45 protein-coding genes (2 of these 45 cut by a window edge) are annotated in these 57,671 nt (G+C 65.6%); 19 read left to right on the plus strand and 26 right to left on the minus strand.

Annotated elements, in window-relative coordinates:
• A protein-coding gene (locus NYR97_RS02835) for a glycosyl hydrolase 2 galactose-binding domain-containing protein (protein ID WP_316696624.1) crosses the window boundary here: on the minus strand, positions 1 to 716 show its beginning. 2,755 nt of this gene lie to the left of the window's left edge; 716 of the gene's 3,471 nt are visible here — the first part of the coding sequence; its start codon is at positions 714 to 716; its stop codon lies off the left edge, out of view.
• Between the two features lie 219 nt (positions 717 to 935).
• On the opposite strand from NYR97_RS02835, the gene NYR97_RS02840 reads away from it, so the two are divergent.
• Both NYR97_RS02840 and NYR97_RS02845 read left to right on the plus strand, forming a co-directional pair.
• The gene (locus NYR97_RS02840) at positions 936 to 2,900 is read left to right on the plus strand and encodes a glycoside hydrolase family 97 protein (RefSeq protein WP_316696625.1); all 1,965 of its coding nucleotides are present in this window, start codon (positions 936 to 938) and stop codon (positions 2,898 to 2,900) included.
• A 305-nt stretch (positions 2,901 to 3,205) separates the two neighbouring features.
• A complete protein-coding gene (locus tag NYR97_RS02845) occupies positions 3,206 to 4,684 on the plus strand; it encodes a neprosin family prolyl endopeptidase (protein ID WP_316696626.1) in 1,479 nt (492 codons plus the stop codon).
• Positions 4,685 to 4,730: 46 nt separating this feature from the next.
• On the opposite strand, the gene NYR97_RS02850 is transcribed toward NYR97_RS02845, so the two are convergent.
• From NYR97_RS02850 to cysD, 9 genes are all read right to left on the minus strand, one after another.
• Positions 4,731 to 6,242 (minus strand): carboxylesterase/lipase family protein, encoded by a 1,512-nt coding sequence (locus NYR97_RS02850; protein WP_425613031.1) that lies wholly within the window; start codon positions 6,240 to 6,242, stop codon positions 4,731 to 4,733.
• Positions 6,242 to 7,165, minus strand: coding sequence for a TrmH family RNA methyltransferase (locus NYR97_RS02855; protein WP_316696629.1), 924 nt, complete (start codon positions 7,163 to 7,165; stop codon positions 6,242 to 6,244). The genes NYR97_RS02850 and NYR97_RS02855 overlap by 1 nt, the downstream gene beginning before the upstream one ends.
• A 323-nt stretch (positions 7,166 to 7,488) precedes the next feature.
• Positions 7,489 to 8,031, minus strand: a complete 543-nt coding sequence (locus NYR97_RS02860; protein ID WP_316696630.1) for a GNAT family N-acetyltransferase — start codon at positions 8,029 to 8,031, stop codon at positions 7,489 to 7,491.
• A 67-nt stretch (positions 8,032 to 8,098) separates the two neighbouring features.
• Positions 8,099 to 10,786, minus strand: coding sequence for a M1 family metallopeptidase (locus NYR97_RS02865; RefSeq protein ID WP_316696631.1), 2,688 nt, complete (start codon positions 10,784 to 10,786; stop codon positions 8,099 to 8,101).
• Between the two features lie 148 nt (positions 10,787 to 10,934).
• A complete protein-coding gene (locus NYR97_RS02870) occupies positions 10,935 to 11,237 on the minus strand; it encodes a hypothetical protein (protein ID WP_316696632.1) in 303 nt (100 codons plus the stop codon).
• A gap of 285 nt (positions 11,238 to 11,522) precedes the next feature.
• On the minus strand, positions 11,523 to 14,648 hold the full coding sequence (locus NYR97_RS02875; protein WP_316696633.1) for an efflux RND transporter permease subunit: 3,126 nt from the start codon (positions 14,646 to 14,648) through the stop codon (positions 11,523 to 11,525).
• Positions 14,645 to 15,715 (minus strand): efflux RND transporter periplasmic adaptor subunit, encoded by a 1,071-nt coding sequence (locus tag NYR97_RS02880; protein ID WP_316696634.1) that lies wholly within the window; start codon positions 15,713 to 15,715, stop codon positions 14,645 to 14,647. The genes NYR97_RS02875 and NYR97_RS02880 overlap by 4 nt, the downstream gene beginning before the upstream one ends.
• Positions 15,716 to 15,833: 118 nt before the next feature.
• The gene (gene cysN, locus NYR97_RS02885; protein WP_316696635.1) at positions 15,834 to 17,750 is read right to left on the minus strand and encodes a sulfate adenylyltransferase subunit CysN; all 1,917 of its coding nucleotides are present in this window, start codon (positions 17,748 to 17,750) and stop codon (positions 15,834 to 15,836) included.
• Positions 17,751 to 17,809: 59 nt separating this feature from the next.
• A complete protein-coding gene (gene cysD, locus NYR97_RS02890) occupies positions 17,810 to 18,718 on the minus strand; it encodes a sulfate adenylyltransferase subunit CysD (RefSeq protein WP_210763009.1) in 909 nt (302 codons plus the stop codon).
• 178 nt (positions 18,719 to 18,896) lie between these two features.
• Here cysD and NYR97_RS02895 point away from each other — a divergent pair, with 178 nt between their 5' ends.
• The 3 genes from NYR97_RS02895 (at position 18,897) to NYR97_RS02905 (ending at position 23,281) form a co-directional block, all read left to right on the plus strand.
• Complete coding sequence (locus tag NYR97_RS02895) at positions 18,897 to 20,744, plus strand: assimilatory sulfite reductase (NADPH) flavoprotein subunit (RefSeq protein WP_316696636.1); 1,848 nt, start codon at positions 18,897 to 18,899, stop codon at positions 20,742 to 20,744.
• Between the two features lie 108 nt (positions 20,745 to 20,852).
• A complete protein-coding gene (gene cysI, locus NYR97_RS02900; RefSeq protein ID WP_316696637.1) occupies positions 20,853 to 22,559 on the plus strand; it encodes an assimilatory sulfite reductase (NADPH) hemoprotein subunit in 1,707 nt (568 codons plus the stop codon).
• Entirely contained in the window at positions 22,556 to 23,281 is a 726-nt protein-coding gene (locus NYR97_RS02905; RefSeq protein WP_023904953.1) for a phosphoadenylyl-sulfate reductase, read from the plus strand. The genes cysI and NYR97_RS02905 overlap by 4 nt, the downstream gene beginning before the upstream one ends.
• Before the next feature lie 137 nt (positions 23,282 to 23,418).
• Here the strand turns inward: NYR97_RS02905 and NYR97_RS02910 are convergent, their stop codons facing one another.
• From NYR97_RS02910 to NYR97_RS02920, 3 genes are all read right to left on the minus strand, one after another.
• Positions 23,419 to 25,122, minus strand: coding sequence for a PepSY-associated TM helix domain-containing protein (locus tag NYR97_RS02910; RefSeq protein ID WP_316696638.1), 1,704 nt, complete (start codon positions 25,120 to 25,122; stop codon positions 23,419 to 23,421).
• The gene (locus tag NYR97_RS02915; RefSeq protein WP_316697979.1) at positions 25,122 to 27,122 is read right to left on the minus strand and encodes a TonB-dependent receptor; all 2,001 of its coding nucleotides are present in this window, start codon (positions 27,120 to 27,122) and stop codon (positions 25,122 to 25,124) included. The genes NYR97_RS02910 and NYR97_RS02915 overlap by 1 nt, the downstream gene beginning before the upstream one ends.
• Positions 27,123 to 27,317: 195 nt before the next feature.
• Positions 27,318 to 27,755, minus strand: coding sequence for a DUF2946 family protein (locus NYR97_RS02920; RefSeq protein ID WP_316696639.1), 438 nt, complete (start codon positions 27,753 to 27,755; stop codon positions 27,318 to 27,320).
• 291 nt (positions 27,756 to 28,046) lie between these two features.
• Here NYR97_RS02920 and NYR97_RS02925 point away from each other — a divergent pair, with 291 nt between their 5' ends.
• Positions 28,047 to 29,240, plus strand: a complete 1,194-nt coding sequence (locus NYR97_RS02925; RefSeq protein ID WP_205393887.1) for a sensor histidine kinase — start codon at positions 28,047 to 28,049, stop codon at positions 29,238 to 29,240.
• A 463-nt stretch (positions 29,241 to 29,703) separates the two neighbouring features.
• Here the strand turns inward: NYR97_RS02925 and NYR97_RS02930 are convergent, their stop codons facing one another.
• Together NYR97_RS02930 and NYR97_RS02935 are read right to left on the minus strand one after the other, a co-directional pair.
• The gene (locus NYR97_RS02930) at positions 29,704 to 29,985 is read right to left on the minus strand and encodes a hypothetical protein (protein WP_316697982.1); all 282 of its coding nucleotides are present in this window, start codon (positions 29,983 to 29,985) and stop codon (positions 29,704 to 29,706) included.
• A gap of 488 nt (positions 29,986 to 30,473) precedes the next feature.
• Positions 30,474 to 31,457 carry a LysR family transcriptional regulator gene (locus NYR97_RS02935; protein ID WP_205393886.1) on the minus strand — a complete coding sequence of 328 codons (984 nt, stop codon included), beginning with the start codon at positions 31,455 to 31,457 and terminating at the stop codon, positions 30,474 to 30,476.
• A 162-nt stretch (positions 31,458 to 31,619) separates the two neighbouring features.
• Between NYR97_RS02935 and cobA the strand changes: the two genes are divergently transcribed.
• The 4 genes from cobA to NYR97_RS02955 all read left to right on the plus strand — a co-directional run bounded on the left by cobA (position 31,620) and on the right by NYR97_RS02955 (position 35,309).
• A complete protein-coding gene (cobA, locus tag NYR97_RS02940) occupies positions 31,620 to 32,825 on the plus strand; it encodes a uroporphyrinogen-III C-methyltransferase (protein WP_316696641.1) in 1,206 nt (401 codons plus the stop codon).
• A 16-nt stretch (positions 32,826 to 32,841) separates the two neighbouring features.
• Positions 32,842 to 33,801, plus strand: coding sequence for a cysteine synthase A (cysK, locus tag NYR97_RS02945; RefSeq protein ID WP_205393884.1), 960 nt, complete (start codon positions 32,842 to 32,844; stop codon positions 33,799 to 33,801).
• Positions 33,802 to 34,054: 253 nt separating this feature from the next.
• Entirely contained in the window at positions 34,055 to 34,561 is a 507-nt protein-coding gene (locus NYR97_RS02950) for a methyltransferase family protein (RefSeq protein ID WP_205393883.1), read from the plus strand.
• Between the two features lie 208 nt (positions 34,562 to 34,769).
• A complete protein-coding gene (locus tag NYR97_RS02955; RefSeq protein ID WP_205393882.1) occupies positions 34,770 to 35,309 on the plus strand; it encodes an O-acetyl-ADP-ribose deacetylase in 540 nt (179 codons plus the stop codon).
• 249 nt (positions 35,310 to 35,558) lie between these two features.
• Here NYR97_RS02955 and NYR97_RS02960 read toward each other — a convergent pair whose 3' ends face one another.
• The 8 genes from NYR97_RS02960 to gap form a co-directional block, all read right to left on the minus strand.
• Positions 35,559 to 36,563, minus strand: coding sequence for a class I fructose-bisphosphate aldolase (locus NYR97_RS02960; RefSeq protein WP_316696642.1), 1,005 nt, complete (start codon positions 36,561 to 36,563; stop codon positions 35,559 to 35,561).
• Positions 36,564 to 36,913: 350 nt separating this feature from the next.
• A complete protein-coding gene (pyk, locus tag NYR97_RS02965) occupies positions 36,914 to 38,380 on the minus strand; it encodes a pyruvate kinase (protein WP_205393880.1) in 1,467 nt (488 codons plus the stop codon).
• Positions 38,381 to 38,588: 208 nt separating this feature from the next.
• Positions 38,589 to 39,242 (minus strand): HAD family hydrolase, encoded by a 654-nt coding sequence (locus tag NYR97_RS02970; RefSeq protein WP_316696643.1) that lies wholly within the window; start codon positions 39,240 to 39,242, stop codon positions 38,589 to 38,591.
• The gene (locus tag NYR97_RS02975) at positions 39,239 to 40,414 is read right to left on the minus strand and encodes a phosphoglycerate kinase (protein ID WP_316696644.1); all 1,176 of its coding nucleotides are present in this window, start codon (positions 40,412 to 40,414) and stop codon (positions 39,239 to 39,241) included. Before NYR97_RS02975 ends, NYR97_RS02970 begins: the two co-directional genes overlap by 4 nt.
• Before the next feature lie 313 nt (positions 40,415 to 40,727).
• Positions 40,728 to 42,089, minus strand: coding sequence for a DUF3999 domain-containing protein (locus tag NYR97_RS02980; RefSeq protein ID WP_316696645.1), 1,362 nt, complete (start codon positions 42,087 to 42,089; stop codon positions 40,728 to 40,730).
• Positions 42,086 to 44,866: a DUF2339 domain-containing protein gene (locus NYR97_RS02985; RefSeq protein WP_425613032.1), complete on the minus strand. Its 2,781-nt coding sequence runs from the start codon at positions 44,864 to 44,866 to the stop codon at positions 42,086 to 42,088. Before NYR97_RS02985 ends, NYR97_RS02980 begins: the two co-directional genes overlap by 4 nt.
• A gap of 192 nt (positions 44,867 to 45,058) precedes the next feature.
• Positions 45,059 to 45,529: a hypothetical protein gene (locus NYR97_RS02990; protein ID WP_316696647.1), complete on the minus strand. Its 471-nt coding sequence runs from the start codon at positions 45,527 to 45,529 to the stop codon at positions 45,059 to 45,061.
• A gap of 217 nt (positions 45,530 to 45,746) precedes the next feature.
• Positions 45,747 to 46,748 (minus strand): type I glyceraldehyde-3-phosphate dehydrogenase, encoded by a 1,002-nt coding sequence (gap, locus tag NYR97_RS02995; RefSeq protein WP_006451409.1) that lies wholly within the window; start codon positions 46,746 to 46,748, stop codon positions 45,747 to 45,749.
• Positions 46,749 to 47,325: 577 nt separating this feature from the next.
• Between gap and NYR97_RS03000 the strand changes: the two genes are divergently transcribed.
• From NYR97_RS03000 to modC, 8 genes are all read left to right on the plus strand, one after another.
• The gene (locus NYR97_RS03000) at positions 47,326 to 47,838 is read left to right on the plus strand and encodes an SgcJ/EcaC family oxidoreductase (RefSeq protein WP_205393874.1); all 513 of its coding nucleotides are present in this window, start codon (positions 47,326 to 47,328) and stop codon (positions 47,836 to 47,838) included.
• Between the two features lie 287 nt (positions 47,839 to 48,125).
• On the plus strand, positions 48,126 to 48,749 hold the full coding sequence (locus NYR97_RS03005; protein ID WP_205393873.1) for an OmpW/AlkL family protein: 624 nt from the start codon (positions 48,126 to 48,128) through the stop codon (positions 48,747 to 48,749).
• Positions 48,750 to 48,865: 116 nt separating this feature from the next.
• Positions 48,866 to 49,480, plus strand: a complete 615-nt coding sequence (locus NYR97_RS03010) for an OmpW/AlkL family protein (protein WP_316696649.1) — start codon at positions 48,866 to 48,868, stop codon at positions 49,478 to 49,480.
• Positions 49,452 to 50,384 carry a S1/P1 nuclease gene (locus NYR97_RS03015; protein ID WP_316696650.1) on the plus strand — a complete coding sequence of 311 codons (933 nt, stop codon included), beginning with the start codon at positions 49,452 to 49,454 and terminating at the stop codon, positions 50,382 to 50,384. The genes NYR97_RS03010 and NYR97_RS03015 overlap by 29 nt, the downstream gene beginning before the upstream one ends.
• Before the next feature lie 13 nt (positions 50,385 to 50,397).
• Positions 50,398 to 51,222: an MBL fold metallo-hydrolase gene (locus NYR97_RS03020; RefSeq protein ID WP_316696651.1), complete on the plus strand. Its 825-nt coding sequence runs from the start codon at positions 50,398 to 50,400 to the stop codon at positions 51,220 to 51,222.
• Between the two features lie 76 nt (positions 51,223 to 51,298).
• Positions 51,299 to 52,075, plus strand: coding sequence for a molybdate ABC transporter substrate-binding protein (modA, locus tag NYR97_RS03025; protein ID WP_205393869.1), 777 nt, complete (start codon positions 51,299 to 51,301; stop codon positions 52,073 to 52,075).
• A gap of 15 nt (positions 52,076 to 52,090) precedes the next feature.
• Positions 52,091 to 52,777: a molybdate ABC transporter permease subunit gene (gene modB / locus NYR97_RS03030; protein ID WP_205394776.1), complete on the plus strand. Its 687-nt coding sequence runs from the start codon at positions 52,091 to 52,093 to the stop codon at positions 52,775 to 52,777.
• Positions 52,777 to 53,391 carry a molybdenum ABC transporter ATP-binding protein gene (gene modC, locus NYR97_RS03035; protein WP_205393868.1) on the plus strand — a complete coding sequence of 205 codons (615 nt, stop codon included), beginning with the start codon at positions 52,777 to 52,779 and terminating at the stop codon, positions 53,389 to 53,391. The genes modB and modC overlap by 1 nt, the downstream gene beginning before the upstream one ends.
• Before the next feature lie 53 nt (positions 53,392 to 53,444).
• Here modC and NYR97_RS03040 read toward each other — a convergent pair whose 3' ends face one another.
• From NYR97_RS03040 to NYR97_RS03050, 3 genes are read right to left on the minus strand one after another with little or no spacing between them, the layout of a single operon-like run.
• The gene (locus NYR97_RS03040) at positions 53,445 to 54,029 is read right to left on the minus strand and encodes a hypothetical protein (RefSeq protein ID WP_316696652.1); all 585 of its coding nucleotides are present in this window, start codon (positions 54,027 to 54,029) and stop codon (positions 53,445 to 53,447) included.
• Entirely contained in the window at positions 54,026 to 55,369 is a 1,344-nt protein-coding gene (locus NYR97_RS03045) for a TonB family protein (RefSeq protein WP_316696654.1), read from the minus strand. Before NYR97_RS03045 ends, NYR97_RS03040 begins: the two co-directional genes overlap by 4 nt.
• A complete protein-coding gene (locus tag NYR97_RS03050) occupies positions 55,359 to 55,724 on the minus strand; it encodes a BlaI/MecI/CopY family transcriptional regulator (RefSeq protein WP_316696655.1) in 366 nt (121 codons plus the stop codon). The genes NYR97_RS03045 and NYR97_RS03050 overlap by 11 nt, the downstream gene beginning before the upstream one ends.
• Positions 55,725 to 55,878: 154 nt before the next feature.
• Here NYR97_RS03050 and NYR97_RS03055 point away from each other — a divergent pair, with 154 nt between their 5' ends.
• On the plus strand, positions 55,879 to 57,671 hold the 5' portion of the coding sequence (locus tag NYR97_RS03055) for an acetyl-CoA hydrolase/transferase C-terminal domain-containing protein (RefSeq protein WP_316696657.1). The gene runs 166 nt beyond the window's last position; only the first 1,793 of its 1,959 coding nucleotides appear in the window; the start codon lies at positions 55,879 to 55,881; its stop codon lies off the right edge, out of view.

Raw genomic sequence — 57,671 nt, forward strand, 5'->3', positions numbered from 1 at the left:
GCACTGCGTGGCAGCGTTGCGGGCGCCTGCGGTGCGACTTGGCCAGCCATCTGCCTGACCTGCACCTGCCAGGCCGGCGAGGCGTCTTCGAAACGCTGCAAGGCCTGATCCGGCGCCTTGGCCGCAAGCTGCGCGATGGCCGGCGCATCCAGTGCAGCAGAGTACGCGAGGAAACCGGCAATGTCGCCACCGAAGTGCTGCGTATAGGCGGCGGGCTGCTCGCGCGGACCGAACATCAGCACGGGCGCGACCGCGCTCTGGCGAACCGCGCCACTGGCGACCTGACGGCCATTGGCGTACAGCGTCAACCGCCCCGCTCGCGCCACTGCAGCTACCTGCGTCCAGGTCCCCGCAGGCAACGCCTGCTTGCTGCGCAGCACGGTATCGGCGCCCTGCACGAAGGCGAGCCTGCCGTTGTCGATTGCGAAATAACGCCCGGCCGATTTCGGATCGCCCAGACCGGCGATCAATGCCGGGCCGGCATTCGCACGCGAGGGACGCACCCAGCCGGACACGCTCCAGTCTGCGTCGGCAGCCAGCAACCGCGCATCGACGGCAAGCTTCTTGGCCAAGCCCATCCCGCCCGCCAGTACGCGGACATCGTAGGGACCGGGCGATTGCACGTCGACGGGCGCAGCCTCCACTGCCGCCCAGGCCATGCAACCACACACCACCCACAGCGCTCCACGGCGGAACGCCTTGCGAACCATCAGCATTAGAGGCCTCTCCCAAGCTCTACTGCCAAGCAACGGTGCACATCACTCGCACGCAACCGACAAGACGACTCGCAGTCATGGTGTCGCTTGCTTTCGAATGATGCCGCCCGTGGCTGCCGCCCCTGTTTCAGCGGCCATGGTGCGAGGTAACGTTATCCCAGGTAGATACCGACAACAACCGTTCTGCGTTAGGGTTGGCGCTCTCAGGAGGAGGGACTCATGCGAAACCTGATCCATTCCGCATTACCGGCGGCATGCGCATTGCTGTGTGCGATTGCACTGCCTGCAGCTGCGCAGCGTTTGCAGGTGCAATCGCCCGATGCGCGCACGCAGGTGGAATTCACGCTGCGCGACGGCGGCGTGCCCAGTTATCGCGTGCTGTATCGCAACAAGATCGTCCTCGACGACGCGCCGCTCGGGCTGGATCTGGGCAGGGCCAACACCCTGGGCAAGGCGATGACGCTGCAGGGCAGCACGACCGACACGCATGACAGCCAGTTTGCCTTGACGGTGGGCAAGACGCGTCAGGCGCGCGATCGCTATCGCCAATTGCGCGTGCAATTGTCCGACCCGCAACAACGGCGCCTGACGGTGGAATTGCGCGCCTACGACGACGGCGTTGCACTGCGTTATGTGCTGCCCGACGCCGGAGAAGTACGGATTCGCAATGAGCTCACCAGCTTTGCGTTTCCGAGCGATTACCCATGCTGGACCTTGAACCTGGGCCGCTTCGGAACCAGCCACGAGGGCGAATACGATGCGATCCCTGCATCCCGATTGCGCCCGCACAATCTGCTCGAGTTGCCGCTGGTCTGCCAGACCGATGCCAGCGGCACCACGCTGGCGATTGCCGAGGCCAACCTGCGCGATTACGCCGGCCTGTATCTCACCGGCCGCGAGGATGGCGGCCTGGGCGTGTCGGCCAAATTATCGCCACGCCTGGACGACCCCAAGCTGGCCGTCAGCTTTGATGCCAAAGGCCGCGATTTCGCCACCCCGTGGCGGGTGATCATGCTCGGCGACAACCCGGCCAGCCTGATCGAATCCAACCTGATTTCCGCACTCAACCCGCCGCCGGCCTTCGATGCGAGCTGGGTGCGCGCGGGCAAATCGGCGTGGGATTGGTGGTCCGGCTCGCTGGCCAGTGGTGTGGCCAATCCGGGCATGAATACCGCCACGATCGAGCGCTATATCGATCACGCCCAGCAATTGAAACTGCAGTACATGTTGATCGACGACGGCTGGTATTTCGGCAGCACCGGCGATGGCCAGTACAACGTCGATGCCGATATCCGCAGGCCGGTGGAGCAACTCGATCTGCCGGGCCTGGTCAGCTACGCCCGTCAGCGTCACGTCGGGCTGTGGTTGTGGGCGCACTGGCGCGCGCTCGACGCACATATGGACGAAGCACTCGCCTGGTACCAGCAGCTCGGCATCAAGGGCATCAAGGTCGACTTCATGGACCGCGACGATCAGCAGATGGTGGATTTCTATCACCGTCTGCTTGCCAAGGCCGCCGAGCACAAGTTGCTGGTGGATCTGCATGGCGCCTATCACCCGACCGGTTTGACCCGTACCTATCCCAATTACCTCACGCAAGAAGGCGTGCTCGGCGCCGAATACAACAAGTGGACCACGCGCATCACCGCAACCCACAACCTCACGCTGCCGTTCACGCGCATGTTGCTCGGGCCGATGGACTACACCCCGGGCGGCTTTCGCAACGTGCGCCCGGCCGAGTTCAAGATGCAGCACATCGCACCGCAGGTGATGACCACGCGCGCGCAGCAACTGGCGATGTATGTGGTCTACGAAAGCCCGTTTGCGGTGGTGTCCGACAGCCCGGAGCAATACGAAAACGTGCCGGCAGCGCAGTTCCTGCGCGATGTGCCGGCAAGCTGGGATGAAACACGCGCACTCGATGGTGCGATCGGCGAGCACATCGCGCTGGCGCGGCGCAACGGCAAGGACTGGTATGTGGGTGCGATGACCAACGAGCAGGCACGCACGTTGCAGCTGCCACTGTCATTCCTGGGCAAAGGCAGCTGGACAGCGACGATCTATGCCGATGGCGACGCACCGACCGAGGTCCGTATCGACACGCGCAAGCTCACACGTAACGACACGTTGCAGCTCGCATTGGCAGCCAATGGCGGCGCTGCAATCAGGCTGCAAAAAAAGTAAGAACAGCCATGCTTATAGTGGCGTGACCATGCACACCTTTGCGCATGCGTCATGCGCCGTACGCAAGGGTGTGCATGACCATCGACATGGCATCCGCTTAGCGCATTACGCTTGCTGTGTGCCTGATGTCACGCAATGCGCGTCAGGCGATCTATTTTTTTTCTTGGCAGTTAGGATGCGCACGCCTTCAACGCAGGCATGCGCCACCGAACGAAGCTCGGGACGCAACTGCGTACTGGGAGCACTGCGCTGCACGCTGCGCCGCGTGCAGGCAGTTTCGTTCTGGCGTCAGGGGAAAAACACATATGACCTTCCGTTCTCATAGGCCGATGTCGATCGGCCGCGCCGTTGCTGCGCTCTGCGTTTGTGCACTGGCTCCCACCGCCGGCGCCGCCACGCTGCTACCGCCATCGATCTCGGCAAGCAGCGACCGCAGCATCGACACGCTGATGCCACCGCTACTGCGAACACCTGCCACCGCAAGTGTCGCATCCGTGCAACGCGATACGCTGCGCGCCTCGCCGTCGGCATCGCGTGCATTTCCGCAGGTCACACGCGACTTCAAGGAGTTTCTGGAGACGCAGGCGCAGCTCAGTTACGCCACGCGTGGCACCGCAGCCAAGGTCAGCGACCCCACCGCCTTCGCCGAAATGCAGCGCTATGTATTCAACCGTTACAACGGCTTGACGGTGCTGCGCAGCGTGCAGCAGGACGGCAAGGTGTTCGATTGCATTCCAAGTGCACAGCAACCTGCCTTGCGCGATGGCAGCACGCCGGCGGCACCGCCCACCCTCTCCAGCAACACGGGCACGCTGCCACCGATGAATGCGGCGCAACGTTGCGACACCGGCAGCGTGCCGCTGGAACGCATTGGCCTGGCCGAGATGAGCAAGCATGCGGATCTGCGCAGTTTTCTGCGCGGCACCACTCCGAGCGTGATCGCACCCAGACAGGCGGATGCCGCCCCGGCCGCGGCGTCGGTGACGCATTACTACTCCATCGTCTATCTGGATACCGCCGGCACATCGGTCACAGGCGCAGGCGCCGACCTCAATCTATGGGCACCCGCATTACGCTCTGCCGACGAGACACAAACCATCAGTCAGATATGGATCGTCGGTGGCAGCGCAGGCAAGCAGACGCAAACGCTTGAAGTGGGCTGGGAAATCCAGCCAGCCGCAGGCTGGGGTAACAAGCCCATCATTTTCATCTATTCGACCCAGGACGGGTACGTCAAGACAGGTTGCCATAATCTGAATTGCAGCGATTTCGTGCAGACCAGCACGCGCTCTGTCCTGGGTGCCCAGCCGGTGGCCGGATTCAGCACGGCAGGCGGCAAGCAGACCATGCTGGGCGTGGAATTCCAGAGGAATACCGACGGCAACTGGTGGCTGCGCCTGGATGGCGAATGGATCGGTTACTACAAGGCGGCGCTGTATTCGGGCGATCTCGCCAACGGACGCGTGGCGTACGTGAGCGCAGGTGGCGAAGTCTCGACCGACAGCGGGATAGCGAGCCCGCGTATGGGCAGTGGTCAATTTGCAGCAGCGGGCTATCGCCAGGCCGCGTTCCAGGCCAACCACTTCTATCGCGATGCGGCAATGGCCACCCATCCCGTGCAGCGCCTGTCGTCACTGAGCGTGGAGCATCCGTCTTGCTACACGCTGGCGATGGCCGGTTACACCTATCCGTATGCACTGGGCGCAGGCGTCACCCGCACCAGCTTGTCGCCGGAAATGCAAAACGGCGGCTTCTACTTCGGCGGGCCCGGCTGCACCCGTTGAGGTGAGGTGAGTCGATCGCGCGTACCGCTTCGGTGCGCGCGATCGATTACGGCAAGTCCACGCCTGCACACACGGCCGGGCGTGCGTCCTTGAGCTGGCGCACGCCAGTGGCGTCGAACTGCAGTGCCGCATGCCTGGCTGCGAACGCAGGCCAGGCCGGCAAGCCCTTGGTGTTGGGATTGCCACGCTGCACGAACGCGGCCCAATAGCGCTGCAGACTCACCGGCGGCTGGCCGATCGGCAGATCCTTGAACAGGAACGGCAGCTCGGCGCTATGCGTCACCTGCCCGCCCGGTGCGGCGGTATCGAACACGTAATGCCACACCGGCACGCCGAGCGCGGCCTGCTGCTGCGCGACGGTCACTGCCGGGCAACGGAAGGTGAGGTCGGTGGACAGCTGCATCGCCGCGTCGCCCTGCCGGGCGGCACGCTGTGCCGCATGCGTGCGCTGCGCCTGCAGTACGGCATCGGCCTGTGCGGAATAGTCGCGACGCAGCCGCGCCTGCGCGCCCTGCTTGCCGCCGTACTCCAGCTCCTGCACCACGTAGCCGATCAACAGCGGCACCTTGGCCTGTGCACCGTCGGCCAATAACGCGGCCGGCGCACGTGGCAGCACGCGTCCATCGACCACCGCCTGCAGCCAGATGTAGCCATCGTCATCCAACGCCGGCACATCCACATCCTGCCCGGCTTTGATCACCTGCTCCACCGGCAACGCGCGCAGCTGTGCCAGGCGTGTGGCAGGATCGTCGATGCCTGCGCGCTTGGCGATCTCTACACCCAGCGCGCGATTGTCCTCCAGCGAACGCGCCGGCAATCCGAAACCGGCGGTGCCGCTCTGCTCGATCGCCGCCGAAAACAGCCCGCGTGCCAGCGGGCTGAGCATCAGCAAGCCCACATCCTGACCACCGGCCGACTGCCCGGCGATGGTGACGCGCGCAGGGTCGCCGCCGAACTGCGCGATGTTGTCGCGCACCCACCGCAGCGCGGCGATCTGATCGAGCAAGGCGTAGTTGCCGGCCGCCGCATTGTCGCCATCGTGCAGTTCCGGCAGCGACAGAAAACCGAGCGCACCAAGCCGGTACTGTAGCGTCACGACCAACATCTTCTGCGCGACCAGATTGGTCGGCAGATGACCATCCGCGCCGCCAGCCACATTGGCGCCGCCGTGAATCCACACGAACACCGGCAGCGGCTTGGCCGGTTGCAGCGTTGGCGTCTGCACTTCGACGTAGAGACAATCTTCCGTACCGCGCTTGGCCATGGCGTTGTTCCAGCCCAGCGCCGGCTGCACGCACGGCGTGGCGGCCTGGGTCGCATCGCGTACGTCCGACCACGCCGCAGCCGGCTGCGGCGGCTGCCAGCGCAGCGCGCCCAATGGCGGTGCAGCAAACGGAATCGCACGAAACACCGCACTGCCGTCGTCCTGCCATTGTCCGCGCACCACACCGTGATCGGTGCGTACCTGTGGTGGTGCGGCAGGCGTGGACGCCGCTGCGGCGTGAGCGCTGACGCTCACTGCGCAGGCGCTGGCGAGCAGCCAGGCAGTCGCGCGCATCACGGTGTTACGCCCAACGCGCGCGCGCGCCAGGCGGCCTGGAACACCGCCGTGGCCGAGGCCACGTTGAGGCTTTCGACCTTGCCGCTGCCGCGGATCGACAACTGCAGGTCGCAATCGCGCGCGAACTGGCGGTCCATGCCCTCGCTCTCCGCGCCCATCACATAGACCAGCCGCTGCGGCAGCGCGGCGGCGAACACGTCTTCACCACCTTCCACCAGGGTGGCCGCCACCGCGAAACCGGCCTGACGCAGCTGCGCCATCGCCGTTGCCGTCTCGGGCAGCTGCACCAGCGGCACCGCCTCGGCGCCCCCTTCGGCCACGCGTGCGGCTGCGCCGGACAGGCCCAGCGTGGAGCCGGCAGGCAGCAACAGGCCGGCCACCCCGAAGTGCGCGGACGAACGCAGGATCGCGCCGAAGTTGTGCGGGTTGCCCACGCCATCCAGCCACAACGCCAGCACCGGGCCGGCCGGCAAGGCGGCCAGCCAGTCCTGCAACGGCTGCGGGGCCATGCGCAGCACCTCGGCCACCACGCCTTCGTGGTGCGTGCTGGCGGCCAGCTTGCTGAGATCGGCCTCCTCCACCACGCGGTAACCGATGCGCTGGGCAACGCACCAGGCCAGCAGGGCCTTGAACTGCGGAATGCGCGCCTGGCTCAGATACAGCTTGCGCAACGCCTCCGGCCGCGCCTTGAACACCGCCTGCACCGCATTGATGCCGTACAGCCGCACTTCGCGCGCGTTGCTCCCAGAAGTCGAAGACGCAGCAGGCGTGGCTGATGGTGCGTACGGCGCAGGCGCCTGCGCTGCGGGTGGGCGCGCTGCAGGTGCGCGCGGCGCGGCGCGGCCCCAGGGATTGTGCGAGGCGCCGGAGCTGCCCCCATCGCGCGGCGGGCGTGAGCCCCGTCCATCATGCTGTGTCATCGTCGTATCCAAAGTTCGTGGTGCTTGCCGGGTCTGCAGGGACCGTATCGCCCCTCTCCGCCACCAGCGGTGTTCGTCATCCTGCAGGCCGGCGCTGCCGGCGGTGCAGGAGCATGGCGACGATGGTAAGCCACTGGCGCAGCCAGCCGTACACGAGGCAGCCGACGCATGGCTTCCGAGTCCCTGCAGCCCGACACAACTCCGGTTGCGCTTGATGCAGCGCAGACCTTATCGGGAGCTACGCCATGTCTGTGACCGGTCCGCGCGAACCGCAGCGCGCAAGCGCGCCTGGCCGACAAGTGCGCCAGCGCGCACAGTCGGCATCATTGCGGATCGGCCGGCAAGCCCACCCGCGCGAACACGCGCAGATCGTGCAGCCCATCCGGCTTCAGGATCGCGCAGCGGCTGGTGCCTTCTTCGACAAAATTGTTTCGCAGCAGCACCTTGGCCGATGCCGGATTGGTATCGAGGACGGTGGCCTGGACGCGATAGAGCGGCAAGGTCTGCATTGCCCAGGACACGTAGGTGCCCACGATGCGCGTCATCCAGCCACGGCCCCAGTACGCACTGCCGATCCAGTATCCCAACTCGGCCGAAAAGCGTCGCTCGCCCTGTCCCGGACGCAGCGCGATCGTGCCGCAGGCCTGGCCATCGATCTCGATGGCCAGCACGGGGTGTTGCATGTCGACTACGCGTCCGGCCAGGAAGGCCTCGCCGTCGGCGCGCGTATACGGATGCGGGAAGCGCTCGCTCAATCCGCGTGGCACCAGCGGGTCGTTGGCGTGCCGCAGCAAGGCGTCCAGGTCGTCCTGGTGCCAGCGGCGCAGCACGAAGCCATCTCCGTGCAGCGTCAGTGATTCATCCATCGCTTCGGCCTTGGTGTGCGCAACATCGACACTGCCGATACTGCGCACACAGGCCGTAGGCCGCAACTCAGCGCCTGGCGGTCTGCGCCTGCCTGAGCGCGGCGCACAGGCGGATGGTCTCGCCGGTCTGGGCCATACCACGGTCGGCACCGCTGAGCGTGGCCAGGCGCGGCTTGAAGAACGCATCCATGCGGTCGGCTTCTTCCACGCTGCAGCCGCCGGACGCGCCCAGCGCCGGCAACCCGCCGCCATCGAACGAACCGCTGCGCTGCACGATGCGGTCGAAGTTGGCGGTGAACCACGGCCACATCGAAGCGTGCGAGCTCTCGTAACTGTGGCCGCGCGTCAGCAGGCTCTTCATCTCGCCCACCTTGATCGCATCGGTCAGCGCGAAATCACGCACCTGGGTGAGCAGCGCCGGGTCCTGCACCGCGCCCAGGGCGGCGATCATGGCGTTGCGCTGCGCCGGGTCGGCATGCGTGCGCAGCGCAGCGATCAAGGTCTGCACCGCCGGTGCGCCGCGGTCCTGCGCGGTCACTGCCAGGGCGGTACCGAGCAGATCCGGGTTGGCTTTGGCGAAGTCCAGCGCGCCGTTGCCTCCGGCCAACACCGCATCGCCTTGCGCGAGCAGCGCCTTGCGCACTTCCGCGTTCTGCAGGCGCAGCGCGAACAGGCCAGCCAACGCCGAGCGCAAGCTGGTGTCGTCGATCGACTCACCGCTACGCCGCGTGTAACCCAGCTGGCGCAGACGCGGCAGATAGGCCTGTTCGGCCGCCTTGCGCAGTGCGCCGCGTTGGGCCTCGGTGGTGGCCTGGTAGCGCCAGATCCACACGAAGCGGTTCAGCAGCGCCGTGGAGACATCGGCCGATTCGGACGGTGCCAACTGCTTGAGCGCTGCCAGCACCGCATCGCTGTCTGCATCGCCGTGGCGGTAGGCCGCATCGATCGCATCGGCATAGGCCAGCTGTTCGTTGTCGTCGAGCTGGCCGACCTGCTTGCCCAGTTCAGCCAGCTGCTTCTTGGGCAGACTGAAACGGTAGTAGCCGGCGCCACGCGCGTTCGGGAACACCCAGGTGCTCTTGCCGGCGCCGTCCAGCACGATGCTGCCGCTGCCGTCTGCAAGCATCTGGCAGGCGGTGCCGACCTGGTTCTTGCCCTTGCCGTACTTGACGCACACCGGCACGCCCCATTGCTGCGCGGTGGAGCCGGCGGAGCCCAGCGGCAGATAGCGTTGCTGCTGCAGCTTGACCACGGTCTTGCCGCCTTCGCGGGCGAGCTGGGTCTGCAGATACGGCACGCCCGGCTGATTGAGGAAGCTACGGAATGCGGCCTTGAACTCCTCACCCTTGCCGGCGGCCTCGGCGATCGCATCGACCAGATCGTCGGCGGTGGCGCTGCCGAACTTGTGTTTGGCGATATAGGCGCGCATGCCTTCGCGGAACACGTCTTCGCCGACGAAGGCTTCGAACATCGCCAGTACCGCCGCACCCTTCTGGTAGGTGATGCCGTCGAAGGCGGTTTCGATATCGCCATTGCCGGTGATCGGCTGGCGGATCTTGCGCGCACTGACCAGGCTGTCGTTGTCCATCGCGTGCTGTGCGCCGCCGATGCGGTCCAGATTGGCGCGGTATTCCGGGTGCAGCTGCATGGTGATCTTCTGCTGCATCCAGGTGGCAAACGCTTCGTTCAACCACAGGTCGTCCCACCACTCCATGGTGACGGCGTCGCCGGTCCATTGGTGGGCCAGCTCATGCGCGTTGGTGTTGAAGGAGCGCTGCACGTTCTCGGCCGGCGAGTCCTTGTCCAGCAACAGCAGCCAATCGCGGAAGGTCACAAAGCCGGGGTTTTCCATTGCGCCGGCGCTGAAATCCGGGGCAGCGACCAGATCGAGCTTGTCGAACGGATAACCGAAGGCGTAGTAGTCCTCCAGCGCGGCGATGATCGCCGGGGTCTGGTCCAGCGCAGGGGTGATGCGCGGGCCCTGGCCCTTGGCGGCGATGCCACGCAACGGCGTGGCGTTGGGGCGCTGCGGGGTGGCCGGCATTGCCGGCACATCCACTACATCCCACGGGCCGGCGGCGTAGGCGACCAGATAGGTCGGCAGCGGCACGGTCGGGGCGAAGGTCACCGTTTTCCAGCCCTTGCCGGTCGGCTTGGTCGAGGTGGCGATGGTGTTGGCCAGTGCCTGGTCGTCGGTGGGCACGGTCAGGCTGAGGTCGAACGGGGTCTTGAATGCGGGTTCGTCGAAACCGGGGAACGCATAGCGCGCGCTGATCGGTTCCATCTGCGTCATCGCATAGGACTGGCCCTGATACTTCACCTGGTACAGGCCCTGCAGCTGCTGATTGAGCGGCGCGCTATAGACGATATCCACGGTGAGCGTCTGCGGCTGCAGCGTGCGACCGAAGTCCAGGCGCACCACACCGGCCTGCGCATCGGCTTCCACATAGCGTGCGGTCAGCGGCTTGCCTTTGCCCTTGCTCTTGGCCGGCGTGATCGTGACCTTGCTGACCTTCAATTCCTTGCCATGCAGCCAGAGGTGATCGGAGGCCTGCTTGAGCTGCACGCGGATGCTGGTGCGGCCGCTGAACTCGGTCTGGTCCGGGTCGATCTTGAACGACAGGCTGTAACGCTCGGGCACCGCCCAGGCCGGCAGCCGGCCGTTGGGCACCGGCTCACCGGAGGATTGCGCCAGCGCGGTGCCGCAGCACAGCGCAAGGAGGGAGGGAGCAAGTAGGCAGGCAAAACGACGCATTGGCGATTCCGGTCAGGGTAACCGCCGAAGTCGACCACAGCCGGGCATGACTGTCATGTGACCTTAGTCATTGCGCGGGCTTGGCGCGTTGGTAACGGTGCGTGCGACCGCTGAGCCACGCAATGGCGCCAGGGCCAGTTGGCGCGGTCTACGGCACCGGCCACAGCACGAACATATCCACGACCAGCAGCACCAGCGCAATGGTGCCGAGCAGGGCCGCGCGCAGGATCGGGCACTGCCATGGAGCGATGTGTTGCGGTGGTTCGCCCGCCTCTGCTCGGTTCGCGCATGCCTGCATGGGAACAGCAGCATCCGCTATAGACCGCTGCCATCTGCCCGGCGTCGCGTCTGGCCCAGCGAGTGCGGCAACATCGCCCGCACGCGACGCACCGCACTGCGGACAACGCTCAGCAGCCAGCAGCGCCGAGGGATGATGATTGACCGAAGACAAGCAAGGCATCGCATGCACTCCTGTGATGGATTGCGACCTCTGGATCGATCACGCGGCAGTGCAACACGCATCTCCGACGACGTACCGGCAAGCCGCACGGCGTGCGCAACTGCATCGCATCGGTTTGCGTTGGCCTGGCATTGACGCATTCGATGGACACAGCGTGCACCGCGATGTTTGGGTTTTGTTTGCCATAGCGGCGCACGCAAACGCAGTCACCACTGTCGATGACGCAGCATCACCGTATTATCGAAAACCGGCAGCAGCACCCACTGCCGGCATCGCTCAGGCGTGCCCACCCACCGACGGCGTCTGCGCCTCCAGGGTCTCCAGCTCGCGTGCCACCGCTTCGGGCGACTTGGTATACGGGGCGATCAAACTGTAGAACGCCGGCACCACGTACAGCGACAGCAACGTGGACAGCGACACACCGAAAATCACCACCACACCGATGGTGGCGCGGCTGGCCGAGCCAGGGCCGCCGGCCACCACCAGCGGAATCGCGCCGACCACCGTGGCGATCGAGGTCATCAGGATCGGACGCAGGCGCACCGATGCCGATTCCACGATTGCCTCATGCACGCTGCGGCCCTCATCGCGCAGCTGATTGGCGAACTCCACGATCAGGATGCCGTTCTTGGCGGCCAGGCCCACCAGCATCACGATGCCGATCTGACTGAACAAATTGAGCGTGCCACCGGTGAGCCACAAACCGACCAATGCACCCAGCACCGCCAACGGCACGGTGAGCATGATCACCAGCGGATGCGCGAAGCTTTCGAACTGCGCGGCCAGCACCAGATACACCACCAGCAGGGCCATGCCGAAGGTCAGCAATACCGCGCTGCCGGATTGCTGGTACTCGCGCGATTCGCCCTTCCAGTCCACCTGCGCGTACTCGGGCAATTCCTCGCGTGCGGTCTGCTGCGCCCAGGCGATCGCCTCGCCGAGCGGATAGCCCGGTGCCAGGCCGGCGCTGATGGTGATCGCACGCAAACGATTGAAGCGATTCAAGGTGCCGGCCTCGGCCACTTCGCTCAGCGTGACCAGGTTGGACAACGGAATCAGTTCGCCACGGATCGAACGCACGCGGATGGCGGTGAGATCTTCCGGCGCCATGCGGCCTTCGCGGCCGGCCTGCAGCATCACGTCGTATTCCTCGCCGTTGTCGACGAACGTCGTCACGCGGCGCGAGCCCATCATCGCTTCCAGCGCCCCACCGATCGCGGTCACCGGCACGCCCAGATCGGCCGCGCGCAGGCGGTCGATATTGACGCGCATCTGCGGGCGGGTTTCCTTGTAGTCGGAGTCAGGACCGACCAACCCGGGATTGGCTTCCATGCGCTGCAGGATGCGATCGCGCCACTGCGCGATCTCGGCATAATCCGGCCCGCCCAGCACCAGCTGGAACGGCTGCCCGCGGCTGCGCACCAACCCACCGCTCACCTGCGTGCGCGCACGCACACCACTGAGCACGTTGAGTTTTTGCTGCAGTTCGTCGGCCACTTCGGTGGTCGGTCGGGAGCGCTTTTCCCAATCCTGCAAAAACACGCTGACCCGGCCGGTGTGCATTTCCTCGCTGCTGCCAAAGCCGCCCGGCACGCGCGGATTTGCCCGCACGATGGGCTTGTCCGGGCCCACGTAAGGGCCAAGGATGGCCTCGACCTGATGCATCTGCCCCACGGTGTAATCGAAGCCGGCGCCTTCGGGCCCATCGATCATGATCTGGAAATTTCCGCGGTCTTCGGCCGGCGCCAGCTCGGAGGGAATCCGGCCCATCAACCACGCGCTGGCGCCCAGCGCCAGCAGCATCAACAGCGCGAAGATCCAGGTGCGATGCACATGCCGCTCCAGCGAGCGCCCATACGCGCCGGACACCGCCTGCATGCGGCCATCGAACCAGCGATGGAAGCGATTGGGTTTGGCCTGCCCGTGCGAGCGCAACAACTTGGACGACATCATCGGCGTCAGCGTGAGCGCAACGAACGCAGAGATCGCCACCGCCGCCGCCAATGCCACCGCCAACTCGCGGAACAGGCGTCCGGTATTGCCTTCCAGAAAGCCCACCGGCAGGAACACCGCTACCAGCACCGCGGTGGTGGCAATCACCGCGAAGGCGACTTGGCCGGTACCGCGCTTGGCCGCCACCAACGGCGGCTCGCCCAGGTCGATGCGGCGCTGGATGTTCTCCACCACCACGATGGCATCGTCCACCACCAGGCCGATACACAGCACCAGTGCGAGCAGGGTCAGCAGGTTGATCGAAAAATCGAATGCGTACAGCGCGATGAAGGCGGCGATCAGACACACCGGCACCGTCACTGCCGGAATCAGCGCCGCACGTGCGCTGCCCAGAAACACCCAGATCACCACCAGCACCAGCACCACCGCTTCGATCAGCGTGTGGTACACGCGCTCCACCGCCGCGTCGATAAACGTCGTGGTGTCGAAGGCGACGAAGATGTTGGTGCCCTGCGGCAGCGACTTCTGCACTTCTTCGGCCTGCGCGCGCGCCTCGCGTGCCACGTCCAGCGCGTTGGCGGTGGAGTTGCGCACGATGCCCAGGCCTACGTTGGGCACGCCGTTGCTCTGGAAATACGCGCGCCGCTCGGCCGAGGTCAGCTCCACCTTGGCCACGTCGCCGAACCGCACCACATAGCCGCCCTCGCCCTTGCTGAGCGGCAGCTTGGCGAAGTCCTCGGGCTTGAGATAACTGCGCTCCACGCGCAAGGTGAAATCGCGCTGCGCCGATTCGATGCTGCCGGCCGGCAACTCGACGTTTTCGTTCTGCAGCGCCGCTTCCACATCGGCCACGGTGAGTTCGCGTGCAGCCAGCTGGTCGCGATCCAGCCAGATGCGCATCGCATAGCGCTGGCGTCCGCCGATCCGCACCTGCGCCACGCCGTCCAGGCTGGAGAAGCGGTCCACCACATAGCGCTCGGCGTAATCGGACAGCTGCAGCGTGTCCATTGTGCTGGAGCTCATGTTGAGCCACAGGATGGGGTCGGCGTCGGCTTCGACCTTGGAAATTTCCGGCGGGCGCGCCTGGTCGGGCATGCGATCGGACACGCGGCTGACCGCATCGCGCACGTCGTTGGCGGCCGCTTCCACATCGCGCGACTGCACGAACTCGATGCTGATATCGGAGGAGCCATTGCGGCTGCGCGCCTCGATGGTCTCGATGCCTTCGATACCGGCGAGCGCGTCTTCCAGCACCTGGGTGATGCGGCTTTCCACCACCGCTGCCGAAGCGCCGGTGTATTCCACATCCACCGAGACGATGGGCGGGTCGATCGCCGGCAACTCGCGCAGCGTGAGCCGGGTGAACGACATCACCCCCAGCACGATCAGCAACAGGCTCATCACCACCGCCATCACCGGGCGGGTAATGGACAGGTCGGAGAGTTTCATTGCGCCGCTGCCCGCGGGCGCGCCGGTGCGGGCGCGGCCTGATCGACCACCTTCAAGCCCGGACGCAGCTTGCCGGTGCCATCCACCACGATGCGCTCACCGGCCTTGACCCCTTCCAGAATTTCCACCTTGCCATCGCGGCGCTCGCCCAGCCGCACATCGGCGCGCTCCACGCTGCTGTCGGGCTTGAGCCGAAACACATAGGACTCGCGCCCCACCTGCACCACCGCAATCTCAGGGATCACCACCGCCTGCCGCGCCGGCTGGAACAGCCGCACATCCAGCAGCATGCCCGGGCGCAGCCGGCGATCGCCGTTGGGGAAATCCGCCCGCACCGTCACCGAGCGGGTGGTTTCGTCGATCCGCGAATCGATCGCCGCCACCACGCCTTCGAACTGCGCGCCTGGGTACGCTGCCGCCGTGCCATTGACCGCATTGCCGAGTTGCACCAGCCCGAACTGCGACTCGGGCACCTGAAAGTCCACGTACATGCGCTCCACATCGTCCAGCGTTGCGATCACAGTGCTGGAGGTGATCAACGAGCCCGGGCTGATCTGGCGGATGCCGAGCACGCCGGAGAACGGCGCACGCACTTCGCGGTCGGTGATCTCCGCGCGCATCTGCTGCACGCGCGCCTGCGCCGCATCGCGCAAGGCGCGTTGCGTATCGACGGTGGACTTGGCCACCAACTGCTGGCCAACCAGACTCAACTGGCGCCGATACAACTGATCGGTTTCTTCGAAGGTGGCCTGCGCGGCCGTCAGCGCCGCCTGCTGCGAATTGCCGCGCAGGCGCAGCAGCAACTGCCCGGCCTTGACCTCGTCGCCACTGTCGAAATTGACCTGCTCCACCACATCGCTCACCGCAGCGGTCAGCGCCACCGATTCGCGCGCACGCACGGTGGCGATCGACTGCACGGTCGAGTTCCAGGGCTGGGTGGTCACCGCCTGCACAGAGACCGGAATGGGTTTGGCAACGGCGGGCGCCGCAGCCTGGCGGCTGCAACCGGCCAACGCAGCGGCCAAGAAGAGCGCGGCGCAAAAGCGCGCGCTGGGCAGAACAAGCATCAGAACATCCTGGCGAGGTACGTCGAAAGTTTAACGACCTAGCCGCCAGGGTGTTGACAGAAAGGCGTGCTTTGCACCATGACCAAAGACCCTTGCCGTCGCCAGCGCGATGCGCTGGTCAACGTTCCAGTTCAAGAAACTCGAGCACATGGCGCGCCAGCGCCTCTACATTCTCACCATCGGCGTGAAGATGGATCTCCGGCGCTTCCGGCGCCTCGTACGGCGAATCGATGCCGGTGAAATTGGGAATCTGCCCGGCCCGCGCCTTGCGGTACAAGCCCTTCACATCGCGCGCCTCGACGACCTCGAGCGGCACGTCGACAAACACCTCGACGAATTCACCCTGGTCGAAGCGCTCGCGCGCCAGTTGCCGCTCGGCGCGGAACGGCGAGATGAAGCTCACCAGCACGATCAGGCCGGCATCGGCCATCAGCCGTGCCACCTCGGCCACGCGGCGGATGTTTTCCACGCGGTCTTCGTCGGTGAAACCCAGATCGCGGTTGAGCCCGTGGCGCACGTTGTCGCCGTCCAGGATGAAGGTGTGATAGCCCAGCGCATGCAGGCGCTTGTCGACCAGATTGGCAACGGTGGATTTGCCCGCGCCCGAGAGGCCGGTGAACCACAGCACGCGCGGGGTCTGGCCCTTGATGCGCGCACGCGCGGCGCGATCCACATCCAGATGCTGCCAGTGCACGTTGCCGGCGCGGCGTAGCGCGAACTCCAGCGTGCCGGCGGCCACCGTGGCATTGCTCTGCCGGTCGATCAGGATGAAACCGCCCAGCACGCGATTGCGCGCATACGGCGAGAACGCGATCGGCTCGTCCAGCGCCAGATTGCAGTAGCCCACTTCATTGAGCTCCAGCCGCTTGGCGGCCAGCCGCTCCTGCGTATTCACATCGACCTTGTGCTTGATCTCGCTGATGCTCGCGGTAACCGTGCGGGTGCCGATCTTGAGCCAGTACGGGCGGCCCGGCAGCAACGCAGCATCGTCCATCCACAGCAGATGTGCGGCGAACTGATCGGCCACTTCCGGCGGGTCGTCGACCGCGGCAATGATGTCGCCACGGCTGATGTCGATCTCCTCGCGCAAGGTCAGCGTGACCGCCTGGCCGGCGCGCGCGCTGTCCACCTCGCCATTGGCATCCAGCACCGATGCCACCTGCGTGCGCCGCCCGGACGGCACCACCACCACGGCATCGCCAACCCGCACCTGCCCGGCCGCAATGGTGCCGGCATAGCCACGGAAATGCTGGTTGGGACGATTGACCCACTGCACCGGCAAGCGGAACCCGCTGCCTGCTTCCGGCGCCTCCAATTGCACGGTGTCGAGATGCTGCAACAGATGCGGACCGCTGTACCACGGCATCCGCGCCGAGGCGCTGGACAGATTTTCGCCATCCAGTGCCGATAGCGGAATGCACTGCACATCGGCAATGCCCAGCTGCGCGGCCAGCACGCGATAGGCATCGGCGATCTCGGCGAATACCTGTGCGTCGTAGTCCACCAGGTCCATCTTGTTGACCGCCAGCACCACATGCCGGATGCCCAGCAACGACACGATGTAACTGTGCCGGCGCGTCTGCGCCAACAATCCCTTGCGCGCATCCACCAGCACCACCGCGACATCGGCGGTGGATGCGCCGGTGGCCATGTTGCGCGTGTACTGCTCATGCCCGGGGCAGTCGGCGACGATGAACTTGCGCTGGTCGGTATCGAAATAGCGGTACGCCACATCGATGGTGATGCCCTGCTCGCGCTCGGCGGCCAGCCCATCCATCAGCAATGCGTAGTCGATGCCCTCGCCCTGCGTGCCGTGCCGGCGGCTATCGCTCTCCAGCGCTGCGAGCTGGTCGTCGAACAAACGCTTGCTGTCGTACAACAAGCGCCCGATCAACGTGCTCTTGCCGTCATCCACGCTGCCGCAGGTGATGAAGCGCAGCAGCGGCTTGGCTTCGTGCTGGTGCAGGTAGGCGCCGATGGCGCCGGGAATCGGGAATCGGGAATCGGGAATCGCAAAGGCGGCCTCCTCCCTCATCTCGTTCGCGGCGAACTGCTGTTCCGATTCCCCATTCCCGATTCCCAAATCCCGGCCCATCAGAAATACCCCTCAAGCTTCTTCTGCTCCATCGACGCACCCGGCGCATGATCGATCATGCGGCCCTGGCGCTCGGAGCTGGTGCTGACCAGCATCTCGGCGATCACCGCTTCCAGCGTGTCGGCGGTGGAGTCGATGGCGCCGGTCAGCGGATAGCAGCCCAGCGTGCGGAAGCGCACCGAGCGTAGTTGCGGTGTTTCGCCTTCATGCAACGGCAGGCGATGGTCGTCGACCATGATCCACGCGCCGTCGCGCTCCACCACCGGGCGCGGTGCGGCGAAATACAGCGGCACCACCGGAATGCGTTCGCGGTAGATGTACAGCCAGATATCCAGCTCGGTCCAGTTGGAGAGCGGAAACACGCGCACGCTTTCGCCCGGCTTGGTGCGCGCGTTGTAGAGATTCCACAACTCCGGGCGCTGGTTCTTGGGGTCCCAGCGGTGGCGTGCATTGCGGAACGAGAACACGCGCTCCTTGGCACGCGATTTCTCCTCGTCGCGGCGCGCGCCACCAATGGCCGCATCGAAGCCGCCCTGCTCCAGCGCCTGCTTCAGGCCCTGGGTTTTCATGATGTCGGTGTGCACCGCCGCGCCATGGCTGATCGGGCCGATGTCCTGCGCGACGCCGTCGGGGTTGATGTGCACGCGCAGGTCCACGCCGGTCTCGGCCGCACGGCGGTCGCGGAAGGCGATCATCTCGCCGAACTTCCAGCGCGTATCCACATGCAGCAGCGGAATCGGCGGCGGCGACGGCGCAAAGGCCTTGAGCAGCAGATGCAGCAGCACCGAACTGTCCTTGCCCACCGAATACAGCATCACCGGGGCCCGGAACTCGGCGGCGACTTCGCGCAGGATGTGGATGCTTTCGGCCTCGAGCCGGTCGAGGTGAGACAGGGGCTGCAGAGTCATCGGGGTGTCGTGGCATCGGCGGGCAGACCAGCCGATGGTAGGGCAAGGCGCCGCAGTGTGTAGCGCAGGCCGCCCGCACCCAAATAAGCGGCCGGCATAACGCGATAACGGCTCATCCTTTCTGGCCGCCGCAACGTTTCCATAACATCACTGGTCTCATCAATGCCCCCGGATCCAAATGACCGCCGCCAGTTCCGCGCTACCGCCCAGCCCCTTGCCCGACGAGCGCAAGGCGCTGCTGGAACGGTTGGTGGACGGCCTGGATTCTGCGTCACTGTGGTGGCTGTCTGGTTACACCGCCGGGTTGGCACAAGGCCAGCCGCCGCGCTCGCTCGCGGTCCTTCCCGGCGGCCAGCCCCACGCGATCGCGCAAGCGAGCCAGCGCCTGACCGTGCTGTATGGCAGCCAGACCGGCAATGCCCGCCGCGAAGCGGAACAACTCGCTGCCGAGGCCGAAGCCGCGGGTTTGAGCGTGCGCTTGCTGCGCGCCGACGCCTACCCCACCCGCGAACTGGCCAGCGAGCGCTTGCTGTATGTGGTCATCAGCACCCAGGGCGAGGGCGACCCGCCGGACGATGCGATCGGGCTGGTCGAATTTCTCGCCAGCCGGCGCGCGCCCAAGCTGCCCGAGCTCAAGTACGCGGTGCTGGGGCTGGGCGATTCCAGCTACGCGGATTTTTGCGGCATTGCACGCCGCATCGACGAACGCCTGGCCGAACTCGGCGGCAGCCGCGTGCAGCCGCGTGGCGAAGCCGATCTGGATATCGACAGCGTCGCCGCACCCTGGCGTGCGCAGGCACTCACGCACGCACGCGAGCACCTCAAGAGCGGCCCGCCTTCGGCCACCATCACGCCATTGCGCAGCAGCGCGGCCGCAGCAGTGTGGTCGCATCAGCACCCGTTCGCTGCAGAGGTGCTGGCCAACCAGATCGTCAGCGGGCGCGACTTCAAGGGCCCGCAATTCCGCGTCTATGCACTGCCAGGCAAGCGCGTGCGTCATCTGGAATTTTCGCTGGAAGGTAGCGGGCTGAGCTACGAGCCCGGCGATGCGCTGGGCATCCGTCATCGCAATCCGCCCGCATTGGTGGATGCAGTGCTGGAGACGCTGCGCCTGGATGGTCATGCCGCGGTCACCATCGGCGAAGAGACTCTGGCCTTGAACGAGTGGCTTGCCACCCGACGCGAACTGACCAAGCTGTCGCGGCCGCTGCTGGCCGCACATGCCGAGCGTGCGCGCGCCGAGGAGCTGCAGACGCTGCTCACCCCGACCCAGACTGCCGGCCTGGCGTCGTTGCTCTCCGATCACCAGTTGATCGACGTGCTGCGACGCTGGCCGGCGGATTGGGACCATGGCGGCCTGCTGGCCGCCCTGCGTCCGCTCACCCCACGCCTGTACTCGATCGCCTCCAGCCGCAAGCGCGTGGGCGAAGAAGTGCATCTGGTCGTGGACGAACTCACCTACCAGGCGCACGGCCACGCGCATCTGGGCTCGGCCAGCGGCTTTCTTGCCGCCCTGCGCGAAGGTGACACCGCACCGGTCTATATCGAGCCGAACGAACGCTTCCGCGTGCCGGCCGACCCGGACCGCGACATCCTGATGATCGGCCCGGGCACCGGCGTGGCACCGTTCCGCGGCTTCGTGCAGGAGCGCGCCGAAACCGGCGCCAAGGGCCGTAACTGGCTGTTCTTCGGCGCCCAGCATTTCAATACCGATTTCCTGTATCAGGCCGAATGGCAGCAGGCCTTGCAGCGCGGCGAACTGCATGCCTTGGACCTGGCGTTCTCGCGCGACCAGGCCGAAAAAATCTACGTGCAGCATCGCCTGCGCGCGCGCGGCGCAAAGGTCTACGCCTGGCTGCAGGGCGGCGCGCATGTGTATGTGTGCGGCGCCATCGGCATGGGCAAGGACGTGCATGCGGCATTGCTCGACATCGTTGCCACCCACGGCGCACTCGATGCCGAAGCCGCCGCTGCGTATCTCACCCAGCTGCAGGTGGAGGGGCGGTATGCGCGCGATGTCTATTAGTGCCGGGAATCGGAAGTGGGGAATCGGGAATCGGTACAGCCCGCGACTGACCTTTCCTGGCAGACCAAGCCGCTTTTTACGATTCCCTATTCCCGACTCCCGATTCCCATGACCCATTCCGTCGAAGACATCAAATCCGAAAGCCGTCGTCTGCGCGGGTCGCTGGAACAGAGCCTGGCCGATGCGGTGACCGGTGCGTTGCGTGAGGACGATCAGACCCTGATCAAGTACCACGGCAGCTACCAGCAGGACGACCGCGATATCCGCGATGAGCGGCGTCGCCAGAAGCTTGAGCCGGCGTATCAGTTCATGATCCGCACGCGCACGCCGGGCGGGGTGATCTCGCCCACGCAGTGGCTGGCACTGGATAGCATCGCCACGCGGTACGCCAACCATTCGCTGCGCATCACCACACGCCAGGCGTTCCAGTTCCATGGCGTGATCAAGCGCGAACTCAAGGCGACCATGCAGGCGATCAACGCGACCTTGATCGATACGCTGGCTGCCTGCGGCGATGTGAATCGCAATGTGCAAGTGGCCGCCAATCCGCTGCTGTCGCAGGCGCATGCCACGCTGTATGCCGATGCCGCACGCGTGTCCGAGCATCTGCTGCCCAATACGCGCGCGTATTACGAAATCTGGCTGGACGAAGAGCGCGTCTCCGGCTCCGGCAGCGAAGAGGAACCCATCTACGGCGACCGTTATCTGCCGCGTAAGTTCAAGATCGGCTTCGCCGCGCCGCCGCTCAACGATGTGGACGTGTTCGCCAACGATCTGGGCTTTATCGCCATCCTGCGCGAGGGCCAATTGCTCGGCTACAACGTCAGCATCGGCGGCGGCATGGGCGCCAGCCATGGCGATGCAGAGACCTGGCCGCGCGTGGCCAATGTCATTGGGTTTGTCACCCGCGATCAGTTGCTCGATGTCGCCACTGCGGTGGTCACCACGCAGCGCGACTTCGGCAACCGCGCAGTGCGCAAGCGCGCGCGCTTCAAGTACACCATCGACGATCATGGTCTGGACACCATCGTGGCCGAGATCGAACGCCGCGCCGGTTTCGCGCTGCAGCCAGCGCAGCGGTTCGCCTTCGAACACAACGGCGATCGCTACGGCTGGGTCGAAGGCGAAGACGGGCTGTGGCATCTGACCCTGTCGCTGCCGGCCGGACGCATCGCCGATACCGAGGCCTCTGCGCATCTGAGCGGCCTGCGTGCGATTGCACAATTGAACGTCGGCGAGTTTCGCATGACGCCCAACCAGAATCTGGTCGTTGCCGGCGTGCTGGCCAGCGAGCGCGCGCGCGTCGATGCCTTGGTTGCGCAGTACGGCCTGGATACCGGCAACCGCGCGCCCACCGCACTGGCACGCGGCGCCATGGCCTGCGTGTCGCTGCCCACCTGCGGCCTGGCGATGGCCGAGGCCGAACGCTACCTGCCCGACTTCAGCGCGGCCTTGCAGCCGTTGCTGGAACAACACGGACTGGCCGACACCCCGATCGTGCTGCGCCTGTCCGGCTGCCCCAACGGCTGCTCGCGTCCGTATCTGGCCGAGATCGCGCTGGTGGGCAAGGCGCCCGGTCGCTACAACCTGATGCTGGGCGGCGATCGCCGTGGCCAGCGTCTGAACACGCTGTATCGCGAAAACATCACCGAAGCCGACATCCTCGCCGCACTCGAACCGCTGCTGGCGCGCTATGCGGCCGAACGCGACCAGGCCGGCGACGAAGGCTTCGGCGACTTCCTGCATCGCAGCGGCCTGATCGCCCTGCCGCCCTACCCCACCCACCGTCACCTCGACCTGGAATTGCTCGCATGACCGCGCTGCCTGCTGCATCGATCGCACCTTCCGCGCTGGACGATCTGGACGCGCTCAACGCGCAACTGGAAGGCCTGCGTGCCGACGAGCGCGTGGCCTGGGCACTGCAACACGGCCCGCAGGACGCGGCGCTGTCGTCCAGTTTCGGCGCGCAGTCGGCGGTCACCCTGCACCTGCTCACCCAGCAGCGCCCGGACATTCCGGTGATCCTGATCGATACCGGCTACCTGTTCCCGGAAACCTACCGGTTTGCCGACGCGCTGGCCGACCGGCTCAAGCTCAATCTCAAGGTGTATCGCCCGCTGGTCAGCCGCGCCTGGATGGAGGCACGCCACGGTCGCCTGTGGGAACAGGGCATGGTCGGCATCGACCAGTACAACAACCTGCGCAAGGTCGAGCCGATGCGGCGCGCATTGGACGAGCTCAATGTGGGCACCTGGTTCACCGGCCTGCGCCGCAGCCAGTCCGGCGGCCGCGCGCAGACACCGATCGTGCAAAAGCGCGGCGAGCGCTACAAGGTCAGCCCGATCGCCGACTGGACAGACCGCGACGTGTGGCAATACCTGCAGGCACACGATCTGCCGTATCACCCGCTATGGGAGCAAGGCTACGTGTCGATCGGCGACTTCCACACCACGCGCCGCTGGGAACCGGGTATGCGCGAAGAAGACACGCGTTTCTTCGGGTTGAAGCGCGAGTGCGGCATTCACGAGGACATCTGAGCACAGCAGCGCGTCGTGATTTCTTCGCGGTAATTTCAAGCGCTGCGGTGCGCTGAATGTTTCTGCTGGCCATCCCAAAGAGTAAGGCCTCGCCGCAGCGAATGCTCAGCGCGATGCAGCCGCAGACACGCCGCCCCTCATGGTGCTGCGATGCCAGTTTGATCGCGCTGCATCCAGTAGCGATCGAACAGCCACATCAGCAGCAACGAAAGTCCGACCAGCGGGAAGATCAGCCCGCAGATCGCCAGCAGCAGCATCAGACCGCGCAGCGTGCGTGGTTCGGCCGGCAGCGGCGGCACGCCCAGCCCGCCGGCCGGGCGACGCTTCCACCACATCACCGCAGCGCTCACGCACAACAGCACGATCGCCGCGCACGCCAGCAACAGGATCGACTGATTGGCAGTGCCGTATTGCTGGCCAAGGTGCACGTTGATGCCCCATTCCAGCGCGCGTCCCACCGGCCCGTAATCGCGATAGGTCATGTCCAGCAGCACCGCACCGCTGTACTGATCCAGATGGATCACGCGCTGCCGTTGCAGATCGGCCGGATACACCGAGGCGGTGTACACGCCGTTGGCGCCACGCGGCGGCGAAATGCTGTAGCCCGGCGCGATGCCGAGCGCATCGAAGCGCGCCATCGCCGCATCCAGCCCTATCGCACCATGACCGGGCGCAGCGACGCTGCCAGTGCCGCCGTGGGCTGCATGTTCCGACTGGCTTGGGTGTTCGGAGTGTTCGGAGTGTTCCGGGTGTCCCAAGTGTTGTGAGTGCGTTATGTGCGCTATGTGCTCCAGATGTTCTGCATGAGCAGGATGGAAGTTAGCCCCTCTCCCCTCGGGGCGATCAGGCACCGCTTGCGCGCTACTGGCGCGCGAGCCTTGGAGCGCCAGCGCTGCTGGCGCGGAGCGGGGGTTGGAGTGAGGGTCGACCGCACGCACCGCATCCGCCTGCGGCACACCCACCCGCCCGTCCTGCAAACCCTCATCCACCCCAACAGCTCCACGCCCAGGCACAACAGACTCCGGCACGCGCGCCTGCCGCAACGACCACGCCGGATCGGTCGTCTCGGTCAACCGCTGCTGCGACATCGGCTGCCGTACCCGCAGCCCAGCCGGATACCCGAAATCCTGCCCATTGACCCAGCGATTGACCTGCGCGCCCCACAGCCACGACCACGGCATGCCGGTCAGCGCCAGGAACAGCAACGCCGCGCCCACACTCGCCCCGGTGACCGCATGCAGATCGCGCCAGAACAACCGTTGCGCCGGCTTGCCGCGCACGCTCAACACCCCGCCGCGTCGCCCGCGCGGCCACCACAGATACATACCGGTCAGCACCAGCACGATCGCCCAGCCGGCCGCCATTTCGATCAACCCGCGCGCATACGGCCCGATCAACTCCAGGCTGTGCAGCCGACGAATCGTCCAGCCCAGGGTGCCATGCTCGGGCAGCGTGCCCAGCACGCGTGCGCGGTACGGATCGACATAGACCACTTGCCGCATGCCGTGCGCATCGACCAGCCCGATCTCGGCGCTGGCATCGGCACGACTCGGCGTGGTGTAACGGAACAAGGTGCCGCCATCGCTGCGCTGCGCCGCATCGACCAATTGCTGCGCAGACATCCGCAGCGCGCCCACCGGCACGACTTTCAACCCGTGGTGCACGCTGCGATCGATCGCGTCCTGATACAGAAACGCCGCACCGGTCAGCGCCAGCCAGATGATGAAAGGCAGCACCAGCAAGCCGGCATAGAAATGCCAGCGCCATACCGCACGATAGAAGCGCCAGCGGCTGTCCTGACGCAGCTCGGCACCAATACCCTGAGCAGTCGATACGCGCATCAGAAGCTCCAATCCCACGACAGCGACAACGCACGCCCATCGCCCGGCGAATAACCGGAACTTCCGGTGTCGTACCACGCGTACACATACGCACGATCGGTCACGTTGCGCAGCTGCAGGCTGAGCGCGTTGCGCGCATCCACGTTCCAGCGCGCGCCCAGATTGAGCAGGGCGTAACCACCGGTGCGGCCCAGCGTATTGCTGCGCTCCAGATAATAATCGCCTTGCGCATTGCCCCAGGCGCTCAGCTGCACGGCCGAAGTGAGCTGCCATTCCAGCCCGGCAGTGGCCAGCCAATGCGGCACGTTCTCGATCTCCTTGCCGCGCGTGGCCGGTGCGCTCGGATCGGGTGTAGCGATGCTGGCCTTCTGCCGCGAATACGACAGCCAGGCCCGCCAGTGTTCGGCCGGCTGCAGATTCAGTTGCGCATCCCAGCCGCGCCGCAGCGTGCGCCCCACGTTGGCCACATCGCCGACACCGGCCACGCCGTTCACTCCCAGAATGGTGGCGACTTCACCGGACGCGCGCTGTTCCCAATACGCCAGGCGCCCGTCCATCACCGCCGATGGCGCGAACTTGAAACCGGCCTCCCAGCCGTCGTTGATCGATGGGCCCAGATTGCCGGGCTGGCGACGATACGCGCCATCGCCGCTGCCGATCTGGAAGCTACGCCCCCAGTTGGCGTACATGCTGCTCTGCCCGACAAGCCGATAGCTGGCGCTGAACTTGGGCTGCTTGATGGTGCCGTAGTCGTAGGTGGGCGCGTAAATGCCGGCGCGCACATCGTGCAGCTGCCCATCGACGCGGTCGATGCGATAGCCCGGCACCACCTGCAGGCGCTCGATCGGTGTCAGCACCGCCTGCACATAAGCTCCGCGTGTGCGCAGGTCGTAATCCCAATCGCGCAATTGCGCACCGCGCACGCGCGCCACGGTGCGGTAACGCTGCGACTGGTTGTCCTGCCACTGCGCATCCACGCCGGCTTCCAGGTCGGCGCTCAGCGCGCCCCAATCCGGCTGCCAGTTGCCACGCAACAGCAGGCCGCGATGGGTCTCGTCGGTATCGCGTTCCTGCTGCAGACCGGCTGCGGAAAACCGCACCCAACGCCAATTGCGATAGTCGTTTTGATAGGCCTTTGCGATCCACTGCGCATCGGCACCGAGCGTGCCGTCCGCATGCAACGCGGTCTGTCGTAGCTGGCGTTCGCTGCGATCGTCCTGCGCATAACCCGGCGAACTACGCGGCGCCGTACGCGCGCTGGCCGCATCCAGATAGCCCGCTTCCAGCGCATGATTGTCGTAGTAACGCGTGGTGAGCCCGGCGCGGAACGCACCATCCGGGTCGGTGTAGAACCACTTGCCGGCCACGCTGCGCTTACGCGCCTCGGCATGGTCGCGATAGCCATCGGAATCGCGCCACGCCAGTACATAGTTCTGGCTCCATGCGCCCTGTTCGAAGCCCTTGCCCAGCTGCACCTCGCGCGCACCGAAGCTGCCGCTCGTCACGCTCAAACGGCCATCGTTACCGCCGGTGCGGGTCAGCACGTCCACGCTGCCGGCAATTGCATTCAGACCGTAGCGCGCATCGTTGGTACCGCGCACGATCTCGATCGCGCTGATGTCCTGCGCAAACACCGCATCCAGATACGGCATGCCACCGGCATTGTCGTTGCTGGGGATGCCGTCGATCAGCAGCTTCACTGCATTGATCCGCCCCTCGCCGTTGAAGCCACGGAACGAGAACCGCCCCGCATCGGTGCCCATGCGGAACTGGGTGACCTGCACACCCGGCGCGCGCATCAGCAGCTCCCAACTGTAATCCACGTGCTGATCGTGCACCAGCTCGCCGCCGATCACATCCACCGAACTCAGCACGCGCGCCGTGTTCGGGCTGCGCTGGGTCTGGCTCACCTGCACCTTGCCCAGCGTCAACGCCGCATCCTGTGCCTGCACCTGGCAGACAGGCCACCACACCAACGCCAACGACGGCGCATACCACATCGTTTTCAAGAACCGCAGACGCATGACCAACCCTTCGCCGTGCCGGCACGGCAACACCGCCATGCGCCGCGGCATAGCAGCGGGCACAGGCATCACTTCAGGAAAGCGGGCCGTCCATGCAGCGGCAGGCGGGCACGCCGGAAGATCAGGCGTGCAATCAGCACGACGCAGCGGACACCCGCGATGGGGCCAGACTCACGCCTGCAGCGGCGGCCCACGTGCCCCGAGTGCGGCCCAGCGCACAACCGACCACGCCCGTGCATGGGTGTGCACGGGCGTCGGCGCCGACCGAAGTTGCAGCAGACACAGCACCAGCAGCGCCAGCCACGGCAGCAGGCGCGCAGCCAGCACGCAGTAATCGCAAGCTTCGCCGTGCATGCCGGCAGCGTGTTCGCCAGCTGGAGGCTTGGCTGGCGACGCGGCGCTGTCGTGATGATGCGCGGCAGTCTGCGCCGGCATGGCCTGGTCGCCTGCGTGCGACGACCCGCCTGCGTCCAATGCCGGCCCGCTCATGCACATCGGTTCGACCGACTGCGCCTGGCTCCAACGGCTGATCAGCGGCGCCACCAGCATCAGCGCCACCGCCAGACAGGCAAGCAGGTGCAGCCAACGGTGATGACGGAACGAACGCATCGCGCGAGTGTAAGCCGCCGCCTGCCGCGCGGCGATGCTTGCGGCCGGTGCGCGACCGGATGTCGCACCCTGATTCGTACCCTTGGGTCGTCGCCCCCCCTTGGTACTGATCGTTGCTCCGCCGCAACACACCGCGCAATCTGCATCACGACATCGCAAACAAACCAAAACCCCACCCCTCCACTGTCGAGGCCGGCAGTCACAGTTCCATCTACGAGCGTGATCGCACCCACATGCCAGCCCCTGCCATGCCCTATGCTTGTCGCTCTATTCCATTCATCCTGCGCGCGCATGAGCGTCTTGTTCGATTCAGCGGCTGAGCCCTTTCCCTGCGCGCCCAAACCCGCGAGCGAAGCGTTGCGCCTCCAGGCGCTGCGCAGCTACGGCATTCTCGATACGCCGCGCGAGGCGGCATTCGAAGACATCACCAAGTTGGCCTCGATCATCTGCCAGACCCCGATCGCGCTGATCAGCCTGGTGGACGCCGACCGCCAATGGTTCAAGAGCGAGCGCGGCATGGGCGAGCGCGAGACGCCGCTGTTCAAGTCGATGTGCGCGCATGCGCTGCTCGACAACGACGTGCTGGTGGTGCCCGACACGCGCGAAGACATCCGCTTTGCACGCAACCCGCTGGTCACCGGCGAGGTGCCACTACGGTTTTATGCAGGTGCGTTGCTCAAGACCAGCGAAGGCCTGCCGCTGGGTACGGTGTGCGTGCTGGACCGGCAACCGCGTCAACTCACTGACGAACAGGTCGAAGCGCTGCGCGCACTGGCGCGCCAGACCATGGCGCAGCTGGAACTGCGCCGCGCGCTGCAGAATGCCGAAGAGTCCGACCGCTATCGCAGCCGGCTGATGGCGATCGCCGGGCACGACCTGAAAACTCCGCTGCGCACTGCGGCCTATGCCATCGACAAGATGCGCCGGCACGCCAATGTCGATTCCGTTCCCACCCTGGTCACCGCACGCGATGCGATCGGCATGGTGGCACGCAGCCTCGACGAACTGGCCACACTGGCCGCGGCGAGCAAGAGCTCCACCCCGGATCTGCAGCCGCTGGCACTGGAAGACGTGCTGCACGCGGTCCTCGGCGTATGGCGGCAACCGGCGAGCGACAAATGCCTGGCCTTGCGCCACGTGCCCACTTCGCTGCGCGTGCGCAGCCACGCCACGCTGCTGACCACGCTGATCGGCAACCTGGTCGGCAACGCGGTCAAGTACACCGAACGCGGGCGCGTGCTGGTCGGCGTGCGCCGCCGCCCCGGTTACGCCGTGGTGGAAATCATCGACAGCGGCATCGGCCTGAACCTGGACCATCCCGAACAGGTGTTCCAGGCGTTTCGCCAGGCGGATCCGAACAGCGAAGGGCTGGGCATCGGTCTATGGATCGTGCACCGCACTGCCGAAACCCTGGACTGCGAGGTGGATGTGCGCCCACGCCCGGCAGGCGGTACCTGTTTCTCGGTGCGCATCCCGCTGGCCTGAGCGCGGCAATGCGTCGCGCATAAAAAAAGGCGGACCCGGGCTCCCGACCCGGATCCGCCGCCAAGCACGCCAGGTCTCTCCCCAGGGACCCGGGTGCGCCAGCCGCGTCATCGCGCAGCCTCGCGCAATGGTGATGCGACAGCGCTGGCAACCTCTCGACGACACCGCCAAACAGACCGGCCATGCGATCACTGCATCGCCGGTCCTGCGCCGTCCACCCCTAGACGTCCGAAAGTGTCGCGTTATGGTTGCTATAAGGATTTACGACAGCGCAGCGCGCAACTTGATACGGGCCGATGACGCCGATCCGGCGGCCCTGACACGTGTAGGGAGAATCACTGACAGCGTGTTTCCGGGTTAGTGCGAGACTGCGCGCAGGCTGTTGATCGCAGTGAGATTTTTCGCAACCACGTACGTTGCAGTGCAGCATCCAGGGCAGGCACGCGTGCAACAGATGAGGCCGTCAACGCTCAGGTTCGGCCGCATCCTGCCGCGCAAACCACTCGGCCGAATGCACCTCTTCGGCTGCGACCTCCAACAGTTGACGCAGCGCCGCCAGCGGAATCTGCACCTGGGTGTCGCCGGCCTGCACTGCCACCCATAACGCTTCGTCGTGCGGGTCGGCCAGTACCGTCAGCAACGCATGCTCGCGGCCGTCGAGGTTGGCCGACAGCTGCAACGACATGCCGCCGTCCTGGTCGGGCGACCACAGTCGGCTGAAAGGCGGACGCAGTGGCTCGGTCAATCGCTCGGTCATCGGTTGCAGCGCCTCACAGTGGCGAACGGGGATCGCGCGCGCGCAGCAAACCGGAATCGGTACACCCCGCGCGCAGACCGCAGTGTACGAACAGTCCTACCGATTCCGAACACCGACCGCCAGCATGACGCGGTTGCACGGTTGCGACGTGGACGTACTTGCGGTGTGTCTCATGCTGGTTACGCATGCAAGCGCCATTAGTGACCGGAGCATTCGCGTAAAACTGGCAGGCACCGTGAGCGGCGATAGTCGATGCGCGGTGCCGCATCCGGGAGCGGGACACGCGCAAGCGCCCCTCAGTGACCGAAGCACTCTCACAAAACCGGCAGACGGTGGGTGCGGAATTGGCCTGTGCGCCGCCGCTGATCGGCAGGTAATGCCTTCGCTTTCCTGCAGAACATGCACCGCATCGATCCGGCAAACTTGCAACTTTCGATAGCCGCTCAACCAGCGCTCATGCGGCCGTCGCCAGCCGCTCAGCTGGTAATGGTCTGGGTCAGCGACTCCCAGGTCGGCGGCAGCGGCCAGTTCGGCGCCTGGTTGCCATCCAGCACACGGCGCAGATCGCGCTTGTCGATCTGCGGCGCCAGCACATGCACCAGATCCAGCGCGTAATCGCGCAGTACGCGGTCGCGCGGCAGCACCGCCCAGGCGATGCAATCGGCAATGGGCGCCGGCGCCGGCCAGGCGCGCAGATCCTCGTCGTTGGCGCTGACCGCCATCTCCGCCACCAGGCCAACGCCCAGGCCGGCACGCACATAGGTCTTGATCAGGTCCGCATCCAGCGCGGTCAGCGCGATGCTCGGCTCCAGCCCGACCTGCGCAAATGCCCGCTGCAACGACGAACCTGGCCGCGTGGACGACTCGTAGCTGATCAACGGGTATTGCGACAGCGACTGCATGTCCGGCGCGGTACGTGCCTGATCCAGCGGGTGGCCGCGCGGCACAATCACCAGCCGACGCCAGCGGTACAGCGGCACCGCAATCCCGGCGCTCGGCTCGCCACCGGCTGTGCTGACCACCGCAATATCCGCATCGCCCTGGCTGAGCAGATCCAGCGCCGCGCTTTCGGCGGCCTGCTGCAGATGCACGCTCACCTGCGGGTAGGCGTGCTTGATCTGCGCCACCGCCGGCGGCAGCACGAAGCGCGCCTGGGTATGGGTGGTGGTCAGGGTCAGCTGGCCCTGGCTCTCGCGGCGCTGGTTGGCCGCATAGGTGCGGATGTTATTGGCTTCCGACAGCACCGAACGCGCACGCTCGATCACTTCCACCCCTGCCGGCGTGACCGCGTCCAGGCTGCGCCCCTTGCGCACGAACAACAGAAAGCCCAGTTCGTCCTCCAACTGTTTGAGCTGCTTGGACAGACCGGGCTGGGTGGCATGCACACGCGCGGCTGCCAGCGTGATGTTCAGCTCGGCATCGGCGATGGCGACCAGGTAACGAAGTTGGGTCAGCGTCATGGGCTTATATCCAAAAAAGCGCGAGGCGCCACAGGGACTCGACTGTAGAGGAGTTCTATGGGTCAGCTTATAACCGAACGCTATTTCCAGGGTGTATGAAGTCATTTCCGACGGCTATATGCCGGCGTTACGGTCTGGCCCTCCCTTCTCGATGCCCCTGCCGTGCCTCCTGTGTTCCCGCTCATTGCCGACCTGCGTGGCCGTGCCGTCCTGGTGGTCGGCGGCGGCACCAATGCCGAGCGCGCCACCGCCGGGCTGCTGCAGGCCGGTGCGCTGCCGTTGGTGGGCGCACCGGAACTCACTGCGCAATTGCGCAACTGGGCGCAGGCCGGACAGGTGCACTGGCTGGTAGGCGGGTTCGACCCGGCATGGCTGGAACTGCCCGACCAACCGGTCTGGCTGACCATCGCCGCCAGCGCGACAGCCGAACTCAACGATGCCCTACGCGCTGCGGCAACCGCGCGCCGCCTGCTCACGCACGACGCCAGCCCGGCCGTTTCAGCAGCGACACCCGCAGCTTCCCCCACGCCGCGCACCGCAGTGGGCACGCTGGCCCCCGGCAGCGTGACCCTGGTCGGTGCCGGCCCCGGCGATCCCGGCCTGCTCACCCGGCATGCCCTGCGCGCGCTGCGCCAGGCCGATGTGCTGCTCTACGATCGCCTGGTCAGCCCACAGATCCTGCGCCTGGCGCGTCGCGATGCGCTCTGCGTGGAAGTCGGCAAGGCCGCCCAGGGACACAGCACCCGCCAGGAGCAGATCCACGCGCTGATGCTGGAACACGCCCGCGCCGGGCGCCGCGTGGTGCGTCTGAAAGGCGGCGACCCGTTCGTGTTCGGCCGTGGCGGCGAGGAGCTGGAATTCCTGCGCGACCACGGCATCGCTTTTCAGGTCGTTCCCGGCATCACCGCTGCGATCGCTTGCGCCGCTTATGCCGGCATTCCGCTCACCCATCGCGACCACGCGCAATCGCTGCGGCTGATCACCGCGCACTGCAAGGATTCGCTGGACACGCTGGACTGGCAGGCGCTCGGCCAGGAACGCCAGACCCTGGCCTTCTACATGGGTGTGGCCGGGCTGGACGGCATCCAGCAACGCCTGTTGCAGGCCGGCCGCGCGCCCGCCACACCATTCGCGCTGGTGGAAAACGGCTCGCGCCCGCAGCAACGCGTGATCACCGGCACCCTTGCCAGCCTGGCCGCCACCGCGCAGCAGCACGCCGTTCGTGCGCCTGCCTTGCTGATCCTGGGCGAGGTCGCCGGGCTGGCCGCCAGCCTGCACTGGTTCGGCGCAGCGCCGTTGACCGCCCGGCCGCCCCCGCACTCACCCATCGCAACGCCCGACGCGCCCACACTCGCCCACGCAGCCTGATTCCGACGGAGACCCCATGGCCCTGTACGACAACATCCTCGACACCATCGGCCGCACCCCGGTGGTCAAGCTCCATCGCCTCGCACCCGCGCACGTGACCCTGTACGTCAAGGTCGAGTCGTTCAATCCGGGCGGCTCGGTCAAGGACCGCCTGGCGCTGGCGATCATCCTCGATGCCGAACAGCGCGGCCTGCTGAAGCCCGGCGACACCATTGTCGAGGCCACCTCCGGCAATACCGGCGTGGCGCTGGCGATGGTGGCCGCCGCGCGCGGCTACAAGTTCGTCGCCACCATGGTGGAAACCTTCTCCATCGAACGCCGCAAGCTGATGCGCGCCTATGGTGCCAAGGTGATCCTGACCCCGGCGGCCGAGCGCGGCAGCGGCATGGTGCGCAAGGCCAAGGAACTGGCCGAGCAGCACGGCTGGTTTCTGGCCAGCCAATTCGCCAACCCGGCCAATCCGGCCTATCACCGCAACACCACTGCGGCCGAAATCCTGCGCGATTTCGCCGGCCACCGGCTGGACCATTTCGTCACCGGCTGGGGCACCGGCGGCACGCTCACCGGTGTAGGCGAAGTGCTGCGCGTGGCCCGCCCGGAAGTGCGCATCACCGCCACCGAGCCGGCTGGCGCCGCGCTGCTGCAGGGCCAGGACTGGAAGCCGCACAAGATCCAGGGCTGGACCCCGGACTTCGTGCCGGAAGTGCTCAATCGCGATGTCGCGCATGAAGTCCTGAGCGTGGAAGACACCGATGGGATCACTGTGGCCCGTCGCCTGGCCGCCGAGGAAGGCATCTTCACCGGCATCTCCGGCGGCGCCACCGTCGCCACTGCATTGCGCGTGGCCGAAAGCGCGGTGCCCGGCGCCGTCATCCTGGCAATGCTGCCCGATACCGGAGAGCGGTATTTTTCCACGCCGCTGTTCGCCGACATCAACGAGGGCTCCGACGACGATTGGCTGGCCGGTCTGCCCTGATCGTCGCGTTGTGTCTGCATACAAGGCCGCGCCCTCAGCGCGGCCTTTTTGTTTGTGGTCGATCCAGCCATCGGCCTCGCCTTCCTCGGCATGCGATTGCGTCATGCAATCGCATGGTGCCGCAGATACCTCGGACATCGCCAAGCTTTTTGTAGACCGCAGTGTGCGGAGCAGCTCGCACTACGGCACCCGTGCACTCCCGTCCATGTCAAGGAAACGTTAGGATGGCGGCCGTGATGCAGGGAGAAACGTGGTGAACAACCGGCCGTACGGACACAGCGACACCCGCACCTCGCGGGCGCCATGGCTGGTCAAGATCACCTCGCCTGCTCACTTCGCGCTGGCACTGGGCCTGGGTGCCTGGCTGCAAAGCGCGTTGGATCTGCCAGTGCCTGCGCCCCCCCTGTTGGCGTGGATCGAACTGGCCGGCGGCGGCATCGCCGGTCTCGGGCTGGCGCTGGCGGTGAGCTGCTTCATCCTGTTCGCGCGCCAGCGCACCACCATCATGCCCAGCGGTCATCCCTCGCGGCTGGTGCTGGACGGCCCGTATCGCTTCACCCGCAACCCGATGTATCTGGCGCTGGTGCTGAGCTACATCGGCCTATGTCTGCAGCTGGGGCTGCTGTGGGCGGTTGCGTTGCTGCCGCTGCCATGGCTGGCCTTGCAGCGCTACGTCATCCCGTTCGAAGAAGCGCGTCTGCGCAGTGAATTCGGCCGCCATTACAGCGCCTATTGCGCGCGCGTGCGGCGCTGGCTGTAATTCTCGATCGCCGGTGACATCTGCGTTGCGATTGATCCGAGCGATCGCAACGGCACCTTCGCACCGCCGCCGCATGCGATCGACGCGCGGCATCGACGTACACGCGCCGGGTGGTCGCAACAGATGAGATGAATGGGCGATAGCGTGCCCATTCCGCAACGCGCGCCCCATCACGCGTTCCTCATGCAAATCCCTTAACTATCGCGCTATGAAGATCGAAGTCTGGCAAGGCGACATCACCGAACTCGACGTTGACGTCATCGTCAACGCCGCCAACGAATCGTTGTTGGGCGGTAGCGGCGTCGATGGGGCCATCCATCGTGCCGCCGGCCCGCGTTTGCTGGAAGCCTGCGAAGCGTTGCCGCAAGTGCGCCCGGGCGTGCGCTGCCCGACCGGCGAAATCCGCATCACCGACGGCTTCGATCTGAAGGCACGCCATGTGTTCCACACCGTCGGCCCGGTCTGGCGCGACGGCAAGCACAACGAGCCGGAACAACTCGCCAATTGCTACTGGCAGTCGCTGAAACTTGCCGAGCAGATGATGCTGCATTCGATCGCCTTTCCGGCGATCAGTTGCGGCATCTATGGATACCCGTTGTATCAGGCCGCGCGCATCGCCGTGACCGAAACGCGCGATTGGCAGCGCTCGCACAAGGTGCCCAAGCACATTGTGCTGGTGGCTTATAACGAGGCGACCTTCAAGGCGTACCAGCAGGCATTGGCCGCCCAGGAAACTGCGGCCGCCTGAGGCGCGATGCAAAGGTTGAAGTGACGAGCGCCGCGAGGCGCTCGTTGTGTTTTGGCAAGGCGACTGACGTGCAGTGCCATCACTGCCGCCGACAGTCTTTCAACGACTTCAGTGCCGTATGAAGGTGGGGCCCGGAATCGCGCCCGGTCAGCGCTGTCGCTCTTGATCGGGGCAAACAAAAACGCCGGCATTGCTGCCGGCGTTTTTTCGTCTTATCGATGCGACGGTCTTGCAGCCGTCATCAACCGATCAACCCTTCCACTTGCCCAGCGCGGCCAGACCGTTTTCCTTGGCGCGCTCATAGATGATCTGCTGCGCCTTGGCGAAGTTGCCGGTCATGTCCTTGGCCCACAGCTTCAGTGCGGCCTGCTGCATCGCGCGACCGTAGGAGAAGCTCAGCGGCCACGGCAGATTGACGAGCTGGTGCATCTCGTTGAGGTGCGCGGTGGACTGCTCGTCGCTCTGGCCGCCGGACAGGAACACGATGCCCGGCAGGATCGCCGGCACGGTCGACTTCAGGCACATCACGGTGGACTCGGCCACTTCTTCGATGCCGGCCTGCTCTTCGCAGCCCTTGCCGGAGATGACCATCGAGGCCTTCAGGATGGTGCCTTCGAGCACGACATTCTGCTCATACAGTGCGCCGAACAGCGAACGCAGCGTGGCTTCGGTGACTTCGTAGCAGGTCTCGATGTCGTGGCTGCCGTCCATGATCACTTCCGGCTCGACCATCGGCACCAGGCCCTGCTCCTGGCACAGCGCGGCGTAACGCGCGAGCGCATGCGAATTGGCCTCGATGCAGGTGCCGGACGGAATGTCTTCGCCGATGTTGATGACCGCACGCCACTTGGCGAAACGCGCCCCCAGCGTGTAGTACTCCTCAAGCCGTGCACGCAGACCGTCCAGACCTTCGGTGACCAGCTCGCCCGGCATGCCGGCCAGCGGCTGCGCGCCCTTGTCGACCTTGATGCCCGGGATGATGCCGTGGGCGGTCATGTACTCGGCGAACGGCACGCCGTCCTTGGTCTTCTGACGGATGGTCTCGTCGAACAGGATGGCGCCGGAGATGTAGTCGCTCAGCTTGGGCGTGGTCAGCAGCAGTTCGCGATAGGCGCGACGGTTTTCTTCGATGTTCTCGATGCCGACGCTGGCAAAGCGCTTGGCGATCGTGCTGGTCGATTCGTCGATGGCGATGATGCCCTTGCCCGGGGCGACCATGGCCTGGGCGGTTTCGGCAAGCTGTTCGATGCTCATGTAGTTCCTGTGGCAGCTGCGGGGGAGAACGAAAGTATAGCGACGAAAGTCGCAGACATTCCTTCACGGAATGTCTGCAACCGATTACACGTGTCCTGCATGACAGGATGTGTGGCGCGGCGCGCATCGCGATGTGCACGCATGCCGACGATGCCGGTGGCCGCGCATCGGGCGGAGGCGCGCACTGGTCTTGTCTGGCATCTTGCGTGCGCAAACGTTCCGCAACAAACCTCACCCGGACATGCCACACAGCACAACGGCGACCCACAGGCCGCCGTTGTGTTTGTCCTCGCGATCACCACACAGCGCGCGTTTCGCACGCGCGCCATGCCATCACAAAACAGCCGTGACTACAGCTCGCCCAGTCCGCTGGCGCGGCCGTCTTCGCCCACTTCCAGCAGGCGCAAGGTGTTGGTGGCGCCGTGGGTTTCCATATGCTCGCCGCTGGTGAATACCACGCGGTCGCCAGGCCCCATGCGCTCGTTCTCCACCAGCAGACGGATCGCCGCACGTGCGGCTTCGCGCGGGGTCAGGCCACGGCTGTCGAAGCTGATCGGAAACACGCCGCGCATCATCGCCATGTGGCGGCGCGCGCCATCGTGACGGGTGAACGCGTAGATCGGCATGTTGGAGCGGAAGCGCGACAGGTACCGCGGCGTGCCGCCGGATTCGGTCAACGCGACCACACCGGCCAGACCGATGTGCTCGGACAGGAACATGGTCGCCATCGCGATCGCCTGGTCGGCGCGCTGCAGGTTGCGTTGCGCGGCTTCGAAGTCGGTATCGAATTCGAACTGGCGCTCGGCACCCAGACAGATGCGCGCCATCGCTTCCACCGCACGCACCGGATAGGCACCGGCCGCAGTTTCGGCCGAGAGCATCACCGCGTCGGTACCGTCGATGACCGCATTGGCAACGTCCAGCACTTCGGCGCGGGTGGGGATCGGGCTTTCCACCATCGACTGCAGCATCTGCGTGGCGGTGATGACCACTTTGTTCTGCGCCAGCGATTCGCGGATGATCTTCTTCTGCAGGCCCGGCAATTCGGCATCGCCGATTTCCACGCCCAGATCACCGCGCGCCACCATCACCACGTCGGAGGCTTCGACGATCTCGACCAGGTTCTCGATGGCTTCGGTGCGCTCGATCTTGGACACCAGCGCGGCATCGCAGCCGTGCTGACGCGCGATGCGCCGTGCATCGTTCATGTCTTCGGCATTGCGGCAGAACGACACCGCGATGAAGTCCACGCCGATCTTGGCGACGATGCCGATCAGCTCCTTGTCGCGCTCGGTCAGCGCGCCCAGCGACAGGCCGCCGCCCTGCTTGTTCAAGCCCTTGCGATCGGACAGCACGCCATCGTTGAGCACGGTGGTGACGATGCGCTGACCCTGTACCTCGGTCACCTGCAACTGCACCAGACCATCGTCGAGCAGCAGCACATCGCCCGCGGCCACGTCCTGCGGCAGGCCCAGGTAGCTGACGCCGACCTGGTGCTGGTCGCCCGCAGGCGCATTGGGATCGGCCACCAGGTCGAAACGCTCGCCGGTGGTCAGCTTGATCTTGCCTTCGGCGAAGCGTTCGACGCGGATCTTCGGGCCGGGCAGATCGGCCAGGATGCCGACCTCGGCACCGACACGTACCGCAGCGGCGCGGACTTCGGCCGCACGCTTGGCCTGGCCGGACGGATCGCCGTGGCTGAAATTGAGGCGCACCACGTTGACGCCCGCCTTGAACAAAGCGTCCAGCACACCGGGCGGATCCGTGGCCGGTCCGAGCGTTGCGAGGATCTTGGTGCGGCGTTGACGTTCTTTCATGATGGCCTCCCTGTAAAAGCCGCGAAACTTAACACACGCGTCACCTACCGAGGATGGCATTGCGGCATAGCCACCCTCGCATTCCGGCATGTCCTATAGACAGTGCGGGACAGTACGTACACTTTCCGCACCACGCTGACGCGCTGCGGGCTGAAACTGTGGGCTGCCACCCTAACGCGGCGGCGGTGAAGAACAGACTTTTCAAGCGTCAACGATTTGCGTCGATCAATGCACGCAACTCGGCCGGGTTGTGTGCGATTGCACCGGCACCGGCGGCGCGCAGTTCGGCTTCGTCGCCGAAGCCCCACAACACACCGATGCTGTGGATGCCGTGGTGAGTGGCGCCATCGATATCCATGCGGCGGTCGCCGATCATCACGCAGCCGGTTTTTTCGATCTGCAAACGGCGCAATGCTTCGGCGATCAGGTCCGGCTTGAAGCGACGTTCGCCGTCTTCGCTGGCGCCGATCACGTTCTCGAAGCATGCACCGAAGGGCAGATGCTCGACGATACGGCGCGCGTAGCGCTCGTTCTTCGAGGTCACGACCGCCAGGCGATGGCCGGCGCGCTGCAGCTCGATGACGACCTCACCGATACCGTCGAACACGCTCAGTTCGGTCCAGCCCACCGCGTCGTAACGCGCGCGGTAGGCGGCCAAGGTGCGCTGCACCAGCTCAGGGTCATCCGGAAAGCACTCGGTGAAACTGTCGCGCAGCGGCGGGCCGATCCAGGCGCGCAGGGTCTGCGGCGACGGACGCGTTTGGCCCACCTCGTCCAAGGCATGCACGATGCTGGCGACGATGCCCGGCTCCGAATCGACCAGGGTGCCATCCAGATCGAAGAACAGCGTGGCTGCGCTCACTTGCCGCGCGCCTCGAGTGCGGCCACCGCCGGCAGGGTCTTGCCTTCCAGGAATTCCAGGAACGCACCACCGCCGGTGGAGATGTAGGTGACGTCCTTGGCGATGTCGTACTTGTCCACGGCAGCCAGGGTGTCGCCACCGCCGGCAATCGAGAATGCCTTGGAACTGGCGATCGCACGCGCCAGGGTTTCGGTGCCGTGGCTGAAGGGCTCGAATTCGAACACGCCAACCGGCCCGTTCCACACCACGGTGCCGGCGCTGGCGATCAGCTCGGCGTAGCGCTTGGCGGTCTGCGGACCGATATCCAGAATCAGATCGTCGGCCTCCACGGCATCGAGCGACTTCACGGTGGCCTGCGCATCGGGCAGGAACTGCTTGGCGACCACCACATCGGTGGGCAACGGAATCTCCGCGCCGCGCAGCTTCGCATCGGCCACGATCTGGTTGGCGGTGGGGATCAGGTCCGGCTCGCTCAAGGACTTGCCCACGTCGTGCCCGGCTGCGGCGATGAAGGTGTTGGCGATGCCGCCACCGACGATCAGCTGGTCGACCTTGTTGACCAGGTTGGACAGCAGCTCAAGCTTGGTGGAGACCTTGCTGCCGGCCACGATCGCCAGCAGCGGCTTGGCCGGGTTGTCCAGTGCCTTGGCCAGTGCATCGAGCTCGGCCATCAGCAGCGGGCCGCCTGCGGCCACCGGGGCAAAACGGATCACCCCATGCGTGGAGGCCTGCGCGCGATGGGCGGTGCCGAAGGCGTCCATGACGAACACATCGCACAGCGCGGCGTACTTGCGCGACAGGGTCTCGTCGTCCTTGCCCTCGCCGATATTCATGCGGCAGTTTTCCAGCAGCACCACTTGGCCCGGCGCCACCTCGACCCCGTCGATCCAGTCACGCACCAGCGGCACGTCCACGCCCAGCAGCGCGCTCAAGCGCGCGGCCACCGGTGCCAGCGAATCTTCTTCGGTCCAGCTGCCTTCCTTGGGGCGGCCCAGGTGCGAAGTCACCATCACTGCAGCGCCCTTTTCCAGCGCCAGCTTGATGGTGGGCACCGAGGCGGTGATGCGCTGCTCGGAGGTGATCTGGCCGTTGTCGATCGGCACGTTGAGATCCTGGCGGATCAGCACGCGCTTGCCGGAGAGATCGAGGTCGGTCATGCGGACGATGGACATGGGGTCAGCTCGCTAGGTCTGGGGAATGGAGAATCGGGAATGGGGAATCGAAGAAGCCGCCAGTGCGCAGAGCGCTGACGTCTGCGCGCTGCGCAGGTAGGTGGCTTTGGGTAGCCGTTGCGCGCTGCCGTTGCGTCCCCGTGCAGATCGCCGGGATTGCGCGTTGCCTGTCACGCATGTCGCTGCCAACAGGGCTGGCGACGCGGGAGATGGTCGGTCGAAGACGACGGGCAATGCGGCTGCCTTGGCGACGGGGGACGCCCATTGTCGGACCTTCGCGCCGCAGCGGCAAACCGCCGTGCGGCGCGCGTCGCTATCCGGCGTTGCGATTGGCCGCCGAGCTACGCTGCAGACTCACTGCGAAACCGCCGACCAGCAAGGCGCCGCCGACCAGCAGGCCCCAGAGCAACCAGCGCTTCCAGTCGCGCGGCGTGGTGGCCGGCTGCAATGCTGCATCGCCAGCCAGCGGCTGTGCCTGCGCGGCGACGCTGGCCTGGGCCGGTTGCCACTGCGCACCGCGTTCGCGACGTAGCGCCTGCAGCATCGAGGCCAGCGGCGCTTCACCGCGTTGCACGCGCGCGCTGCCGGCAACCACTGCGTATGGCGGCTGGCCCTGCGCGAGAAACATCACCCGCTCCGGCTGGTAGCCCACCCGCAGGGTCGGCACTGCGGTGCTGCGCCCTTGCGCGGCGAGCAGCCGCCATTGGCGATCGCGCACCGGGGCGGACAGCACTTGCGGCGGCGAGGCGGCCGCCGCGCCATTGCCCAGGCGATAGGCCAACCACGGCCCGGCCCGGCGCTGCCACGGCGCATCGTTGGCATCGCGGCTTTCCACGATCCATTCGACCGCTTCGGCCTGACCGCCGCCGACATCGATCTGGGTGATCGGGAAGCGCCCCGGCAGGACGTAGACCACGGCTGCGTCCTGCGCAGTGCCCGGCAGCTCCAGCCATTCCGAGTGTGCAGGTGCTGCGATGCCGTCCAGCTCCGCATCGACCACACGCAAGGCCGGCAGCTCGCCCGAGACCGGCACGATGCGTAGATAACGAGCGCCCTTGTCCAATGCGATGCGCCGTTGCTGCAGACGCTGTGCCCGATTGTCCAACGCCATCACGGTGGCGTCGGAGGCGAGCACGCGCCAATCGCGCAGATCGTCGCTGCCTTCCACGCGCAGTTGGGCCTGCACCGGCATGTTGCCGTCCCAGTCCAGCCACAGCGCGCGCGCACGATCGCGCAATGCGCTGGCATCGATCAGCCAGCTGCCGCCGGCGCCCGCTGCCGCCGATGTGCCGGTCGCAAAGCGGCCTTCCAACCGGCGCACCGCACCACTGGCATCGCGCTCGGCGATCAGCTGCAGATCGCCGTTGGCAGGCGCCGCACCCGCCGGTAGCGCAAACAACGGCAAGCGCTGCCGGCGTGGCGCGACGGCTGGCGCTGCGTCCACGGCGAGTAATGCAGTTGGCACCTCTTCGCCACGCGCATCGATCACGGTGACATCGCGCAGCGCTGCGTCGTCTGCGCTGCGATAGAGCGCATCGTTCAAGCTCAGCTGATACATGCCGGCATCCGAGCCGGCCACCTGCAACGGCCATTGCTGACGATAGTCCTGGCGCACATCGGCCGCCTGCGCCATCAGCGGCACCAGCAGCAGCCATCCCCATTGCCTCGCTTTCATGCCTGATCCTTTTCGACGCCATCGTCTGCGACAGCAGGTTCTTCCGCGGCCGCCTGGCGCGGCGGCGCCGGTGCCAGATAGCCCACCACGGTGCACAACAGGCCATAGGCCATGAACGAGCCGATGCCGAGCAGATTGCCCAGATGCTGGCGATCCACCAGGACCAGCTTGGCCAATACCAGACCCATCAGCAACGCCCCACCCAGCCACAGGCCGCGTTGACCGCGACGCGAGCCGACCACCCAGCCCAGCACGCCCAGCACGCTCCACACGATGGTCAGGCTGGTCTGCGACAAGGTGGCGTTGATCAAGGACGCATCCCACGCCACGCGGCCCCAGTGATGCACGCTGTGCAAGGTGCTGCCGGTGATCGACACCCAGCCCAGCACGCCCAGCGCAGTCACCCGCCAACGTTGCAAGGCTAGCGGCGCTTGCGCAGACCATGCCCAACGCGCCAGCAAGGCCAGCACGGCCAGTTGCGCCAGCTCGGCCGGGTTGAGCACGGGCAGCCAAGGCAATGGCGCGGCGCTCACCGGATCCAGCAACACGATCAACCAACCGATGCCCAGCACTGCAAACACACAGCTCAGCAAGGCATTGCGCGCAGGATCGAAGCTTGCGCCCTGCGGCCACGCCAGCCACGGCCAGCGCAGCAGACCCACGGCCGCCACGGCAAGCCAGGGCGCGGCGAGCAATGCGCAACGCCAACCATTGGCGAGCACGAAGGCATCGGCCAACCAGGCTGCGCCCAACGACACCACCAACGGCCACAGCAACCACCAGATGAACTGCGCGGCCACAGCGCCGGCACCGTGCTGCATGCGCAAGCACCACAGTGCACGCGCACCGGCCAACGCAAACGCCAACCACGCCAACGCGCCCCAATGTGCGAACGGCTGAGTATGCGCATGGCTCTGCCACAGCGCCAGCGGCACGGCCAGCGTCAGCCCGGACATCACCGTCCACACCAACGCCGTTGCGGGGCGATGCCGATGCACCTCGGCAGCCATCCATACCGTGAGCGCCACAAAGCCCAGCAGCAGATCCGGTTCGCTGCGCAGATCGCCAGCAAAACTGAAGATCTCGTGCACACCGCAGAACGCCCACCAGCCCAGCCCCCACAGATACGCAACCAGTGCACGCCGTGGATGCCCTGCATCGCGCAGGAACCAGGCACTGGCGCAGCCGGCAATGGCAAGCAGCAAGGTGCTCATGCAGGTGGCATTGGCAATGGCCACCATGTCGTAACGCCACGCATCCACGCCGAAGGCGACGCCGACCGCCGCAAACAACTGCAGCGCCACACCGCTGAACTGCGAGATGCGTCGCTGCTGCCGCAAGCCCAGCCACAACAAGCCCACACCTTCGAGCGCGAACACGCTGGCGGTGGCACGCGCCGACAACGCCAACGGCACCGCCAGCGTTGCAAAGCCCACCGCCAGCATCGCGTGCGCTTGGCCCAGCAAGCGCGTGGAGGCGCGGCGCAGCAGCCAGCGCGCCAGACCTGCATACAGCACCGCCACCGCCAGCGCGCACAACGCCAGCGGCAACCGATCGCCTTCCAGCAGACGCGCCTGCAACGCGAACGCCACCAGTGGCGTGCCGAACAACAGGCTGCCGTCGATGACCTTGCCTGCACTGCCATCGCCGCGACGCGCATGCAGCACTGGAATCGCCACATACATGGCGAAGAACAGCAGCAGGAACGGCTCGGTACTGGCGAATTTTGCCGGGCTGTATTGCAGCGCGCCCCATAGCGTGCCGATGCCGAAGGTAAAGGCGAATCCGAGCAGGTTCAGCACCCGCCACGGACGCGTCCAGGCGATCGCCACGATGCCGGCGTTGAGCACGGCGTAATACGAGAACAGCGCAACATGATTGCCGCTGCCGGTGGATAGCCAGATCGGCGCGAGGAAGCCGGCCAACACACCGAGTACCGCGAGCGTGCGCGAATCCTGCACCACCGCCAGCACACACATGCCGGCAATCAGCACCACGCTGATACCCATCGCCAGGCCGGCGCCGAGCAATCCATACAACTTGAAGGCCGCAAACACGGTCAACAACAACCCGCCGATGGCGCCGCCCTGCAATGCCAACGCAAAGCCCGGCCGCTGCAGTCGTTGCTTCCAGCCGAACACCAGGCCGGCGAGCGCCAGCACACTGATGCCGGCCAGCCGCAGCTCGACCGGCATGCGCATCCAGCCCTGGTCGCTGGCGTACTTCAACAACGACGCCACACCGGCCAACAACACCAGCATGCCGACCTTGACCGGCACATTGCCTTCGGTGAACCAGCGCTTCACTGCGCTGGCTGCGCGCGCGATCGGGCCGGGTTCGGACGGGATGTATTGCGGTTGCTGCTGTGGCTGTGGCTGTGGCTGCGCAGGCGCAGTGGACGAAGTCGGCGCATCGCCAGCGCTAAGTGCTGCAGAAGAAGCGAAAGCATCGGCGGGCAATGATGGCGGCATCGTCACCGGCATCGACACGACAGGCGCTGGCGCAGCTGGCAGGTCTGCTGCGCGAGGCGAGTCGGGCTCGCCAAATGTAGACACACCGACGTCGGATGCGTCTTGCTGCGGCTCCCACGCCCTGAAAGGCGTTGGCGTTGGCGAATGCACCGCCGCCGCATCCGCGGCCCCCGCCCCGCTGGCCTGCCACTGCGCAAGCCGCTGCTCCAGTGAATCCACGCGCCGCCGTAGCCCGGCGATCCACACCAGCGCGATCACTAAACCCACCGGCAACGCAAGCAGAAACAGCACTACCAACCCGATCATCGTTTCCAACGCAGCAACCCCTGAGTCGGCATCCGGCCGAATGCGCGAACCATACAGGCTCAGGACGCGTCTGGGCAGCCAAGCCGGTGGGAAAGCCCTGCAACGCGATGACGTCAGCAGCTCCGGGACGCAATGGCTGCACGTGCGCAAGCGCGCCCAAAAAAAACGCCCGGAGAACCGGGCGTTTCAAACTTATTCGCGGTAGCCGCTGTCGTTCTTGTTATGGATGATCCAGACCAGGTTGCCGCCGGTACCCATCGACTTGCCGGCAAACACCAGACGGCCCTGGCCCTTGTAGGCCATCTCGTACCGGTAACGGTCCCCACCGAAGAAGAACGGAATGAACGCCTTGCCAGTCACATAGGAACCCTGGTCGTCCGGCTGCCCGATCAGATCGGTCACCTGCTTCATCGGCATGCCGATCTTCAACTGGGTGAACTTGCTGTCCGGCGCCGGCTTGCCGGTGATCTCGCCCTCGTAATCGTTGACGCCCTTGACCGTCTCGCCGTAGCCCGCCTCGACATCGGACGACTTGATCACTTCACCATCGGCATTCATCCAGGCCGGCGTACCGGTCTGCTTTTTCGCCGCCCAGCTGTTCGACGGAGCCGAAAACGCAATCACCACACCGAGCGCCAATGCGCCCGCCAGAAATTTATTCATCGTTATGTTCTCTCGATCCATGGAGTTCCCCGATCCTTCGTACACGACACGGGAACGGCCGCCGTGCACGCAAATTAGCGCACGTGAGCCTCTCAAAGTCCACATCCTGTACTGGCGACGAAGCGGTGACGGCGCATGTCCACATCACATTCCGACAGACAAAAAACGAAAGGCCCCGGCATGCCGGGGCCTTCAACGCGTCGCCTAAGCGCGCGATTTACTTCGCCACAACCCGCACCATTTCCAGGCACTTGTTGGAGTAGCCCCACTCGTTGTCGTACCAGGACACCAGCTTGACGAAGGTGGAATCCAGCGCGATGCCTGCGTCGGCGTCGAACACCGAGGTGCAGGTCTCGCCGCGAAAATCGGTGGCCACCACCTTGTCTTCGGTGTAACCCAGCACGCCCTTCAGGGCGCCTTCGCTCTGCGCCTTCACTTCGGCACAGATCTCGGCGTAGGTGGCCGGCTTTTCCAGCTCGACGGTGAGGTCGACCACCGAGACGTCGGAGGTCGGCACGCGGAAGCTCATGCCGGTGAGCTTCTTGTTGAGCTCCGGAATCACCACGCCGACGGCCTTGGCAGCGCCGGTGGAGGACGGGATGATGTTCTCCAGGATGCCGCGCCCACCGCGCCAATCCTTGTTAGACGGGCCGTCCACGGTCTTCTGCGTTGCAGTGGCCGCGTGCACGGTGGTCATCAGGCCGCGCTTGATGCCCCACTTGTCGTTGATCACCTTGGCCAACGGCGCCAGGCAGTTGGTGGTGCACGAAGCGTTGGAGACGATCGCCTCGCCCTTGTAGGTCTTGTCGTTGACGCCGAACACGAACATCGGCGTGTCGTCCTTGGACGGTGCAGACAGGATCACCTTCTTGGCGCCCGCGTCGATGTGCTTCTGGGCGGTTTCCTTGGTCAGGAACAGGCCGGTGGATTCGATCACCACCTCGGCGCCGACCGCATCCCACTTGAGGTTGGCCGGGTCGCGTTCCTGGGTCAGACGGATCTTGTTGCCGTTGACGATCAGCGTGTTGCCGTCGACCGATACATCGGCCTTGAAGCGGCCATGCACCGAGTCGTATTGCAGCATGTAGGCCAGATAGTCGGGCTCGAGCAGGTCATTGATGGCCACGATCTCGATGTCATTGCCGAAGTTCTGCACCGCAGAGCGCAGCACGTTGCGGCCGATGCGACCGAATCCGTTGATGCCAACCTTGATTGCCATGTTCACTAGCTCCTGCGGCCGCGACAGCGCGGCGGATGGAAAGGGACGGCCATTCTAGCAGCGTCGCACTCGCGCAGCCGTGCGCTTGAATGCTGCGCAGTACCGCGTGCAAGGACGTTGTGGCCAGGTGCAGCCGCACCCATTGCAATCATCCCCTAACCACTGCCGGTAGACGCAGCGCCGGCCCTGGATACCTGCGCTCGCTGCATGCGCGATGCACGGCACCACATGCAAGGACAGACCTGCTGATCCAGGGCCTGCATGCACCGCGCTGGCAGCGGGCTCGGCAATAGCCTGTGCCCTACAGAGGGCAACGGCGTATCGCTCTCAAACGGGCATCCGCGCGGTGCTCAGCGCCCGACGCTCGGCGCAACGAACAATTGTCTGCACAACAGGTAAAACTTGAAGAAGTCTATAAATCCTCATTAAGTTATTTATTTTCAATCGCTTATAAATATCCAAACTACGCCAGACAGCATACTCAAGACTATGCCGAACAGCAGAATTTCGGCGCTCCGTGGATTTCGATACTGGCCCTGCCTGCTGAGGCACCCATCAATCACAACGGAGATCCCCCATGCGTCGCACCCTTCTCTCTCTGGTTCTGGCTCTGGCCGCCACCCCGGCGCTGGCTGGCGGCGTGATGCATTACACCGAAAAGGCAACGCTGCCCGCCGATGGCGAGGCGCGCGAAGTGGCTGCACTGTTCGACACCTGGAACGCGGCGCTGGCCACCGGCAACCCGCACAAGGTTGCCGACCTGTATGCACCGGACGGCGTGCTGCTGCCGACCGTCTCCAACGAAGTGCGCGCCTCGCGGGCGCAGATCGAAAAGTACTTCGAGATGTTCCTGACCAAGAAGCCGCAGGGCGTCGTCAACTACCGCACCGTGCGTGTGCTCGATGACGACAGCGCGGTGGATGCCGGCGTCTACACCTTCACGCTGACCGACAAGGACGGCAAGAAGAGCAAGGTGCAGGCCCGCTACACCTTCGTGTACGAAAAGCGCGACGACAAGTGGCTGATCATCAACCACCACAGCTCGGCGATGCCGGAAGTGGATGCGCCCAAGGTCGCCAAGGTCAAGTAAGTGCTCGGTCCCTGCAGCCATCCGCTCGCGGCCTGCTCCATCGCGCATGCAAGCGTCGGCGCTCCTCCCCCGCCGCCGCCTGCGCCAGGCGCATCGCGTTGCACCTCGGACGCGATGCGCCGGTGCGATCACCGCCACGGCGCGCACCGCTGCTGTCAATGCCAGCTCCTGCTCACACCGCTGCATGACCCACAGGGTCATGGCGCCAACGGATTGATCAGGATCAAGGCAGCCCTCGGGCAAACCCACAAGACTTACTCCATCTTCTGCACACAACGAGAATTTCTATGCGCATGCGCTCTACCCTTCTGCTCGCCGGCCTGGCCGCCAGCTTTGCCAGCGTCCCCGCATTGGCTCAATCCAAAGGCGACTGGACGGTTGCCGTCGGCGCCCACCAGGTCGCGCCCAAATCCGATAACGGCCGTCTGGTCGGCGGCACGCTCGAAGCAGACGTCGGCAAGGACATCAAGCCGACCTTCACTGCGGAATACTTCATCGCCGACAACCTGGGCATCGAAGTTCTGGCTGCGCTGCCGTTCGAGCACGACATCGCGCTCCGCGGCATGGGGCGCGTCGGCAGCACCAAGCATCTGCCGCCGGTGATTTCGCTGCAGTACCACTTCAACAGCCAGGGCAAGCTCTCGCCGTTCGTTGGCGCGGGTATCAATTACACCCGTTTCTTCAGCACCGACACCCGCGGCGCGCTGGCCGGCAGCGATCTGGAACTGGACGATTCCTGGGGCCTGGCCCTGCATGCAGGCGTGGACTACAAGCTCAGCGACCGCGGCGCCCTGCGCGTGAACCTGCGTTGGATCGATATCGACACCGAAGCCAGCCTCGATGGCAACCGCATCGGCACGGTCAACATCGACCCGCTGGTCTATGGCGTGGCGTACGTGCACCGGTTCTGATCCACTGCGTGCGCGGTGCATCTCTGGCACACTGGACGTCCAGGGACGTGCATCCACCGCCGGAGTTGCGGACAGGTTGGTCACGTCGACCGCCTGTCCGACCTACCGGGGATTCCATGAGCATGCTGATCCGTACCGCCCTCGCCATCGCACTGGCCGCTTCGGCCACACCCGCCCTTGCACAGTCGGCCGGCCACTGGACGACCGGCTACGGTGCCGGCTATGTCTCGCCCAAATCCGACAGCGGCACCTTCGGCGGCACGCGTGCCGAGATCAAGGGCGCACCGGCGCTGTCGTTCACCTACGAATACTTCATCCGCAACAATCTCGGCATCGAGGTGCATGCTGCCGTGTCGGGCAAGCACGATCTGGAACTCGACGGGATCGGCAAGGTGGGGAGCTACTGGTCGGTGCCGCCGAGCGTGCTGTTGCAGTACCACATCAACGGCTACGGCACGGTGTCGCCGTTCGTGGGTGTGGGCATCAACTACACCACCTTTCTCGGTGAAGACGTCGATGCGGCATTCGGCAATGGCGATCTGCGCTTCGACGATTCGGTGGGCGCCACCGCGCATATCGGCGTGGACTTCATCTTCAACGAGCGCAGCGGCCTGCGCCTGGATGCGCGCTGGACCGGCTCGCAAAGCAACGTCGACTTCAACGGCGCGCGGCTGGGCAAGGCGAAGATCGATCCGCTGACCTATGGCGTGTCCTACCTGGTGTACTTCTGATCGTATTGCCGAGGCCACGCTGAGGCGTGGCCGTCGTGCGACCGGGACGGCCATCAAACCGTCCCAAAGCGATGCGTACAATTGCGGGATGAAGACCTTCTCCCCTTATGTTGTCGTTCTTGCCGCAGCCGTTGCCGCGGCACTTCAGCCCATCGCCGCATTCGCCTGGGGCCCGCAGGGCCACCGCTTGGTGGCGCGCGTTGCAGAAACCGAACTGACGCCGCAAGCGCGTGCGCAGGTGGCGCAATTGCTGGCAGGCGAGGCGCATCCGGGCCTGGCCGGGGTCGCGACCTGGGCCGATGAACTGCGCGAACACGATCCGGATCTGGGCAAGCGCTCCGGGCCCTGGCATTACGTCAACCTGGGCGAACACCAGTGCGGCTACGTGCCGGCGCGCGACTGCCCGGATGGCAACTGCGTGATCGCCGCGCTCGAGCAGCAAACCGCGTTGCTTGCCGATCGCAGCCAGCCGTTGGACGTGCGGCGGCAGGCATTGAAGTTCGTGGTGCATTTTGTCGGCGACATCCATCAGCCCATGCATGCCGGCTACGCGCACGACAAGGGCGGCAACACGTTCCAGCTGCAGGTCGATGGCAAGGGCAGCAACCTGCATGCGCTGTGGGACAGCGGCATGCTCAACGACAGCCACCTCGGCGACGATGCGTATCTGCCACGTCTGCTGGCGTTGCCGGCTGCCGCTGCAATGTCTCCGGTGCTGCCGCCGCCCGCTGCTGCCTGGGCGCAGGCGTCGTGCAAGATCGCGATCACGCCGGGCGTGTATCCGAGCGAGCATGTATTGCCGGACAACTACATCGCCACCTATCGTCCGATCGCCGAGACGCAATTGCGGCTTGCCGGCGACCGACTCGCGGCCGTGCTCAATGCGGCGCTGGCCGCCCCCTGAGATGGAGACGCCGATGCAGCCCGAGGTCCTTGCGTTCTTCCACGCCGACAGCGGCACCTTCACCTATGTGGTCGCCGATGCGGCAACCGGTGCAGCGGCGGTGATCGATCCGGCGCTGGACTATGCGGCCGACACCGGCGAGGTCAGCACGCACGCCGCGCAGGCCATCGTCGATGCCATCGCCGAACACGGCTGGCAGGTGCACTGGCTGCTGGAAACCCATGCGCATGCCGACCACCTGTCTGCCGCGCAATGGCTCAAACAACACTGGCCTCAGGCGCGCATCGGCATCGGCGCAGGCATTCGGGATGTGCAGCGAACGCTGGCACCGCGTTATGCCTTGCCAGAGGACTTCCGCGCCGATGGCTCGCAGTTCGATCACCTGTTCGCCGATGACGAACGCTTCCAGCTCGGTGGCATCCAGGCGCGCGTCATCGCAGTGCCCGGGCATACCAGCGACAGCATTGCGTATCTGATCGGCGATGCGCTGTTTCCCGGCGATTCGTTGTTCATGCCCGACGCGGGCACGGCGCGCTGCGATTTTCCCGGTGGCGATGCGCGGCAATTGTTTGCCTCGATCCAGCGCCTGTATGCGCTGCCGGAAGACACGCGTGTGTTCGTCTGCCACGACTACGGCCCGGGCGGCCGCGCTGTGGCGCATCAGACCAGCATTGGCGAACAGCGGCGCAGCAATCTCCATGTGCGCGATGGCGTCGAGATCGAGACGTTTGTGGCGCAGCGGCAGGCGCGTGATGCCACCTTGCCCGAGCCCAAGCTGATCCGGCCTGCGCTGCAGGCCAATCTCCAGGCTGGCCGACGTGGTGGAGTGGATCGGTAACGTTCCAGTGTGGTCGCCACGCGGCGCACGGGGTGCAGCCGCTATGATCGGTCTCTGACCCTGCTGGAGCTTACCCATGCGCACGATCGGTTTTTGGCAGCGCGCGTTCTGCGTGCTGATGCTCGCCCTGCCCGTGCTGGCCACTGCGCAGACTGCACCGGTGACGGTGTTTGCCGCAGCGAGCTTGAAGGAATCCATGGACGAGGCCGCGGCCGCTTACGAAAAGGCGACCGGCACGCCGGTACGCGTGTCGTATGCCGCCAGCTCCGCACTGGCACGCCAGATCGAGCAAGGCGCACCGGCAGACGTGTTCTTCTCGGCCGATCTGGAATGGATGGACTATCTGCAGCAGCGCGGCCTGGTGCTGCCGGCGCAGCGCCACAACCTGCTCGGCAACACGCTGGTGCTGATCGCCCCGGCCGCCAGCAAGGTGCGCGTGGACCCGCGCAAACCTGGCGCGATTGCCAAGGCGCTCGGCGACAGTGGCCGGTTGGCGGTTGGCCAGACCACCAGCGTGCCGGCCGGCAAATACGCCGCCGCAGCGCTGCGCAAACTCGGACAGTGGGATGGGGTGAGCAACCGCCTGGCCGAGTCGGAAAGCGTGCGCGCAGCCCTGATGCTGGTCTCGCGTGGCGAGGCGCCGCTGGGCATCGTGTACGGCTCTGACGCACGCGCCGACCCCAAGGTGCGCGTGGTCGCCACGTTCCCCGACGACAGCCACGATGCGATCGTGTATCCGGTCGCCGCGTTGAAGAACAGCAGCAATCCCGACACCGTCAAGTTCGTGCAGTGGCTGAGCAGCAAACCGGCCAAGGCGATCTTCACCCGCCGCGGTTTTTCGTTGACCGATTGAGGCGCGCCGTTGTTGATGTTCACCCCGCAAGAGCTGACCGCGATCGGCTTGAGTCTCAAGGTCGCGATCGTTGCCGCCATCGCCAGCCTGCCGCCGGGTATCGCCTGCGGTTGGTTGCTGGCGCGGCGCCGCTTTCCGGGCAAGGCCCTGTTGGACGCGTTGCTGCACTTGCCCTTGGTGATGCCGCCGGTGGTGACCGGCTACGCGCTGCTGGTGGTGCTGGGCACGCAGGGGCCGGTCGGTAGCTGGCTGCTGGACTACTTCGGTGTCCAGTTCGCGTTCCGTTGGACCGGCGCGGCGCTGGCATGCGCGGTGATGGGCTTTCCGTTGATGGTGCGCGCCATTCGCTTGTCCATCGAAGCCACAGACCGCCGCCTGGAAGCGGCCGCCGCCACGCTCGGCGCCGGTCCGTGGCGGGTGTTCTTCAGCATCACCTTGCCGCTGGCCTGGCCGGGTCTGGTGGCCGGCACCGTGCTGGCCTTTGCCAAGGCATTGGGCGAGTTCGGCGCCACCATCACCTTCGTCTCCAACATCCCTGGCGAAACCCAGACCTTGTCGTCGGCCATCTACGGCTTGATGCAGGTGCCAGGCATGGAATCGGGCGTGTGGCGGTTGGCTGGCGTTGCGTTGGCGATTTCGCTGGCCGCGCTGCTGCTGTCCGAATGGCTGGTGCGCAGGCCGCATCCGCGTGAGGAAGACTGATGCTGGACATCGAGCTGCAATTGCAGCGCGGCAACTTCCAACGCCACATCCGGATTCAGGACGCCGCGCGTGTGGTGGCCTTGGTCGGCCCGTCCGGTGCCGGCAAGACCACCGTGCTCAATGCGATCGCCGGGCTGGTGCAACCGCAGGCCGGGCATATCCGCATCGACGGGCGGTGTCTGTACGACGCCCGGCAAGGCGTGAACCTGCCTACGCACAAGCGCAGCATCGGCTACGTCTTTCAGGATGCGCGGCTGTTTCCGCATCTGGATGTGCGCCGCAATCTGCGTTACGGCCGGCATGCACGTGGCGCGGCGCCGTTCGGTTTCGACGATGTGGTGGCATTGCTGGGGATTGCGCCGTTATTACAACGCCGGCCGCGCAATCTGTCCGGTGGTGAAGCGCAACGCGTGGCGATCGGCCGCGCCTTGTTGTCGCAACCGGCGATTCTGTTGTTCGACGAGCCCTTGTCGGCGCTGGATCAGGCGCGTCGCGAAGAATTGATTCCCTACCTGCAACGCGTGCGCGACGAGATCCGTCTGCCGATGTTGTACGTCAGCCACAATCCCGACGAAGTGCAGCGCATTGCCGACAGCGTGCATGTACTGGAGTAAGCGCAGCCGGCAGCGCTGGTGCGTTGCGTCTACCCGCTGACGCAAGGCCTGCGTCAGCGGGCAACCTTGCCGGTGCGCACGCTGACCTTGCCCTGCCGCACCTCAAAGGTGAATGCGAACGACAGCGTCACCGGCACCGGTTCTTCGCCGGTTGCGCCGGTGCAGTCGTCCAGCGCGGCCGGTTGTGCCACACCAGGCGCAAACGTGCACATCGCGGCCGGCACGAACTGCCATTGCTGCACCGTGGTACGCACCGCCTGCACCAGATCGGCGTTGCCCGGCAGCAGGCCGGCCGCGCATTCGCCGCGGTCGGACATCGGATCGACGCGCTGCACCGCGCCTTCGGCAGTCAGGATCACATGCGCGCACACGGTGGTCGGCGGCAAGCTCTGCCGTGGCGAATCGGCCGACAGCACCGGCGCCGCGCTGCGTAGCGCGCGCGGCATGCGGAAGCGCTGTGTCGGCGCCAGCGTATAAGGCTGGATCGAAGAATCGCCGTCTCCTCCCGACTGCGCGCTCAGCATGCGCTGGTCCACCGAATCTTCGCGCTGGCTGCGCTGCTGTTCCTGCACACGTGGCGTTGCGCATGCGCCAAGCGACAGCGCCAGGACTACGGCGCAGATCGGAGCACCTCTCATCGCAGCGCCTCCTGCATCGCGCAGCCTGTCAAAGCGCAACCGGCAGGGCGCTCGGACGTTGGCGCATCCGATCGTGCGGCGCTGGCGCTGGTATTGGAGGTCCCGGTCGTTTGCTCAGGCGCATCCAGTTCGAACTTCACCGGCACGCGCACGTTCGATGCAATGGCCTTGCCCTGTGCGTACGCAAATTTCAGTCGCCATTGGCGCGCTGCATCCAGCACCGCCTGATCGAAGACACCGGCCGGCGTGCTCCGCACGACGGCGATGTGCTGCGGTACGCCGCCTGAATCGACCTCCATCTGCAGTTCGACAAAACCCTCGATACCGCCATCCAACGCAGGTGCAGGATATTTAGGCGGTTGCATCGTGGTGAAATCCGCATAGTTCGACTCCCGCATGCGGGTGACACCCGCCGCATCGCTGTCTGCAGGCGCGGCGTAAGACGCTGCTGCGATACGCGCTGGCTGCATGGCCCAAGCTGCGGCACTGAGTGTTACCGCGAGCAACAGCACACCCCCACTGCTCCAGCGCGAACGCCTGGCATCTTTCAGTGGCTTGCGCAGCGCTGCAATGCGTTGCGTCAACGGATGCGCTGCAGCCCAGTGACAGGCGAGCGGTGTGCAACCGGCACCCAGCTGGGTCTTGAGCATTGCGGCGGCGTAGCTGCGGCGCTTGCCTGGATGCCGTGCCAGCACCGCCGCATCGCAGGCCAGTTCCTGATCCAGCCGGAACGCGCGCCAGGCCAGATGCATCAGCGGGTTGAACCAACCGATGCAGAGCATCAGGGCCGCAAGCAGATTGGCATGCAGATCGCCGCGGCGCAGATGCAGCCGTTCGTGCGTCAGCACCAACGCACGTTCGGCAGCGCAATAGCGCGTAGTGAAATCCGACGGCACCACGATACGTGGGCGCCAGATTCCCAATGATGCCGGCAGCCCGGCGTCATGCGTTGCCGACCACACTGCATTGTCCAACGCGTACAGAGGACCCAGGCTGCGCACGAAACGATACTGCCGCCGCCACAGCATGGCTGCCATCAGCCCGGCACCAGTCAGCCACACCGCCAATGTCAGCGTCGTCCACGCAGCAGCACCGTCATGCGCATTGGACAGAGCCGGCATCGCAGCAAGCAGCGGCACCTTCAACATCGCAACATCCGATTGCGGGCTTGGCAGCACGGCGGCCAGCAAAGCCAGAGGAACGCATGCCCAGATCGCGTACGCCGCCGTTGCACCAAGCCAGCTGCGCAATGGGCGCCGCAGGAGCAGACAGATCGATAGCGCGGCCGCGGTGCAAAGCGTTGCGCGCAGCAGAAGCGGAACCAGTGCGTCAGGGCTCATCGTCCAACTCCTTGATCAGCTTTTTCAATTCTGCGATGTCGGCCGCACTGAGCTTTCCGCGCTCGCTGAAATGCGCCACCAATGGCGCCACCCGCCCACCGAAGAGCCGTTGCAGCAATCCTTCGCTCTGTTGCTGTACCCACTGCTCGCGTTGCAGCAGCGGGGTATAGAGATATTTGCGCCCGTCTTTCTGCGCGGCGATGGCGCCCTTGTTGAGCAGGCGATTGAGCAGCGTCTTGATGGTCGGCTCGGCCCAACCGGTCTGTGCCAGCGCTGCGACCACCTCTTCTGCCGTGCGCGGAGCGCCGTCCCAGAGCACTTGCATCACCACCGCTTCCGCATCGCTGATCGACATTCGATTACACCTGTAATTTTTACTGATTACATGTGTAAACCCAGTGGTTGTCAAGCCTGTTCCTCCTCGGGCTTCGAGCAGCGATTGCAGCGGCCAACCGCAACGCCAACTGCCCAAGCAACCGGCTGGCCATCGGCTCGGCTACCCTGCACGGATGACCGAACACCTCACTGACCTGCCCTCCGCCGTGCGGCGGGTCCTGCAACGTATCGAAGGCCCCTTGCGCGTCGGTGCGCCGCTGGGCATCGGCAAGCCGCATCGGCTGTTGAACGCGCTGTATGCGCAGCTCAAGGACACACCATCACGACCGCTGGCGCTGTACACGGCGCTGTCGCTCAATCCGCCCAAACCCGGTTCGGGACTGGAGGCACGCTTTGCCGCGCCGTTCGTCGCACGCCATTTCGGTGAGGACTTTCCGCGCTTGGCGTATGTCGACGACATGCTGCGCGACGCATTGCCGGCGCATGTGCAGGTGGAAGAGTTCTACATGCAGTCCGGCGGCCTGCTGCACTCCACCCAGGCGCAGGCCGACTACACGAGTCTGAACTACACGCACGCCGCCGCGGCGGTGGCGCAACGCGCGCCCAACCTGATCGTGCAGAAAGTAGCGCGCGAACCGGGCGGCATGCGGTTGTCGCTGTCGTGCAACAACGACATCACCCAGGACACGCTCGATGCGGTGCAGGCGCTCGGCCTGCCACGTCCACTGTTGGTGGCGGAAATCGATACGCAACTGCCGTGGATCGGCGGCACTGCAGCGGTGGACGAGGCGTTCTTCGATCTGGTCATCGACCTGCCCGGCCCGTCGCCGCGCCTGTTCGGCTTGCCGCGGCAACCGGTGAACACCATCGACTACGCGATCGGTTTGTATGCCAGCACGCTGGTCCGCGATGGCGGGACCTTGCAGATCGGCATTGGCACGTTAGCCGATGCGCTGAGCCATGCGCTGGTGCTGCGACAGACCGACAATGCGACCTATCGGCGCGTGCTGCATGCATTGGATCCGGAGCTGGAACAGCATCCTGCGGTGCGCGCCAGCGGTGGTCTGGAGCCCTTCCAGATCGGCCTGTACGGTTGCAGCGAAATGCTCAATGAGGGCTTCAAGCAGCTGGTGGACTGCGGCGTGATCCGCCGCAAGGTGCACGACGATCTGCCGCTGATGCAGCGCATCGCCGACGGCAGTGCCGATGCAGCCGATCACGCGCGGCTGGCACGCGAAGGCGAGTTTCTGCATGGCGCGTTCTATCTCGGCTCACCGGACTTCTACCAATGGCTGCGCGATCTGGATGCGGAGACCCGCGATGCCATCGGCATGCGCCGCATCAGCGAGATCAATCAGCTCTACGGCGGTAACGAAACATTGGAGCGCTTGCAACGCCATCAGGCACGCTTCTTCAACTCCTGCATGATGGCCACCGCGCTCGGTGCAGCGGTGTCCGATGGGCTGGACGATGGCCGCGTGGTCTCCGGTGTCGGTGGCCAATACAACTTCGTGGCGATGGCGCATGCCTTGCCGCAGGCACGCAGCGCGCTGATGCTGCGGGCCACCCGCGATGCCGGAGCACATGCAGCGAGCAATGTGCGCTGGAATTATGGGCACACCACCATCCCGCGCCATCTGCGCGATCTGTACATCACCGAATACGGCATCGCCGATCTGCGTCACCAGACCGATCAGGACTGCGTGCTGGCGATGGCGGGCATCTGCGATGCGCGCTTTCAGGATGCATTGCTTGCCACAGCAAAGACATCACGCAAGCTGCGTAGCGACCCTGCACTGCCTGCCCGCGCACAACGCAATACACCGCAAGCGCTGGAACAGGCATTGGCGCCGTTTCGCCGAGTGGGCAGCCTGCCCGACTACCCACTCGGCAGCGACTTCACCGAAGTCGAGCAACGCGTGCTACGCGCCCTGACCTGGCTCAAACGCGCCACTGCCAGCAACAG

Source organism: Xanthomonas hydrangeae (assembly GCF_032697525.1).
Lineage (GTDB): Bacteria > Pseudomonadota > Gammaproteobacteria > Xanthomonadales > Xanthomonadaceae > Xanthomonas > Xanthomonas hydrangeae.

Bases quoted from the DNA above. Each gene is read 5' to 3' on its own strand.
- NYR97_RS03010 (WP_316696649.1), top strand. From the start codon at position 48,866: ATGAGCATGCTGATCCGTACCGCCCTCGCCATCGCACTGGCCGCTTCG.
- NYR97_RS02895 (WP_316696636.1), top strand. From the start codon at position 18,897: ATGACCGCCGCCAGTTCCGCGCTACCGCCCAGCCCCTTGCCCGACGAG.
- NYR97_RS02935 (WP_205393886.1), bottom strand. From the start codon at position 31,457: ATGACGCTGACCCAACTTCGTTACCTGGTCGCCATCGCCGATGCCGAG.
- modB (WP_205394776.1), top strand. From the start codon at position 52,091: ATGTTCACCCCGCAAGAGCTGACCGCGATCGGCTTGAGTCTCAAGGTC.
- NYR97_RS02925 (WP_205393887.1), top strand. From the start codon at position 28,047: ATGAGCGTCTTGTTCGATTCAGCGGCTGAGCCCTTTCCCTGCGCGCCC.
- NYR97_RS02850 (WP_425613031.1), bottom strand. From the start codon at position 6,242: ATGCGCGCGACTGCCTGGCTGCTCGCCAGCGCCTGCGCAGTGAGCGTC.
- cysN (WP_316696635.1), bottom strand. From the start codon at position 17,750: ATGAGGGAGGAGGCCGCCTTTGCGATTCCCGATTCCCGATTCCCGATT.
- NYR97_RS02985 (WP_425613032.1), bottom strand. From the start codon at position 44,866: ATGATCGGGTTGGTAGTGCTGTTTCTGCTTGCGTTGCCGGTGGGTTTA.
- NYR97_RS02955 (WP_205393882.1), top strand. From the start codon at position 34,770: ATGAAGATCGAAGTCTGGCAAGGCGACATCACCGAACTCGACGTTGAC.
- NYR97_RS02905 (WP_023904953.1), top strand. From the start codon at position 22,556: ATGACCGCGCTGCCTGCTGCATCGATCGCACCTTCCGCGCTGGACGAT.
- NYR97_RS03020 (WP_316696651.1), top strand. From the start codon at position 50,398: ATGCAGCCCGAGGTCCTTGCGTTCTTCCACGCCGACAGCGGCACCTTC.
- pyk (WP_205393880.1), bottom strand. From the start codon at position 38,380: ATGAAAGAACGTCAACGCCGCACCAAGATCCTCGCAACGCTCGGACCG.
- NYR97_RS02980 (WP_316696645.1), bottom strand. From the start codon at position 42,089: ATGAAAGCGAGGCAATGGGGATGGCTGCTGCTGGTGCCGCTGATGGCG.
- NYR97_RS03050 (WP_316696655.1), bottom strand. From the start codon at position 55,724: ATGTCGATCAGCGATGCGGAAGCGGTGGTGATGCAAGTGCTCTGGGAC.
- NYR97_RS02845 (WP_316696626.1), top strand. From the start codon at position 3,206: ATGACCTTCCGTTCTCATAGGCCGATGTCGATCGGCCGCGCCGTTGCT.
- NYR97_RS02880 (WP_316696634.1), bottom strand. From the start codon at position 15,715: ATGCTTGTTCTGCCCAGCGCGCGCTTTTGCGCCGCGCTCTTCTTGGCC.
- NYR97_RS02855 (WP_316696629.1), bottom strand. From the start codon at position 7,165: ATGACACAGCATGATGGACGGGGCTCACGCCCGCCGCGCGATGGGGGC.
- NYR97_RS02990 (WP_316696647.1), bottom strand. From the start codon at position 45,529: ATGAATAAATTTCTGGCGGGCGCATTGGCGCTCGGTGTGGTGATTGCG.
- modA (WP_205393869.1), top strand. From the start codon at position 51,299: ATGCGCACGATCGGTTTTTGGCAGCGCGCGTTCTGCGTGCTGATGCTC.
- NYR97_RS02875 (WP_316696633.1), bottom strand. From the start codon at position 14,648: ATGAAACTCTCCGACCTGTCCATTACCCGCCCGGTGATGGCGGTGGTG.
- NYR97_RS02840 (WP_316696625.1), top strand. From the start codon at position 936: ATGCGAAACCTGATCCATTCCGCATTACCGGCGGCATGCGCATTGCTG.
- NYR97_RS03040 (WP_316696652.1), bottom strand. From the start codon at position 54,029: ATGAGAGGTGCTCCGATCTGCGCCGTAGTCCTGGCGCTGTCGCTTGGC.
- NYR97_RS03015 (WP_316696650.1), top strand. From the start codon at position 49,452: ATGGCGTGTCCTACCTGGTGTACTTCTGATCGTATTGCCGAGGCCACG.
- cysD (WP_210763009.1), bottom strand. From the start codon at position 18,718: ATGACTCTGCAGCCCCTGTCTCACCTCGACCGGCTCGAGGCCGAAAGC.
- gap (WP_006451409.1), bottom strand. From the start codon at position 46,748: ATGGCAATCAAGGTTGGCATCAACGGATTCGGTCGCATCGGCCGCAAC.
- NYR97_RS02865 (WP_316696631.1), bottom strand. From the start codon at position 10,786: ATGCGTCGTTTTGCCTGCCTACTTGCTCCCTCCCTCCTTGCGCTGTGC.
- NYR97_RS02960 (WP_316696642.1), bottom strand. From the start codon at position 36,563: ATGAGCATCGAACAGCTTGCCGAAACCGCCCAGGCCATGGTCGCCCCG.
- NYR97_RS02860 (WP_316696630.1), bottom strand. From the start codon at position 8,031: ATGGATGAATCACTGACGCTGCACGGAGATGGCTTCGTGCTGCGCCGC.
- NYR97_RS03005 (WP_205393873.1), top strand. From the start codon at position 48,126: ATGCGCATGCGCTCTACCCTTCTGCTCGCCGGCCTGGCCGCCAGCTTT.
- NYR97_RS02975 (WP_316696644.1), bottom strand. From the start codon at position 40,414: ATGTCCATCGTCCGCATGACCGACCTCGATCTCTCCGGCAAGCGCGTG.
- cysI (WP_316696637.1), top strand. From the start codon at position 20,853: ATGACCCATTCCGTCGAAGACATCAAATCCGAAAGCCGTCGTCTGCGC.
- NYR97_RS02915 (WP_316697979.1), bottom strand. From the start codon at position 27,122: ATGTGGTATGCGCCGTCGTTGGCGTTGGTGTGGTGGCCTGTCTGCCAG.
- NYR97_RS03000 (WP_205393874.1), top strand. From the start codon at position 47,326: ATGCGTCGCACCCTTCTCTCTCTGGTTCTGGCTCTGGCCGCCACCCCG.
- NYR97_RS02920 (WP_316696639.1), bottom strand. From the start codon at position 27,755: ATGCGTTCGTTCCGTCATCACCGTTGGCTGCACCTGCTTGCCTGTCTG.
- NYR97_RS03045 (WP_316696654.1), bottom strand. From the start codon at position 55,369: ATGAGCCCTGACGCACTGGTTCCGCTTCTGCTGCGCGCAACGCTTTGC.
- modC (WP_205393868.1), top strand. From the start codon at position 52,777: ATGCTGGACATCGAGCTGCAATTGCAGCGCGGCAACTTCCAACGCCAC.
- cysK (WP_205393884.1), top strand. From the start codon at position 32,842: ATGGCCCTGTACGACAACATCCTCGACACCATCGGCCGCACCCCGGTG.
- NYR97_RS02910 (WP_316696638.1), bottom strand. From the start codon at position 25,122: ATGCGCGTATCGACTGCTCAGGGTATTGGTGCCGAGCTGCGTCAGGAC.